A 44,857-nucleotide genomic window follows, 5' to 3' on the forward strand; every position below is an offset into this window, starting at 1 on the left:
AGCGCCTGGTTGCCCAGGATGCGGAAGGTGGCCTGGTCGCGCTCGCGCGCCACGCCCTCGCGCCACGCGTGAAGCTCGCGAAGGATGGCCAGGCCGCGCGGCGCCAGGTCGCGCGCGCCCTTGATGCGCATGAACGCTTCCTTGCCGTCTTCCGGCTCCGTCCAGCGCGTGCCCTCGCGGCGCAGGAACTCCTCTTGCGCCCAGTGCAGCCGGCCCATCTGCTCCAGCGCCGCCTTCAGGCGGTCGCGCAGGTCGGGAAGGTGCGCCGTGTCGGTGGCGGCGTACTGCTTCATCCCCTCCGACAGCGGGCGCTCGGCCCAGTCGGCGCGCTGGAACTCCTTGGGAAGCTTGATCCCCAGGTGCTTCTCGACGATGGTGCCCAGCCCCAGGGCGCGCTCGCCCAGAAAGGCGGCGGCGATCTGCGTGTCGAACAGCCCCGAGATGCCCATCCCGGCGTCGCGGTCCAGGATGCGCAGGTCGTAGTCGGCGTCGTGAAAGATCTTTTCGATCGAGGGATCTTCCAGCACGTCCTTCAGCGGCGACAGGTCCTCGACGGCGAGCGGATCCACCAGCCAGTTCTGCGTCCGCGACGAAACCTGCAGCAGGCTCAGCCGGTCGAAGTAGCGGTGGTAGCCGGCGGCTTCGGTGTCTACGCCCAGCAGCGGTTCCGCGCGTAGCGTCTGCGCCAGCTCGCGAAGTGCCTCGGGGGTATCGATGGTCGTGTAGTCCATTCTCTCCGTTTCCCTGGAACCCGCAAAATCGCCCGCCGCGCAGGGCATCGCAAGGTCCGGGCTCCGGCGGATGGAGCGTGACTGGACGGCCCTGCGCGGGACCGCCAGGTTTACGCCGCGTTCAGATCGTCGACCATCCCTCGTTTTGAGATCCACCCGCCCCGCCCATGACCATGCTTCTGTTGATCCAGGCGCAGCCCGCATCCGACAACGCTGCCGTGGGACTGTACGGGATGGCGGTGATTGCCGCGTTCTTCATTGCCCTCCTGGGGAGCTTTCGTCTGCAGGCGGCGCAGGGGTGCCTGATCTTCGCCCTGATCTGGATGTGGATGCTGACGGGCAGCAGCTTGGCGATGCGCGGGCATTTCGTGGCCGCTGCGGTCGTCGCTGGCGCCGGGTACTGGGTGGCGCTGAAGGCGCACAGGCTGAAGAGCGAGGCCGAAGCGGAGGCGTGGCGCGCGAAAGAACGCGCCGAGCAGGAAATCCAGCGGCAGAAGGAGGAGGCACTGCGAAGGCAGCGCGCCATCGTCCCCGCGTCGGCGAAGCTGGTTGGCCTGGTGACGTACCGGGGCGGCCTTCCGGAGGTGGAAGCCGGGCAGGTGGTGGAACTGCTGGCTGCGACGGAGAAGTTGTTCCTGGTGCCGATGGACGTCGCGAAGCAGGCGGCGATGGTGGACGTCAGTCGGTCCACGCACCTGTGGGTCGCGGAGGCTACGGGAACGGTGGTGCTGGCCACCGACTCGGCGACGGGCTGGCCGCAGCAGGTGGAGTTCGGGCCGGCGGAGGGAGGCATCGCGACCGCGCGCGACCTGTACGCGCGCCTGGCCCGCGTGCTGCCCGCCCGCGCCCTGTCGAAGCCAGCCGCCGTCCGCTCCACCGCAATCCCCTGCTCGGGCTGCGGCGCCGCCATCGCCGTGGACGCCCCTGCCTGCCGCTACTGCGGCCGCCCTGCGTGAGGGAAAGTCATGTCTGATTGCAGCGATCCCAAAGCCGACCGGCTCATACGGCAGCGGGAGCACGACATCGTTCTGGCGGACGTCTCCGACATCCAGGAATTCGTAGCCTCGCTGCCGGACCGTGATACGCGGCCTGTCGATGAGATCCTGGGATACGACGACTTCGGACTGCCGTCGAACTGAGGCATGCCCAGGTAGCGGTGCAGCCCTGCGTACGAATCCGCGTCAGAACACGCCGTCGTACCCGCGCTTCCGCGCATCGGCCTTGAGCCACTGCTGCGCTCCGCCATCATCCCGGAAGTACTTCGCGTCTGCGGGCTCTCTGCCGACCATCACCACGCCGTCATGGCTGATGTACACGTGTTCGGGGATGCCTGCGTCGCCGCCCGGGTTGTGGATCCGGAATCCCCGGAAGCCCAGAATCCCCAGCGGCAGTTCCGTCGTGGCGGCTGGTGAAAGCTCGCGTAGCTGTTCGGCCAGTTCCACCGCGTCGGCTTCGCTCAGGACCCACCGGGGATTGGGGATCCCGCTGAACGCATCCAGCTCCACGACGGCATCGGTGGCGCCCACCTTCGGCTCGGCGGGCGCGGCGCAGCCCAGCGTGGCCGCGATCAGCAGTGGAATGGCGAGTCGGAAGATTGTCATCGACACATAGGCCGTGGAACGTAAGGTGGATTGCACCCATAAACGGCTGGGCGGGGCCGGTCCGGACGGGATGGATCAGCCGGGTTCATCGACCGCCAGGATCGCTTCGATGATCTCTTCGCCGCGAACGCGGGCGCGGCCGCTGTTCATCGACCGGCGGTCCTCTAGGCGCCCATCCGGAAGGCGCACGCGGACCAGCACGTGCGAGGCAAAGGTCATCGCCGGGTTCCAGGTGGCGGTGCGGCCCTCGTCGGAAAGGCGCGCGGGAATGGGATCGGGCATGGGGATTGGACCGCGCCTTGCGCCACGGGTTACATTCGATGGAAGCTGATGCGCCCGGCGGGCGCCTGACCAACACGAACAACAGACCGACTCAGATGGCCGACGTCACCTGCGCGCGCTGCGGAGAAACCAGGGCGGGAATGCCGTTCGCGCCGTTCAACAACGACCTGGGCAAGCGCATCCACGCCTCCATCTGCCAGGAGTGCTGGGCCCTGTGGCTCAAGCAGCAGACGATGCTGATCAACCACAACGGCCTGAACGTGCGCGACCCCGAGGCCAAGACGTTCCTGTACGACCAGACGGAGAAGTTCCTCTTCCGGAGCGGCGACGCCGAAGAGGTAGACACCAGCAAGCAGGGCACCATCCAGTGGTGAGCCCGGCGCGCTTGTGCGCGGCGCGCCATGCGGTTACCGTTGTGGCTGCACCCACGTGAACCAGCGAGACGCCATGACCGATCCCAAGACCTGCTGCTGCGACAAGTGCTGCTGTGAGGGCGACTGCTGCGCGGACTGCTGCTGCGAGCAGACCTGCTGCTGCTGACCTGAACGGCCGCACCGAAAATCGAAGAAGCCCCGCCATCCAGCGGGGCTTTTCGTTTGTGCCTCCTATCCGTCGCCACGCCTCGCCACGAAATCGTCGAAGTCGCGGATACTCGTGCCGTGTCCCGACAGCGCAAAGTCGTACACGTCTCGGCTGGTGATCGTGTCTCGGTACTCGCGCCGCACGTGCACCGCGTCCTTGATGCGCAGCACCAGGTCGCGGTCCGCGCGGGCCAGGCTGCGCGCAAGCTGTTGGTGTTCGGCCATCTTCGCTTCGAAGGCCGCATCGTCCCAGGCCCACAGGTCGATCTTCCACACCCGTTCCCGGTCCGGCGACAGGAGCTTCCAACCGCAGTACAGTCCTTCGCCGTACGGGTTTCCCGGCCGCCGGTACTCGTCGTTGAAGCTGGCGCGTACCACCGGGTACCCCTGCCGCTCCATGCACCCGTGAAGCGCGGGAACCACCGACAGCAGGCGCTGCCCCTCGTGCGGGTGAAGCCGGGTGTACAGGTCGATGTCGGGCCACACCATCAGGTCCAGGTCCACGCTGCCGACGACCTCGACCGTCCCGACGAGGTCGTGGATCACCTCCAGGGCGCCCGTGCCGCGGAGAAGACGGTACGCTTCGGCCCGCAGCGCCGCCGCCCGTTCGCGAAGAACTCCGGCCTCGGCGTCCACGTCGTCAGCCCGGACGCGGTGCCGAGCGCTTCTGCGCGGCCGCGGCCAGGATGGCGTCCGCCAGCGGCTCCGAGCCGAAGCGCACCGGGTCGGTCACCGGGAGCCCTGTCTCCTCCGCCGTGCGCGCGATGGCGTCTCGTGCGGCGGCCTCGTCCATGTCGAAGGTGACGAGCGAGATTCCGATCACCTTCGCGGGCCGCAGCGGCGCGATGGCGCTCTCGCAGATGGTGATCATCTCCGGCACCGTGGGGAGCGGCATCCACGAGTACACGCCGCCGCCGCCGTACGGGCAGCTGCGCGTGGGCTGGTGGCACAGGATCATCCCGTCTGGCATGGACCCGTGCAGCAGCCCCAGGGTGACGCCCGAGTAGCCCGGGTGCACCAGCGAGCCCTGGCCCTCCACCAGCACCACGTCGTTGCCCTCCGCGGCCTGCAGCACCAGCCGCTCTGCCGCGCCGCTGATGAAGTCGGCCACCACGGCGTCGACGGCGATCCCCCATCCCTCGATCAGAATCCCCGTCTGCCCCGTGGCCGCGAAGCCCACCTTCGTGCCGCGCCGGGTGAGCGCGTCGCGGATGTGCAGCCCGGCGGTCATCTTGCCGATGTTGCAGTCGGTGCCCACGGTAAGCACGGTGTAGGCGTCCACGTTCCGCGCCCGCCCGTTGCTCACGGGCAGGTCCGTCGGCGGTTTGCGCAGATCGTGGATGGGCACGCCGCGCTCCGCCGCCAGGCTGGCGAGCTCGGGGTCGTCGGAGATGTGCGAGTGAAGCCCCGCGACGATGGGCAGCCCGGCGGCGATCGCCTGACGCAGCATCGGCCGCCACTCGAGTGGAAGCGCGCCCCCCTGCGGCGCGATGCCGATGAGCAGGGCGGTGGGCCCCAGCGCCAGCCCGTCGTCCAGCGTTCCGACGATGGGAATGCCGCCCCCGAATCCAAGGACGTCCTGCACGGTCTTGCCGGCCAGGCGCGAGTCCATCACGCCCAGCACGCGGTCGGGGAGGAAGCGGACGGCGCTGTTGGCCGTCTTGCTGGTCAGTGGCCCGAACTGCCCCTCGGCCACCACCAGGTAGCGGTACGTCGTCAGGTCGTGATTCATCGGACGGGGAAGTGCGTGAGTGCGTGAAGTGCGTTAGTGCGTTTTTGATCCGGGCGTGCGCGAGCGGTGGTGCGCGAGGCGATCACTTCCGCACTCACGCACTAACGCACTCACGTACTATCTCGGTGCCGAACCGGCCTCCTCGAGCATGGACGGAATGCTCACCGACGCCCCTTCCAGCCTCATGGACGATTCCGGGACGCGGACCTCGGCCGGGGCGTCGCGGACGAAGCGGCGGAAGCCCTTTCCTTCCAGCAGCCGGTGTACGTAGATCCGGCGGATGATCACCATGAGCGAGGCCAGCACCGGCACCGCCACCAGCAGGCCGATGGGGCCCAGCAGGTCGGCCATGATCAGCACGCTCAGTATGGTGAGCACCGGCGGCAGGTGCACGCGCCGCTCCATGATCAGCGGGTGCACGAAGTTGGCTTCGATCAGGTGCACCACCACCCCCAGCAGCACCACCAGCCATGCCTGCACCGCGCCCCCCGCACCCAGGACGAAGAGGGCGGGGAGCAGCGTCGACACCAGGCTTCCGAAGAACGGCACCATCACCACCACGCCCGTGAACACGCCGAACGCCAGCGCGAACGGCACGTTCAGCAGTTCCAGGCCGATCCAGGTGAGCACGCCCAGGAACACCATGGCCAGGAACTGCCCCCCGATCCACGCGCGGAGCGACTTGCCCAGGTCCGCCAAAATGTCGCGCACCAGCTCGCGGTGCACCGGCGGCGCGAGCAGCACCACGCCCTCGCGGTACAGCTCGGGGCGCAGCGCCATGTAAATCCCCATCACCATCACGCTGACCAGATTGATGAGGAAGTGCAGCGTGTCGAAGACGACGGGAAAGATGCCCGCGGCGAAGCGCCCCGCGTTGTCGGCCACGGTGGATAGCTGCTCGTTCAGCCGTTCGGGCGGCAGCACCGTCGCGAGCAGGGGATACCGCTCCACCAGGTCGCGAAGGCTGGCCGTCCACACCTGGATCTGCCCGGGGAGCGCCGTGATCAGCGCCTGCGTCTGCCGGGCCACCGGCGGCAGCACCAGCCAGCCGACGGCGAACGCCCACAACCCCGTCAGCGCCAGGGCGACGAGCAGCCCCGCCGCCCGGGGCAGCCGCGCGCGCTCTTCCAGAAAGCCGATGATGGAGCCCAGGTACAGCGCAAAGAGGGCCGCCACGAAGAACAGCAGCAGCACCTGCGCGACGCTGTAGACGAAGAGCAGCAGCAGCACCGCCGCCACCGCCGCCGTGAGCACGGCGAAGGGAGACGGTCGGGGCGGGTTCTGCTGTCGGTCGGCGGAGCTCATGGCTGTAGCGATCTCGGCGCACGTTGGGGCGAAGCGTAACCTACGCGCCCCCACCGTCGAGGAGAAGTGCGGCAGGCGTGAGAAGGGTGTGATCGGGTCGAGACACAACGCTTGACATCTAAGCGGCGGGAAACATACTTTGGTTCGGGGGCGTGCATTCTTCTTCCCGAGCAATCTTTCTGCACAATCACGATATTCACGAATAAGGAGATGAGGATGAATCGACATCGCTTCGGGTTAGCCCTTGCATCCGCCGCGTTTCTGGTTGTGACCGGATGCGGGGATGGAGCGGCAGAAGAGGAACGGGCTTCACCGCTAGCGGCGAGCAGGTCCGCCGTGCAGGACCGGCGGATCGCGTCGCAGAAGGTTCAGCAGCTCTCCGGTCTAAGCAGCCTTCCCCACCCGGACGACAACGTACTCGGGGCCGCGCTGCGGAGACATTACCCTGCCGAGCTGCGCGGCGGCGGAATCTCCGGTTCCGTGCTGATCGATGTGGCCGTGAACGACCGGGGGCACGTTGAATCTGCTCGCGCGGTGGCGCCCGCATCCCTTCCCAACCCCACAGATGAGCACCGAATCGTTGTCCGGGAGCGAGTGCCGGGCTCGCGCGACCTCGTGGAGCGGGAACTTGCCCTTAGGTACGACACGCGCTTTGCCCCCGCGGCTGAAGCGGCCCTGCGCGAGGTTCCGTTCCGCCCCGCTATGCGCGATGGTCGTGCGGCGCCCTTCACGATTCGGATGACTGTCACCTTCACGCCACCGGTCGACTGAAGCGTTGGCGCCCTCCTTCAATCCCCAAACCCTCACTCGAAAAGCAATGAATCGGCACTTGTTTAAAGCCGGCCGTAGCGCCCGCCGAAGCCTCGTCCGCGGTGCGGGACTCATGATCCTGGTCGCCATCGTCCCCCAAGACGCGTTTGCGTGCCTCGAACTCTGCAAGGAGAAGTTCGGGTATTTCCTTAAGACCCGCGACGGCAACACTTACGAGTTGGAGTCCTGCTCGGAGCGATGGAACAGCGCGGGTGGAATCACGACTACCTGCTACTATAGTTAGGCTTGATCTCTATTTACACGAGTGATCGCGGGGCCGGCATCGTTGCCGGCCCCGCCTTGTTATTGCTGGCCAACCCGCGCTCAGCCGCGGTTCAGGGCGTCGATGCGGGCGGCCAAGTCCGCGTCGGCCAGGTTGCCGCCGCCGTGCGCCTGGGTCGCGTCCGCCGGAGGGGGCGGCGCGAAAGCCGTGCGCTCGGCCGCCGTGTGCGCGCCCGCGTCGTCGTCCACCAGTTCGGCGTCGTGCACCGACAGGTCCTGCGGCTGCGCGGCCGGCTGGCCGGCGCCCAGGCGCGGTGCGCCCGACCCCTGCGGCAGGGCGGGCTGCGCGGCGCCGGGGGCAAGCCCCAGCCCGGCCTTGGCCTTCAGCTCCAGCAGCCGGTACTCCACGTCGGCGCTGCCGCCGCCGGCCTCCAGCGCGCGGAACTGCTTTTCCAGCGGGTCGCCCGAGAGCTCTTCCGACACCTCGGCGGCGGCCAGCGCCAGGCGCTCGTTGTGCTCGATCTTCTGCGCCATCCGCTCGAACGTCTCGAACGCCGACGTGTCGGACAGGCCGGCCATCGTTTCGTGGATGCGGCGCTGCGCCTGCGCGCGCTTCTGCTTGGCGATCAGCAGGTTCTTCTTGCGCTGCGCCTCCTCGATCTTCACCTGCAGCTGCCGCAGCGCGTCCTTCACCTTTTCGGTGTCGGCCACCTGCCGCTGCCAGGTCTCGTGCATGCTCTGGGCGCGCTGCGCGTACTCCTGCTGGCGCATCAGCGCCTGGCGGGCCAGGTCGTCGCCCCCCTGCTGAACGGCCAGCATGGCGCGGCGCTCCCACTCCTGCGCCTGGCGGGCCTCGGCGTCTACCTGCGACTTGAGCTTGCGCTCTTCGGCGATGGCGAGTGCCACCTCCTGCTTGGCCCGGGTCTGCTGCTCTCGCATGTCGATGATGACCTGCTCGAGCATCTTCTCCGGGTTCTCCGCCTGGGCGATCAGGTCGTTCAGGTTCGACCGGACCAGCATCTTGAGCTTCGTGAAGATCCCCATCGTCCTAGCCGTTCTGGGTCCTTTGGGTGCGCCGGGCCGTGCGGGGCCGGGCGTGCGCCGGACGTGTTGGTCAGCGAAAAGAAAGCCGTCAGCAGTCGCGGAACGTGGCCAGCGACTCCAGGTGTGTCGCGATCGCCATCTGGAACGAGTCGACGGTAGCCTGGAACTCATTGAAGTCCAGGTTTTCCAGCTCCATCGACTCGGTGAGGATCACGTCGTCCTGCTCCAGCCCGTAGGCCGCGTGCACCAGGTCGGTGGCGTTGGCCTCCAGCAGGCGGCGGTACAGCTCGGTGCACTTCTGCCCGTCCTTCGGCGCGTCGAGCACCTTCAGGCGGAACACCAGCAGCGGCGGTGCATGGCTGATCACCAGGGGCGCGCCTCCATCGGGCTCGCCGGGGTAGGCCAGCCACATGCCATCGTCTACTTCCTCGTACCCCATTTCCATGCGGTTCAGGAAGTTCACCACGTCCTCGCGGGTCACCATCAGGGGCTCTCCGATTGGGGTTCGTTCGCGGGCGGCGGAAGCTGGCCGGCGGATGGGCCGTCGCCCTTGGACAGCAGGCGCATCATGAACGACTGCTCCTCGCTCAGGCGCCGCACCTCGGACTGCAGGGTATCCATCTCCTCACGAAGCCGGCGGATCTGCGCGTCGCGCCCCGCCAGCTCGTGTCCGTCGCCGCCGGGCCAGGCCGACACCACCCAGCGGGCCACCAGGCCGGCGACCAGGATGGTCAGGAGTACGGAAAACGGGATCATCATCATTCGATTCACCTGACCGGATACGCGTCGCCCCAGGACAAAGTTTCACCTTGGAGCGGCCGTGTCCAGCGGGCGAAGGGGCCCCTCCCCCAGCCCCTCCCCCGGCAAACTGCGCCGGGAGAGGGGAGAACTTCGAACGGAATGAGATGGGGTGCGTCGCAGGCTGCGGCAGCCCCCTCTCCCGGCCTCTCCCCCGCAAACCGCGCGGGAGAGAGGAGAACTTCGCACCGGGTTCGACTGGGTGCGCCGCATCCCGCGACAGCCCCCTCCCCCCGGCCCCCGCCCCGCTGCGCAGGGGAGGGGGAGACCTTCGATGCGCTTCTGCTGGCCTGGCACACCGGGCTGGCTCCCTTCCCCCGCGCAGTTTGCGGGGGAAGGGCTGGGGATGGGGGGCGCCGGCCCGAGCACCGGACTGGCTCGGATGCACCAAACCCGAAGTGTCCTCTTTCTCCCACGCTGTTTGTGGGAGAGGGTGGACGCCGGTCACCGCGGCCGGGTGAGGCCCCCCGGTGTGAGCGCCCCTAGCTGCTGGCCCCGGACGGGCGCTTGGTGGGGCGGATCTGCACCAGTCGTTGCGCCGAGGGCGTGGCGGCCAGGCCGCCCATCGCCGTTTCGCGGTACGCCGAGGGCATCCGGCGGCCCACTTCGCCCATCACATCGATCACCTCGTCCGCCGAGACGGGGAAATCCAGGTTCGCGAGCGCCATCTCGGCTGCGGCGATGGCCTGCATGGCGGCGCTGGCGTTCCGGTAGATGCAGGGGATTTCCACTAGCCCGCCGATGGGGTCGCAGATCAGCCCCAGCATTCCCTGTAGGCAGAGCGCGATGGAGGTGGAGATCTGCTCGTGCGTTCCCCCGTGCAGCCAGGTGACGGCTGCGGCACCCATGGCTGCCGCCGTGCCGGTTTCGGCCTGGCACCCGCCCTCGGCGCCCGCCAGCGAGGCGCGCTGGGCGATCACCCCGCCCACGCCGCCCGCCACGAGCATGGCATCGATCAGCCGGTCCTCGCCCATGCCGCCGTCCGCGAACTCGTCTACCGAGATCAGGATGGCCGGCAGCACACCCGCGGCGCCCGCGGTGGGGGCGGCCACGATCAGCCCCATCGCGGCGTTCACCTCGAGCGTGGAGATGGCGCGGGCGAGGATGGTGGTGACGCGGGGGCCCAGGATGCGCGGACCGTCGTCCCACAACCGCTTGGAGCGCCCGCCCGTGAGCCCCGAGGCCGAGCGGACCTTGCCCTCCAGCCCCTCGGCGATGGCGCCGCGCATTACGCCCAGCGTCTGGCCGATGCGCGCCCGGATCTTCTCCGGCGCGATCCCCATCTCGGCGGACTCCCTATCCAGCACCACCTGGGGCAGCGGGCGGCCGCTCTGCTCGGCGTCGCGGATCAGCGATTCGATGGATTTGTGCATGAACAGCTACGCGGTACAGGGTTTCGTCTGCCTGCACGTCTGCAAAAACCGCGGCAGCCGTTCCCGGCGGGCGTCACCCGGTCCGCCTCCTGTTCTCACGCGATCTTCGGTACCACGCGCGCCCAGCGCAGCCAGGGGAAGGAGCGGATGGCGCCCACCGCGGGCTCGCTGATGGGCTCGTCGGCCTCGATGGTCATCAGCGCGTCCTGGTGCCGGCCGGTGCGGTCCACGCGCATGGTGGCCAGGTTCACGTGGTGCCCCGTCAGGACGGTGGCGACGGCGGCGATGGTCCCCGGCTCGTCGTGCGCCAGCAGAACCAGCGTGTGGTACGAGCCGCCCAGGGCCACGGGAAACCCGTCGATCTCCGAAACCTCCACGCGCCCCCCGCCCAGCGATGCGCCGCGGATCACCAGCTGCTCGCCGCCCAGGGTCACGTTGAAGATGGCCGTGTTGGGATGGGCCTCGTCGCCCAGGTCGATTTCCTCGAATTCCCACTGGAGCCCGGCCGCTTTGGCCTCGTCGTAGGCCTCGCGCAGCCGCAGGTCGTCGGGCGCCAGGCCGATCAGCCCGCCGACGATGGCGCGATGCGTTCCGTGCCCCTCGCCGGTGGCGGCGAACGAGCCGTGAAGCTGAATGCGGACGGACTCGGGCATGCCGCCCGCGACGGCGCGCGCGATCAGCCCCAGCCGGCAGGCGCCGGCCGTGTGCGACGAAGACGGCCCAACCATCGTCGGCCCCAGGATGTCGAAGAGAGATACCATGCCCGCCAAGATAAGGACACGGTGTCAGACGGGCCAGACAGTACGATTTGCGCCACCGTCCGGACTGATTTTTTCTGACCACTGGACCGGACGCTCAGGGCATGTTAGCGTAGGTGGCAACCGGACGACGCGAACGGAGCCGAGCCATGCCGATTACGATCAACGATCCCGAACTGGAGCAGTTCATCCGCGAACTGGCGGAGCAGAAGGAAGTCGACGACGTGGAGGCGATCCGCGCGCTCGTCCTGAAGCATCGCGAAGTCGAGCGCAAGACGGCGCTCGTCATGGACTGGCTTCAGAACGACGTCTGGCCGTACATCCCGCCAGAGCAGCTGGGCAAGCGCCTGACGCGCGAAGAGAAGGCGTGCATTCTTGGGTACGGTCCCGAATGATCGTGGACACGTCCGCGGCCGTCGCGATCATCCTGCGCGAGCCCAATTTCGAAGCATTGGTCCGCCGTCTCGTCATGGAGACGGAGGTCGGGATGGGCACGCCCAGCCTGGCGGAGTGCGGGATCGTGCTCGCGTCGCGCCCGCACCCGAATTGGCGGACGCTCATTGACGACTTCAAGGCTCGCTTCCAACTGGAGGACATCCCGTTCTCATCCGACCACTGGGTGATTGCCGTGGAGGCGTATGAGCAGTTCGGGAAGGGGCGGCACCCCGCGCGGCTGAACTTCGGTGACTGCCTGAGCTATGCGGTTGCGCGCGTGGAGAACCGGCCACTGCTGTTCGTGGGCAACGACTTTCCCCTGACGGACCTCTGGAAAGCCTGAAGGTCCGACCCGTGTGCGGACGGGACTTCGATCCCGTGAGAGATGGTCAAGAGAGATACCATGCCCGCTCATGGGCATGCTAGCGTAGGTAAGCAATCGGACGACCCGAACGGAGCCGAGCCATGCCGATCACCATCGATAACCCCGAGCTGGAACGCCTAATCCAGGAGATCGCGGCCGAACTGCAGCTGGATGAGGCCGATGCTCTCACCTCGATCATCCACGATCATGCTGACTACCTGAAGCGCAGAGGCGCGGTGATGAACTGGCTTCAGAACGACGTCTGGCCGAAGATCCCTTGCGAGGTCCGCGGTAAGCGGATCACGCGGGAGGAAAAAGCAGAGCTGCTGGGCTACGGTAGACAGTGATCGTAGACAGCTCCGCCGCAATCGCGGTCATCCTGACGAGGACGGTTCCGATCACCTTGTTAAGCTCCTGATGCTGGAGAAGCAGGTTGGGATAGGAACCCCCAGCCTCACCGAAACCGGAATGGTGCTCTCCCGTCGCCTGGGCCCAGATTGGGAAAGGCTGATCGCGGAATTCAGGGATACGTTTCGGGTTGCGGAGATCCCGTTCCTGGCCACGCACTGGATCGTCGCGGTGGAAGCGTTCGACCAGTTCGGCAAGGGTCGGCACCCCGCAAAGCTCAACTTTGGCGATTGCCTGAGCTACGCGGTCGCGCGGGTCGAGAATCGGCCTCTGCTCTTCGTGGGAAACGACTTTGGGCTAACGGATATCTGGATACCGTGAGGCCCGTCCGCACGGGTGCGGACGGGTCTTCGACCGTCAGACGTGAGGAGCGTCAGCGCGTCTGGGCCTCGACGAAGCGGACGCCGGTGAGCTTCCAGTTCAGCCCGTCGCGGCGCATGATCAGGGCGATGCGCTCGTCGCCCGACTCGCGGTCCACGTAGCGCACCTCGAAGCGGCCCATCCCCACGTAGCCCAGCTTCCTCTTCAACTCCTTCGGAACGCCGGGGCGCTTGGCGCCGTCGTCGTCGCGCCCGCCGGGCAGCCGGCCGCTGGTGAGGGCGGCGACGCCCGACGGGGTGACGGCCAGGTCCACCACCGGGTTCACCACCCGTCCCGCGAGGATCCCGCCGATGGCCCCCACCCCCGGCAGCCGGGTGCGGTTGGAAAGCTCGCGCGAAACCGCCGTCTTCGCGTTCTCCTTGACGCTGGTGCGCAGGGCGGGGAAGTCGACCAGCTCGTTCATCGCTTCGATGTCCCCGCTCTCCGCCGCAGCCTGCAGCTTCTTCAGCGCCAGGTGCGGGCCGAAATACACCCAGCCGAATGCGGCGACTAGCGCCAGGGCAAAGAGGGGAACGAAAACGCTTCTGCGACGGGCCATGAGGTTTCTCCAGGGGTGAGGTGATGGTGCCGGGCGGGACCCGGCGGGTTCGGATCAGTCCTGCTGTTCAGCGTTCGGATCCCAACTGGGGCCGGCGTGAAGGTCGCCGTCGGCCAGGGTGTCGCGGCTGACTTCCTTGAGGCGGCTGCCGCGCCTCTCGCAAACGGTGTAGACGTACACCTGAGCATCGTCCAGCCACGCCTGCTCTTCGGTGCGGAGGGGCACCAGCGCGCCGTCCATCAAGCCGAGACGAGCCGCCGTCCAGATGCGCCCGCCGTGGCCGCCGCGATTGAAGGTCGTCAGCGCCTCCCCGGCCGTGTCCACCTGCAGCGTCTCGTGGTTGCCCAGGAACTCGTAGCGCCCCGTCGCCGTGTCGAACCGCCAGTAGTCCGACCGCGAGGTGCCGGCAGCGAGTTCCGTGACCAGCGCCAGGTCGGCGTGGCCGTCGAAGTCCAGGTCCGGCGTGGAGACGCGTTCGGCCCCCAGGCCTGCCGTCGCCGCGTTCGGTGACGGTTTCAGCGTCTGCACGAGGCGCTTTCCGCGGCGCACGTGGATGCTGTCTACGATGCCGCCCTCGCGCTCGTGGAGCACCACCTGGTACGTCGCGTGGTTGGGGTGGATGTGGATCGTTCGCGGGGCAGGCGATCCCCTGCCGGATTCAGGGGTGAGCTTCGGCGCGTTCTGCGCTGGCGCGTTGCCTCCGCTGCCCAGCCGCGCCGCCGGATTGTCGTTTCCGCAGGCCGCGAGCGCGCACGCCATCGACAGGACGGTCATCGAGCGCCTCACTGCTTCTCCTCCGCGGGCAGGCTGGCGGCGAAGTCTGTGAGCACCCGCCAGTATTCATCTCCCGCCACCCACAGCAGGTCGTTGTGCCCCGCGCCCTGCACCCAGTAGTGCCGCTTGGGAGAGGGCGCGCGCTGGTACAGGCGCGGGCCGTGAGCGAACGCGATCACCTCGTCCTCCGTGCCGTGGATCACCAGCACGGGCGCGCGAACCTTGGGCAGCTTGCTCCAGGTGCGAAACCGGTCGAAGGGCACCAGCGGAACGTCGCTGACGGCGCCGTGGATGGTGGTGAACGTGCTTTCCAGCACCAGTCCCGCCACCGGTCGCCGGCTGGCGAGGTCCGCCGCCACGGCTCCGCCCAGCGACCGTCCGTGCGCGATGATCCGCCCAGGCGGCACGCCTTCGCTGCGCGTGAGATGGTCGTACGCGGCGTCGATGTCGCCGTACGCGGCGCGCTCCGACGGCCGCCCGGTGCTCAGGCCGTAGCCGCTGTAGTCGTACGCCAGGACGCTGAACCCCGCGGCTGCCATCTCGCGGAAGAAGTCCAGGTTGTGCCAGATGCTCTCCGCGTTTCCATGGCTGAACAGCACGGTGTACCGCGCCTGGGGGTTGCGGACGTGCACCGCCGAGATGCTTCCGCCGCCCGGACGCGGGATGGACACCGCGTCGGGCGATGACGGATACCGGCCGGCGGGCGGCTGAAAGATCAGCCTCTCGGCGTAGAACCAGACCAGCGCGGCGAAGATCGCGTAGGCCGCCAGGATCAGGAGGACGAAGCGGATCAGCACGCGGAGTCGCGGGGCGGGTGCGGCCGGGGCCATCCGGTCAGGCCGGGACGGCGCCCGCCGGGAGCGGCCTGGCAGGCGCCTCCGCCTCCGCGCCGAAGTGCGCGAGCTGGCGTTCCACGAACGCGGACGTGCGAGTGCGCAGCGGCTCGAACGCCAGGCCCAGCGCCACGCCGGTGACGATGCCGCCCGTCCGGGCGCTGAGCCCCAGGCGCGCACCCAGCCACTCCTGCATCACCTGCTCGGAAACGGCGAAGAGCACGACGGCCAGCAGCCCCAGCACACCTGAGACGGCGGTGCGGCGCAGGGCCAGCGACGGGTCCAGCGCGCCGGAGCCAAACAGCGCAATCGCCAGGCACGCCAGCAGCCCCAGGAAGCCGGCGAGCAGCGCGAAAGCGTACCAGTGCACCTGGGCGGCCTGGTACCCCGTGGCATTCTGCAGCAGCTTCAGCGCCGATGCGAGCACCGCGACCGCCGTGGCGAACAGAAACCCTTCCAGCACCCAGAAGATCTGCCGCCGGCCCGCGGCGTCGGCCCGGCGGTAGTTGGTCCGCAGGTTCGCGGCGCTCAGCGTCACCGCCGCCAGCAGCGCGGCCAGCGCCAGGTACTTGGAGTAGACCACGAGGTCGATCTCGTTACCACGCAGGCCGGTGCCGATGGAGATCGCCTGCGGGATCAGGATCGCCACGCCGCAGAACCAAGCCGCCGCGCGCCGCAGCTGGGCCGGGTCCATGGCCCACGCCTGGGCGCCCGCGACGATGTGGCTGAGGCGCGAGGCCCCGGGCCGGACGTCACCGAGCGAGAGGGGGTGTGGGAAGATGCTGGAGAAGCGGATCATCACCGCCATCCCGGCGACCGAGGCCAGCGGCATCCCGGTATCCAGCATCGACACGGCCCAGTCCGGAAGCCCCGACCTACTGAGCATCATCCAGGTCCCTTCCCCCCCCAACCCGTACGACAGCAGTCCCAGGAACACGGCGAGCACCCGGGCGTCGTCGCGCGCCCAGCTGCGCCACACGAGGACCAGGGCCAGGCCGGCGGCGGACAGCGGCGCCACGACGAGCAGGAGCACCAGGCCGATGACGCCGGGCGTCAGCAAAGCCTTGCCCGCCCGCACCGCCACGACGAACTCCATGGGCGGCAACATGTTGGCCACGATGGTCACGATCGCGAGACCGCAGACGAACGCGCGGAGTACGGGACGGGTGCTGGACATCGGGCGGGGAGGAACGGGGAAGGAACCGCGGGCGGGATGGACGGAAAACAAAAGTAGCGGCGAACCAGCTCGCGCGAAACTGGGAAGATCCGCGATGGAGCGCGCGTGCTACGCCGAGCGCTCCATCTCCGACGCGATCTCACCGCCCAGCAGGACGACGAGCGAGGTTACGTACATCCACAGCAGCAGGACGGTAACGGTACCCAGCAGCCCATAGGTGGCGCTGTACGAGCCGAAGTTGGTGACGTACAGGCGGAACGCCAGCGAGGCGATCACGAAGATCACCGCGACGACGGCGGACGCCTTGAGCAGCGTCTTCTTGCACCCGGACTGGTCCTTGAGCGGAAGCACGTAGTAGATCAGCCAGAAGGTGGCGGTGATCAGCGCAAAGCCCAGCGGCACCTGCGCCACCGCCCACGCCATGCGGCCCGCCTCGCCCAGTCCGAGCGACCTGGCGATCCCGCCGCCGCCCACCAGCACGGCGCTGCCGCCCAGGAACAGCAGGGCGCACGCGGCCAGCATCCCCACGGCGACGAGCTTCTTCCGGATCCACGATCGCTGGGCGACCACGCCGTAGCACTCGTTCAGCGTGTCTTCGAGCGCGGTGAAGACGTTGCTTCCCGCCCACAGCGCCAGCAGCAGGCCGATGGAAAGCGGGCCGGGCGCGTTGCGGTGGACGACGTCGTTCACGAACCCCGACACCAGGTCCGACGCCTCCGCCGGGAGGGACGTCGTCAGCCGCTGCGTCATCCAGTCGCCCGTCTCCTGCCCGCCGAAGAAGCCCGTCAGGCCGAACATGACCATGGCCGAGGGCGGCAGCGAAAGAAAGAAGTAGTAGGCGACCTTGGCGGCCTGGTTGCTGATGTCGTCGGCCATGAACTCGTGGATCACGCGCTTCCACAGCGACGCCGTAACGGGCAGCGGCTCCTGGAGCCTGCGCCCACGCTGCACGTCTTCGGCGGTGGCGCGGGGATTCGGCTTCTCGGGGGGCTCGGGGGCGGAGCGGTGGCGCGTGTCCATCGCGTATCTTAGGTGCTGGGGATGCAAGGGCGTCGGGCGGCGGCGCGGGCAACCATCATGCCGGTTGCCTGCGCGCTTTGTCCGTAGCAGATTGCACGCAAATACGTCCCTGCCTCTACGCGCCGGAGGGGAGGATGAGAAGAATTTCGCAGACGGCGGCGGGCGTCGTGCTCTTCCGGAACGGGGGAAGCGAGCGGCGCTACCTGCTGATGCGTTCGGCGCTCACCAGGCGTCCCATATGGGAGTTTCCCAAGGGCGGAGTGGAGTCCGGGGAAACGGAAGAACAGGCCGCGGTTCGCGAGCTGTGGGAAGAGGCGGGCATCGGGGAAACCCAGATCTCGCTGTTCCGCGGCTTTCGTGAGGAGGAGCGGTACGTCTTTACGCAGGGGAAGGGCGATGCGCGAACGCTGATCGTGAAGAAGGTGGTGTACTTTCTGGCGGAAACCCAGGAAGAGCGCGTGGTCATTTCACGCGAAGCCGAGGACTACCGCTGGGCCACGTACGACGAGGCCCTGCGGCTGATCCGCTTTCCCGGCAAGCGCTACGTGCTGGAACTGGCGGAAGCGCGGTTGAAGGAGGGGTAGGTTCCCCCTCCCCCGGCCCCTCCCCCGCAAACGGCGCGGGAGAGGGGGGAACTTCGGGTGGGCCCCTCCCCCGGCCCCTCCCCGCACGATCCTGCTGTGCGGAGAGGGGGGAAATTCGGGTGAGGTTCGATAGGCTGTCTCGCATGCCTTGGGAGCCCCCTCCCCCCGGCCCCCGTCCCCCGCTTCGCAGGGGAGGGGGAGACCTGAACCGCACTTAGGCCGGCTTCGCGCGCTCGGCTTCGCGTGCAGTCCGCGAAGGCGGACTTCGTGACTTTCCAGCTGCGGTTTCAACCGCCAGGACGAAGGCCGAGGTCCACGCATCGATGACCGCTGCCGCGCCCGAGCTTGTACCTGTCCCCGGCTAGATCCTTCCGCCCGCGTGGGGTGTGCCGCGGGCGAGGGTCGCTCGCTTGGGCCTCAGGATGACAGAGTGGCGTGCATGCTGCCGCACTTCCGCACTTCCGCACTTCCGCACTCCCGCACTCCCGCACTCCCCTCACGCACTCGCTGGCAGCCGCACCGTGAACACGCTCCCCTCTCCGGGGGCGCTGCGAACCGAGATCGTGCCGCCGTGGCGCTCGGCGACCATACGGGCGATGGCCAGGCCCAGGCCCGTGCCGCCGCTGCGGTTGCGGGCCGCGTCTTCTCGGTAGAAGCGGTCGAACACGCGCGGCAGCGCCTCGGCAGAGATGCCGCTGCCGGTGTCCGCCACCTGCACCTCCACCCATTCCCGGCCATCCGCCGGCTCTTCCGTCGACGCGATCGAGCGCGCGGTGATCGTCACGGCGCCTGCTTCGGTGAACTTCACCGCGTTCGACACCAGATTCAGGAAGAGGCGGCGGAGCGCCCCCCCGTCGCCGCGCAGGGGGAGCGCGTTGGGGACGTCCAGCCGCACATCCACCGGCTTGGCCGCCGCCAGCGCCTCGCCCACGTCCTGCACGTCGCGAAGCACCTCCGCCAGGTCGGCGATCTCGTCGGGGCCGGATTCCACCTGCTCGCCGCGCGCCAGCGTCAGCAGGTCTTCTACTAGGTGAAGCATCTCGCGCGTTTCGTCCACCACCTCTTCCAGCGTGTCGCGCAGTTCTTCGGCGGTGCGCGGGCGGGCGAGGGCGACCTCCGCCGTGCCGCGGATGGCGGTGAGGGGCGTGCGCAGTTCGTGGCTGGCGTCCGCGGTGAAGCTGCGCAGGGCCTCGACGGCGCGCTGAAGGCGCTCGAGCATGCCGTTGTAGGCCAGGGCCAGCTCGCGCAGTTCGGTGGGGCGCTCCGGCTCGTCCACGCGCCGCGCCAGCCCGCCGATGCCGATCTCCCGTGAGGCCGTCACCAGGCGGTTGAGGGGCTGCAGGATGCGGTCGCTCACCGTTCGCCCCGCCAGCGCCGCCAGCAGCGTCGTCACAGGGATCAGCACCAGGGCGATCAGGACGAACGAGCGCAGGGCGTGCTGCTCGACGGCGCCGGTGCGCGCGACGTAGATCTCCACCGTTTCGCCGGTGACCAGGCGCGAGCGGCGGCGCAGCGTCTCTACCGCGCCCTCCGTGGGCGGCAGCCGCTGCTCGTGCGTGGCCACGCGGGGAATGCCGGGTGCAATGAAGCGCTCGGCCGTGGCGGCGGTCTGGCGGAGTGACTCGGTGCCCGCGCTCCTCAGCGAGCGCCGCAGGATGCCGTAGGCGGCGCCCGCGAACAGGGTGAGCGCCACCAGCAGGATCAGCGAATACCCCGCGACGATCTCGCGCCGGAGCGAGCGGGGGCGGTTCACTCCGGCTCCCCAGCCGGGGGCTTGATGGCGTACCCCACCCCGCGGACCGTCTGGATCAGCCCCCGGTCGCGGTCTTCCAGCTTGGTTCTCAGCGAGTTGATGCACACGTCCACGATGTTGGTGCCGGGATCGAATCGGATTCCCCACACGTGCTCCATCATCGCCGCGCGGCTCAACGGGCGGCCCGCGTTGCGAAGCAGGTATTCCAGGACCGCGAACTCGCGCGGCGTGAGCTCCACCGGCTTTCCGCCGCGCCGCACCTCGCGCGTGGCGGGATCCATCTCCACGTCCCCCGCCTTGAGCACCGCCGACGCACCGGGGCTTCCCCCCCGCCGCAGCAGCGCGCGGAGGCGTGCCGTCAGTTCCGAGAACTCGAACGGCTTCGTCAGGTAGTCGTCGGCGCCGGCGTCCAGCCCCACGACCTTGTCCTCGGTGCGGTCGCGCGCCGTGAGCATCAGCACGGGAAGGCGCACCTCGCGCTCGCGCAGGTCGCGGACGAGCTGGATGCCGGAGCGCCCCGGGATCATCACGTCAACCACCGCGGCGTCGAAGCCCTGCGTGGTCGCCTTCTCCCACGCCGTGTCGCCATCCGCCGCCATCTCGACCACGTACCCCTCCTCGCGCAGGCCCTTCTGCAGGAACCCGGCGATCCGCGGATTGTCTTCTACGATCAGAATCCTCATCGGTGCCCTGGATTAAGAGGCGTTAAGGGCGGGCTAATCGTCCGCTAATCCCCTGCAGGAACGGGGGTTCGCACGATCGGGTATTCCTTGCCAGCAGGACGGCGGCCGCGTGGTCCCTGGCCGCCCCACGTTTTTGGATCAGGAGATAAGTGACGATGAACGCAACGCTTCGCAAGCTCGGGATGCCCGCGCTGCTGGTCGCGGGCACCGCAACGGCCATGACGGCGGCCGACATGGTGAAGGACCCGCTGCCGGACCTGGGTGCCCAGGCGGCCGGGCCGGCGGTGGCGCCCCCGGGTGCCATCGCCTCGGCCGAGGGGCTTTCGGGCGCCTTCCGCGCCGCCACCCGCGCCGCGCTTCCGGCGGTGGTGCACGTTCGCGTGGCCTCGGCCGCGCGCGCCGTGTCGCAGCAGCAGGTGCCGCCCGAGTTCCGGGGCACGCCGTTCGAGGACATGTTCCGCCGCCAGGGCGGGCAGGCGCCGAGGGCCGGCAGCGGCTCGGGCTTCATCATCTCGGCGGATGGCTACATCATCACCAACAACCACGTGGTCGAGGGGATGGACCGGGTGATGGTGGTGCTGGCCGACAAGCGCGAGTTCGAGGCGCGCGTGGTGGGCCGCGACCCCAACACCGACGTGGCGGTGCTGAAGGTGGATGCGCGCGGGCTGCCGGTGGCGCGGCTGGGTGACGCCGACGTGCTGGAGATCGGCGACTGGGTGCTCGCCCTGGGCTATCCGCTGGACCTGGGGCAGACCACCACGGCGGGGATCGTGAGCGCCAAGGGCCGCAGCCTGGGCATCATGGGCCGCAACGGCGCCGAGGCCCCGCTGGAGCACTTCCTCCAGACGGACGCGGCCATCAACCCGGGGAACAGCGGCGGGCCGCTGGTGGATTTGCAGGGGCGGGTGATCGGCGTCAACAGCGCCATCGCCTCGCCGACCGGCTTCTACTCGGGCTACGGGTTCGCGGTGCCCATCAACCTGGCGCGCCGCGTGGCCGAGGACCTGATGCGCGACGGCCGCGTGCACCGGCCCATGATCGGCGTGGAGATCCGCGACGTGTCGCCGGCCGACGCCGAGGTGTTCGGGCTGCCCTCGCCGGATGGTGCGGTGGTGTCGGCGGAGCCGCGCGGCCCCGCGGCGGCGGCCGGGCTGAAGATGGGCGACGTGATCGTGGCCGTGGAGGGCAAGGCCGTGAAGAACGCCGGCGACCTGATGGAGACGGTGATGGAGAAGCGCCCGGGCGACCGGGTGACGCTCGACGTGGTTCGCTACGGCGACCGCCGCCGGGTGGCGGTGCGGCTGGAGGAGTTCTCCAATCCGCGCGCCGCCCGCGGCCGGGCGGCGCCCGCGGAGGAGGACGTGGCCGCCCCGGCGGAAACCACGGGGCGGCTGGGCTTCCGCGCCGAGCCGGTGACGGCGGAGATTGCGCGCGAGCTGGGGATGGAGCGCGCGGCGGGCGTGGTGATCTCGGAGGTGGATCCCGCGAGCCCGGCGGCCGGGGTGCTGGGCCGCGGGATGGTGGTGCGGCGCTTCAACGGCCGCGAGGTGGGCACGGTGCAGGAGCTGCGCGCCGCGTCGGAGGCGGTGCGGGCGGGGCAGGTGGTGTCGCTGCAGGTGCGGCTGCCCGACGGCCGCGAGACCATCGTGAACTTCCGCGCGCGCAGCTGATCTGCGCTGAAGGTATGAGTTCCAAAACAGAAAGCCAGCCTGGGGTTCGCTCCCGGGCTGGCTTTCTATTTGGATCACACGGAGGGCACGGAGAACACGGAGGAGGGAAGGGAGGGCTCCCGCAGTTCCTCTGCGTCCTCCGTGCCCCCCGTGTGAGACCTTCTTTTTAGTTCGTCCGGGCGATCATCCAGCGGATGCCGGGGGTGTCGGACGTGGCGGATACGGTGCCTGCGCCGCTCACCAGGGCGAAGAAGCTTCCGCCGCTCACCTGCCCGAAGCTGGACGATCCCGCGCGCCCCGCCTGCACCTCGGCCGCGGGCTTCCACCCGTACGCGGCCCCGCGGTCGCCCACCTTGCGATAGACGGGGTTGTTCAGGGCGCGGTTACTGGTGCGGTCGTCCGCGGCCTGGGTGAGGGTCCAGGTGAGCACCGCCTCGGCGGGGTCCCACCCTGCGCCCAGGTGGCCGCGCACGCGCTCCACCAGCCCGTGGCAGGCGCCGCCCGCGCCGTCGTCGCCGTACCAGCCCTCCACCGCGCCCCGGGCCACCACTGCCATCGCCGCGTCCGCGGACAGGCCGGCGTTCATCAGCCGCACCTGCAGGTCGCGCAGCAGGCTGGCGGCGTCGTAGTAGCCCCAGGGCAGCCGCCCGCGGGCATCCGCCGGCTCCAGCGCGTAGATGGCGGCGGATTCGCGCGGGTTCAGGTGGTCCTGCCAGTCCCAGTTGGCGGTGAGGCCCACGCCCAGGTAGCGGCGCAGCAGGTCCATCGCCAGGAAGTCGGCGCCGCCCTCGATGCTCCACGCGGCCGATCCCGGCGCGGCGTGCGGGGCACCGTGGGCACCGCGCAGGTGCTGCACCTGCCACGCGTGCGTCATCTCGTGCGCCAGCACCTTCAGGCGATAGCTGGCGTGGTCGTACATCTCGAAGTTCTCGCCCTTGCCCGGCCGCACGTTCACGTTCAGCCACACGAAGCTGCGCGCGCCGCCGGCATCTTCTCGCGACCAGGTGGCACCGGCGCCGTGCTCCGGGTTCCAGGCCGCGGCCAGGATCAGCAGCTGGCCCGAGCCGGGGCTGGTGACCGGCACGGTTTCGCCCAGCGCGCCGCGGAGAACGGGAACGCCCTGCGCCGCCAGGAAATCCAACGCCGTCTCGGCCTGGTCCAGCACGCGCCCGGCGCCGCTCTCGTCGCCCTCCAGCACCGCCAGCACGAAGCGGCCGCCCACCACCTTCACCACCCGCGCCGGCACAGTGCCCGCGCCCACCATCGGCCGCACCTGGAACCGCTCGCCGTCACGCCACGGGGTCTCGCGTGCGTACGGATCGCCCGGGGCCGGCGCGGTGTTCAGGCGCAGGTCGCCGGTGAGACGATCGGCGCCGCCATCAGCCTCGACCAGGTTCTGCGACGCGGCGGCTCCCCCCGCCCCGTCGCCGAGGGTGTAGCGCGGCTCCGGCAGCTCGCCCGCGAACGGACCGCTCGCCGATGCGTCCAGCGCCCGCGCGTCGAAGCCGGCCAGCACGTACCCGGCATCGTTCACCCCGAGCGCGATGCAGCGCGCCTGGGCTTCGTTCAGCGCGCGCGTTTCGCCGGGCGCCAGGTCCAGGCGGACGGCGGCGTCGCACGATGCGGCGGGGGCGCTGGGGCCCGCGGCGTCCTGGCAGCCAGCCAGGGCGGCGGATGCAAGGATGAGAACGGCGAGGCGGTGTGAGATCATCGGTCCAGCTCCGTTGAACGATTCGGGGCGCGCGACCGGCCGCCCTCGGGGCTCTCCAAAGCGAACACCGTTCCCGGTTCCCGCAAACGGGTAAGATGACCCGGTGCATGTGTTTGCGACCTACGGGAAGGCAGCGGCGCCTCTCCGCCGAATGTCCGAAAACCGGTCGGTGGACGAGGGGTGGTGCACGAGAAGGCCAGTGCCTGCGCGGGAATTGGCGGGGTGTACGATTTTCGATCGATCCAGTGCAGGTCGTGATGCTTCCCCGGCCACGGCTCCGCGACTAAGTTGGGCCCGGTCAGGGAGGCCCCGCGTCCGCAGCCCCCGCCCACCACTCGGTCCAACGCCCATGATCCATCCATCCATCGCACGTGTGCCCCGCCTGCGCGCGCTGCTCGTCAACACGGCCATCCTCTTCGCCCTTCCCGCCGCCGCGCAGGGCGGGGAAGCGGAAGAGCGGACGGCCCGCTACTTCGACGGGATCCGCTCCGATCCGCGCGCCCTGTCGATCTTCATCCGCGAAATGCCCAAGGGGGCAGACCTGCACAGCCACCTGTCCGGCGCCGTCTACGCGGAAAGCTACCTGCGCTGGGCGGCGGAGGACGGGTTGTGCGTCAACACGCGGTCGGGCGCCATCACGCGCCGGCCGTGCACGCCCAACGATACGCTCCGCCTGGCCTCCACCCTTTCCGACACGAGCGCGTTGTATCGGATGTCGGTCGATTCGCTCTCCATGCAGGGGTGGACGCCGAACAGCGGCATCAGCGGCCACAACCAGTTCTTTTCCACCTTCGGCCGAATGGGCGTCATCGACCGCCGGACGGGCGACATGCTGGCCGAGGCGTCCAATCGCGCTGCCATCGGCCGGGTGCGCTACCTGGAGCTGATGCTGACGGTGGACGGCGGCGGCGCCCGCGCGCTGGGCGACTCGCTGCGCTGGACTGACGATTTCGGCGCGATGCGCGACACGCTGCTGGCTCGCGGCCTTCCGGAGATCATCACCGCCAGCCGCGCCCGGCTGACTTCGATCGCGGCGCGGCGCGACACGGTGCTGGGCTGCGGGACGGCGAATCCGCAGCCAGGGTGCGAGGTGGAGGCGCGGTGGCTGTACCAGGTGTCGCGCGCCGCGCCGCCCGGGCGCGTGTTCGCGCAGATCCTCACGGGCTTCATGCTGGCCACGGCGGACCGCCGCGTGGTGGGGCTGAACCTGGTGCAGCCGGAAGACGACACCACGGCCATGCGCGAGTATTCGCGGCAGATGCGGATGATCCAGTTCCTGCGGCCGCTGTACCCGGGGGTAAAGGTGACGCTGCACGCGGGCGAGCTGGCGCCGGGGCTGGTGCCCGCCGAGGGGCTGCGCTTCCACATCCGCGAGGCGGTGCGGGTGGCGGGCGCCAGCCGCATCGGGCACGGGGTGGACATCATGCACGAGGACAGCTCGGCCGAGCTGATGCGTGAGATGGCGCGCAACCGGGTAATGGTGGAGATCAACCTCACCAGCAACGACGTGATCCTGGGCATCCGAGGCGCCGAGCACCCGCTGCACGCGTACATGGCCGCGGGCGTGCCCGTGGCCCTGTCGACGGACGACGAGGGCGTGGCGCGCTCGGAGATGTCGATGGAGTACATGAAGGCGGTGCGCGACCAGAACCTGGGCTATCCCGCGCTCAAGATGATGGCCCGCACGTCGCTTCAGCACGCCTTCGTGGAGGGCGACCCGCTCTGGCGCGACCTGTCGTCGCTCACCCCCGCGGCCCCGTGCGCGCCGTCCGCCGGAGGGATGCAGGGTGCCCGCTGCCGCGCCTTCGTCCGGCGCAGCCCCAAGGCCATGCTGCAGTGGCGCCTGGAGCGCGACTTCGCCCGCTTCGAAACCCAGGCAGTGCAGTCGATGGCCGCGGCGCGGTAACCGCGGAATCCACGACCAGAAAACGAGCAGTCCGCGCCGAAGCACGGGCTGCTCGTTTCTCATGGTTGATCTGCTCACCCTCGAGAGCAGTTCCCGTGTTTCCCGCGGTAAACGGCGCCTTGATACGCCTGTCAGGAATGATGATGTAAGTCGCCGTTCCGGGCGAGCAAAGCACCAAGCGGGCTCCGCGATGATCGCGGAGCCCGCCCTTTGTCATGCCTTCCGGCCGCGTGCCTGCTACCCGCGCGACTTCGAATCCATGGCGTCCTCGTCGCGGTCGCACTCGCGGAGGTGCCCGGAATAGGCGCGGGAGTTGTCGAGCACCCACAGCCAGCAGCCCGGCACCTCCGCCTGCAGCGTGGCGTTGAACGACAGCGGGCCGTTGGCGCCGCCGCCGACGGTGCGCGCGGAGAGCACGATGTTGGCCCCCGTCTCCAGCGACACGCGGCAGACTTCCTGTCCGGGCATGATGTCGTAGCGCGCCAGCCCCACGCGCGCGATCACGTTTCCATAGCCGGCGGTGGCGTTCCGCACGCAGATGCGGGTGCGCTCCCGCTGGTTGGCGTCTTCGCCCTTCCGGAGCGAAGCGCACGCGGTGAGCGCGACGGCTGCAACGATGGCCAAGCGGTACATCCGGCCTCCCGGGTGGAAGTGCGTTCGCGTCGCCGATGTCCCTCGCGGCGAGGCCTTTTACGGAGTTTCGCCCTTCAGATACCGGCGAAGCACCAGGAAGCGGTACGCCCCTACCACGAATCCCACCGCGCCCAGGATCACCAGGGCCCAGCCGCCCGCCGTGGCCAGCGCCCCCGGAACGAACCGCGCGAGACTCGCCCCACCGATGATCAGCGCCATCGCCGTCCGCACGTAGGCCAGCAGGGTGCGTTCATTCGCGAGCAGCGTTCGCTCGAGCGCCATCCGGTCCGGGTCACGCATGGGGTTCATGCCGGTCCAGTTTGCGAGGCGTGTGCCACGTCCGCGGCCGGGCGCGAATGGATCACCCGCTTACCCCCCGTTCCGCGAACGCGAGCATCACGTGCGCCCGAAGCGTGTGCTGGCATGCATCTGGCCCCGCGCCCCGGCTGACTTTCCTGGATAGACTACGAAGGGGAACCGATGTACGGAATGCGACGCTGGGTGGTGGCTGGGCTGGTGGGCGTGCTGGCGGCGGGGGCGTGCGCCCCGGGCGCGCATGACGACGACGTGAACGAGCCGGACGAGGCGGGGGAGAGCACGCCCCCGCTGTCCGCGAACGCCCCCGCGCCCGCGCCGGCCCCGGCGATGGATGCGGCGGCGGTGCAAGCTCGCATCGACGCGCGGCGCGATTCCATCCGCGCCGCGTTCGGCAGGGTGAACAAGCTGAAGTGGCGCGAGGTGTGGGGCCTGCGTCGGGACAAGAACGCCGAGCAGATCGCCAGGGCGCAAAGCCTGGGCGTGCGCGTCTCCGGCGAAGCGCAGATCGCGCAGCTCGCAAAGCAGGGGCGGCTGGTGGCGCTGGAGGACAGCACCGAATACTGGGTGCTGCGCAAGATGACGCACTCGGTGCCCTACATGACGCCGGATGGGCACGCCATGCTCCGGGAGGTCGGCAGACGGTTCCATGCGCGCCTCGACAGCCTGGGGCTGCCGCGCTTCCGGATGAAGGTCACGTCCGCGCTCCGGACGGACGAGACGCAGGCGGAGCTGCGCAAGATCAATCCGAACGCGTCGCAGACCGTCAGCTCGCACGAGTACGGCACCACGCTCGACGTTTCGCACGAGCGGTTCGCCGCGCCCGCCGCGCCCCGTGAAGCGTCACCCGCGGAATGGGCGCTGGAGGTGGTGATGATGGACACGGTGGTGAAGTACTACGGAAAGGAGCTGCAGGCGGAGCTGGGCCGCGTGATCACGGAAATGCGGGAGGAGGGCGCGCTGATGGTGATGATGGAGGATGCCCAGCCCGTCTACCACATGACGGTCGCGCGCCGCTTCCGCGGCGCGCGATGAGGCGGATCAGGGCCGCGGTGCCTGGCCCGACCACGGGCACTCGCGGCGCCGGGTGTCGGTGATCTGGATGATCTGCCAGCCAGCTTCCATCCGCACGAACTGGAAGGCGTTCACGCCGCAGTGGCTGAACTGGTCGTCCAGGTAAAAGGCGTAGTTCATCCACGCGGTCGCCAGCGGGCCGTCCACGCGGATCTCCACGCCCGAGATCCGCTCGTCCCACACCTTTTCATGCGGCGTTCCCACCGCGCGGATGAACGGGTCGATGCTGTCGCCGCGCAGCACCGTCCGGCTCTCGCGGATCGACACCGACTGCAGGCGCGCCGTGGGATGGAAGAGCGGGCGCAAGGCCGTGCTGTCGCCCGCGCGCATGGCGTCGAACATCCGGTCGACGACGGCACGCACTTCCTGCTGCTCGGGAGTGTCCTGGGCCGCAAGCGAGTGGTCACCCGCCACCAGGGCGAGCGCGAGGGCGAGTAGACGAAGGATTCGCATCGGGAAGTGGATGGGGAAGGGGAGGTGTGCGGCGCGAGCGCCGGGGGCCATCCAAAGCTGAGGAAGAGTTCGCGGTTGCGCCAGCCCCGTGCACCGGAACGAAGAGGGGCGCCGCGGCTGCGGCGCCCCTCTTCGCCGAATCGCATCCCGTCTACTGCGCCAGGAACGAGCGCGCGGCGGCGGTCAGCAGCGGGTCGCGGCTGCCGATGGGGGCCGAGGGAAGGTGGCCCTCGCCGATGGTCCACACGATGGCGCCGCCCAGCCCGCGGGCCCGGGCGAAGTCGCCCTTGGCGGCGATGGACTGCTCGTCTTCGTAGCTGACGAAGTTGCAGCCGTTCGGCCCCTTGGGCGAGCTGAAGGTAAGGTACGGCACGCCGGCCGCCGCGTCCCACCGCTTGGCCGTGCCATCGTAGTACGACGACATGATGGTGGCGTAGCTCATGTTGTTGTCGCTGCCCACGCGCGCCGTCGTCGTCGTCTGCGCCACGCGCGGCTGGGTGGCGCCCTTCCAGCAGGTGCCGTAGAAGCCCAGCCCAATTCCCAGCTTGGCCGCGGGCACGCCGACGGCCAGGTAGCGGTCTACCGTGCTGGCGACCGAGGCCGGCCGCGCCGACGCGGCGTCGTGCAGCGGCGAGTGGTGCCACACCTCCCACCCCTGCCACGCGCCGCCCATCCCGTAGCTCATCAGGTTCATCTGGTCCACCACCCTCGCGGCCTGCGCGTACCAGCCGTCGTACGTGGCGGGAAAGTTGTTGTTCACCATGCCGACGGGAATGGTGATCAGCATTCCCGGCCGGCGGGCGCGCAACTGCTGCAGCAGCCAGAGCAGCGGGGCCTTGTCCGCCTCCTGGATGGGCTCCCAATCCACGTCGATGCCGTCGTAGCCCAGGGCGTCCATCGTCGCCAGCAGGTTGGTGACGAACACCTCGCGGTAGGTGGCCGACGCCGCGCCCACGAACTGGGCGTGGCTCCCGGCGCCGCCCAGCATCAGGATGGCCTTCCTGCCGGCCTGGTGGGCGCGGGTGGAAAGGGTGCGCGCCATCGCGGGGCCGTTGACGTCGTCGATGTCGAAGTGGGTCAGCACGCCCCCGGTGGAGGTAGGCAGGACGGGTCCGACGATGATGTGCGTCATCAGCGAGAAATCCACCTCCGACGCGGGGTAGAGGCTGCGCTGATAGCCGACGTAGTAGCCCGACACCCAGCGCCCCGGGGTGCCCGAGGGCGGCGGCAGCGTCGGTGCGGCCTGTGGCGTCACGGCTGCGGAGGCGGCGGAGGCCGGTCCCGCGCCCGCCGAGTTGATGGCGACGACGTTGAAGGTGTAGGCGGTGCCGTTCGCCAGCCCGGTCACGGTGGCGGTCGTCGTCGGCGCGGTCACCGAGACGGTGGCTCCGCTGGGGCTGGCGGTCACGCGGTAGCTTTGCAGGGTGCGCCCGCCGTCGCTGTAGGGAGCGGTCCAGCGCACCGTCGCCCGGGCGTCGCCCGCCACCGCATGGACGGACTGCGGCGCGCTCGGAAGCGCGGACTTCCGCGCCTCCTGCGCCTGGCCGTCTGGCTGAGTGCTTTCCGTGGGGCTGGCGGCGCTGCACGCGGCGGCGAGGAAGAGCGCGAGGGCTGTCACTGGGCGGAGAAGTGCGGACGGGATCGTGATTCGTGGATGTGCCATGAGGGTCCTGCCGGCGAGAAGATGGGCCGCCGCCTCTCGACGGAAGTGGCGGGTGCCATCCGGAGCGCGGCGTTCTGGGAGGGGAGGCGCGCGTGCCGATTCGCTCGCGCGCGGTTCCAGGAACGAAGGGCGGGGCGCGCCAGGAGGCGCGTGAGTCAGCAGCGGTGCTGCGTCTTCAGCCCAACGTCATCGGTGTGCGATGTAGCAGCTACTGCGCCATCCACCGCTTCCACATCGCTTTCCCTCCCAATTACTTCATATCCTGCGCCAAATCTCGTCTCCTGCAAGGCAGGGTGCCACCGCACGCCAGTGTGTAGCAGATGCGAAACTGCCGCGAATCGCCAAGATCTCAGTGTTTTGCAATCGCGCAGGACTACATCTACTCGACTGGAGTCCGCATCCACGGTGCGGGATGAGTGGACGTCATTATCTCAGATTCTTGATCACACAGATGAAGGGATTCGCGTTCCGTTGCTTGATGAATCCGTCTTTGGTTAGCCGCACGACGGTCCGGCGGATCGAGTCGCTCTCGTTCCCGCCGATCGTCAGCGCATACCGACCCAACGCATCACTTCCGGTCTCCACGACGATCGCTGAGTGCGACGTGTAGTTCGCGTGCTTCTTCGCGAAGGTGTAGTCGTGCGTTGCTCCCCCGCGATTGTTCTGGATGATGTCTCCCACCTGCGGCGGGTGCATCGTGATTTCAACACCATGGAACACACCCTTGTTAGCGAGTGCGTTCTGGATCGCTTGATGAACGAAGACGGAATGGGCAGACGCAAACTTGAATTCCGTCGCGGACGCTCCAGCCTGCTTCACGCACCAGGACACAAACACAGCCGACCACGGCACAGAGGAGCAGCTGGTGAAGCCCAGGTTGAGCTCTGTCCAGTATCTCCTGATCTGCTTGCACAACTGAGGGTCGGCCTCGTTCACCATGTGGAACTTGGAATGCTGATCTCCAGCGACAGCGGCGAGCTTGCGGGCGAACGGCGTCGGAAGGGCCATGGGAGACAATCTCCTGAAGCGAGTCCAGAGTGTGCGGATAAAGGTGTGGGCCGCATCAGGGATATTGGATGGACGCCCTCTATCATTTTCACGACTCGGATTTCAGGGCGAAGCGGGTTTCTAGCACGTACGGCACGGCAACGGGCGCCACGCATGGGCCCCCGTTGGAGGTGTCCTCCAGTCCGATGCGGATCGGGCGATCGGCGAAGCGTGGAAGCCGCCGTCGTCCGCGCCGTCGCGTCAGGCCTGCGCGGAATCGAAGACGAGGACCGTGACGCCGCCCGTGCCCAGGGCGGCCGCGTCCGTGGCGGCTGCGGAGCCCTCGGGAGTGTTCAGCCCCGCGTGAAGGTCTTCCATGCTGTCGAAGTTCAGGATCAGCACCAGGTGATACGGGCCCGGGCCTTCGGCCGTCATCACGGGCCCCCGGCTGATCTCCACCGACCGTAGCCCCGGGATTTTCCTGGTGACCTCGAGGTGCGTCTCCTGGAGGTACTTCTCGAACGCGGCTTCATCCGTCGGGTGATTGTACAGCGAAATCAGCTTGGCCATGACTTCTCCTGGGATGATGAAAGGTGATCCTGCGCGACCCGAACATCCGGCGCGCGACCGGCCGAAGGCAGGTCGCCGCGCAACTCCATCGGCACGAACGCGATGCCGTTCTGAACCTGCACGGCACCGGTCGCCGTGAAGCCGAACCGCTCGTAGACCCGCACCGCGTTCACGGACGAGTTCACCGTGAACCGGCCGGTGTTGCCGTCCGCCGCCGCCGCGTTCTTCGCCACGTCCCATAGCCGTGACGCGATGCCCCGCCGGTGGAACGGCTCGGCGACCATCAGGTGATACAGGTGCCCGGCGTCGCGCACCCCGACGATCCCCGCCAGCTCGCCCGCGCTTTCGGCCACGTGGTAGCGATAGCGGCCGCTGACGATGGAATCCGCGATGGTCGCCGGCGTGATCGTTTCGAAGAAGGCGGCCGCGTCCTGCGGGCGGTCCGGGTCGGCGAGGAAGTACCGTGCGAGCGACGCAATCAGCGCGCTGATGCGCCCGGCATCGTCCGCCGTCGCCTCGCGGAAAGTCAATTCTGGAGGGAGCATCGTTCCACTGCTGCTCTGGTGTGCCGCTATGTAGAGAGTCGAGGTCCGTTCGCGCAAGAGATTCGGGGCGCACGGGACGATTCCCGTGCGCCCCGATCGTCAATTCCGCGGCCCGGCTTACTGGGCGAGGAACGCCTGGTGCGCGGCCGCGAGGAGCGGGTCGCGGCTCCCCGCCGGCGCCGCGGGCAGGTGCCCCTGTCCGATCGTCCAGATGATGGTGCCGCCGAGACCCTGGCTCCGAGCGAACTCGCCCTTCGCCGCGATGGACTGCTCGTTCTCGTACGAGATGAAGTTGCAGCCCTGCGGGCCCTTCGGCGCGCTGAACGTCAGGTAGGGCGCGCCCGCCGCGGCATCCCACCGGTACGCCGCGGCGTTGTAGTAGTGCGCCATGATGTTGGCGTAGCTCATCACGTTGTCCTCGGCCACCATCGCGGTGCCGGCGTTCTGCTGCTCGCGCGGGCCGTAGTTGTTCTTCCAGCACGCCCCGTAGAACCCCATGCCGATGCCCAGCTTGGCGGCCGGCACGCCCACGCCCAGGTAGCGCTGCACCGTGCTGGAGATGGATACCGGCCGGTACGTCGCCGCATCGTTCAGCGGCGAGTGGTGCCACACCTCCCAGTACGGCCACGGGCCAGACATGCTGTAGCTCATCACGTTCATCTGGTCGACCACCGCCGCCGCCTGCGCGTACCAGGCGTCGTACGTGCCGGGGAAGTTGTTGTTCACCGTGCCGACGGGAATGGTGATGAGCATTCCCGGACGGCGGGCGCGCAGCGCCTGCAGCAGCGCCAGCAGGGGCGCCTTGTCGGCCTCCTCGATGGGCTCCCAGTCCATGTCGATGCCGTCGTAGCCCAGGTCGTCCATCGTCGCCAGCAGGTTGGTGACGAAGGTGGAGCGGTAGCTGGACGAGGCCGCGCCCACGAACTGCGCGTGGGTGCCCGCGCCGCCCAGCATCAGGATGGCCTTCTTGCCGGCCTGGTGCGCGCGCGTGCTCAGGGTGCGCGCCATGGCCGGGCCCTCGACGTCGTTGATGTCGAAGTGCGTCAGCACGCCGCCCGTGGACGTCGGCAGAACGCGGCCCACGATGATGTGGCTCATCAGCGAAAAGTCCACCTCCTCGGGCGGATACAGGCTGCGCTGGTAGCCCACGTAGTAGCCCGACACCCAGCGGCCGGTGCTGGACGGCGGCGGCGTGGTGCCGGCCTGCGGCGTCACGGCGTTCGACGGCGCCGAGGCCGATCCGGTGCCCACGCTGTTCGTCGCGGCGACGGTGAACGTGTACGTGGTGCCGTTCGCCAGCCCGGTGATGCTGGCCGTGGTCGCCGGGGCGGTGACGGTGAGCGTGGCGCCGCCGGGCTGCGTGGTGACGCGGTAGCTGCTGATGGGCTTGCCGCCGTTGCTGGCGGGCGCCGTCCAGGTGACGGTGGCGCGCGCGTCGCCGGCGCTGGCCTGCACGGATTGCGGCGCGCTGGGCACCGTCGCGCGGGCCTTGGCGGCGCTGGGCCCGGCCGGGGCGATGAGCTCGGAGCCGGCATCGGTGCATCCGGCGGCCAGGATCAAGGCGAGCGCGGCGGAGAAGCGCCGGGCGGAACTGTATCGTGAGTGAGTCATCGGTCGCGTTGGTTCGTAATTGCGAGTAGAACCTGCGCGATGATTTTCACGGGTTTTTCGGTCCCCGGCATGGTACGATTGACCCAGTACGGCGAAGGGGCGCCGCAACGCGCGGCGCCCCTCCGGTCCTGACCTCCAGAGCTGAAGTCGAGGGCACCACTCGGCGTTGCTCGCCGAGTGATCCGCGCGTCGCGTCAGTAGGCGCTTCCTCTACGACGGCGGATTGGAGAGTCGTTGCGGTGGTACCAGACAAGGAATGAGAACATTGCGAACGCGGGTGCGCCAAGGAGGGTGAGCCCGGCGGCGGCGACCGCCCACCCACGCTCCGCAGACATGCCGAACTGCCACGCCAGCCAGCAGCATCCCCCGCACGCCAGCCACACGGCCGCCAGCACCCACCCTCCGTAGGTGGATCGCAGTGCATTCGCCAGCGGGCGCAGGAGCCAATCGACGAGCGGGATCAGCAACTCGGCGATGAGCCACATGACAATCTCGGCCAGGATCTCCAAATCTCTTCGGATCAGACGGTGCACCCACCTTCGTCGATACATTCCCCCGTGGCGCCGGGTTTCGTCCGCCGGGAGAATGCGCGGTATCCGGTTGCACACCGAGTATCACGTCGCCACTCGCACATGCGACGAGGGGCACCGCATGCCGCGGCACCCCTTGCCCGTGTCTCCCCATCGCACCTGTGGTGTGCTTGAATTAACCGTGCAGGCGACCGCAATCCGTCCGGGCTACTGGAGGTATCGGGTGTTCACGAAGCCGTCGTGATCCAGGTCCCCGTCCAGGTCCACGGAAGCCCAGCCATTTTTCACCGCCGTCTTCGGCGTGATGTACGTGTACGCCTCCGACCGCAGGAAGAGCGACCGGCCGTGCGCCAAATCGCCGATCTTGGGGGCTTCGGCGAGGGGCGCCGCGCGTAGGCCGAGTGTGTCGCCGGGCGTATTCACGCTCATTCGAGGCCCCACGTCCTTGGTGCGCCCAGGTACCAGGGCGTGGAACTTCTCCATCGGAAACGCCGGGCCGGGATCGACCTTGCGCCCCACGGCGATGTCGTCGTGCCCGATGATGTCGACGATGCCGGGATATTCGGCGATCAGCGCGCGACAGATGTCCAGCATCGTGTCGATTTGAGCGTTGGGGTACTTCTCCCACCCGAACTTCCCGCCGCCATTCCTGTGGCGCGCAACCACGACCTGCTCGGCGGTGAATATGCCCGTGACGATCTTCCCGTTCTTGCCCCGGTTGTAGAACTTCCCGTCGGCCTGGGGGCTCAACTGGCCGTAATTGGCGGCCGAGATGCCGAACGCGAAGCCGTTCAGGCTGTCCCGCCCCCGCCAGTTGCTCTTGCCCGCGTGCGAAGCGGCGCGGTCGAACCTAACGCACTGGAGCGGCTTGCCGTTTCGCGCCACCAGGACGTGGTAGCTGTACCCGACGGACTTGAGATAGTCGTACGAGCCCTGGACGCTCCCCCCGGCCGTGTTGTGCAGAACGATGTAGCGCGGCGCGGCTGCGAACGGGGAATCCACCAGCGGCTTGAATTCCGCCCCGGCGAGCCGATGATCGATGATCTTCATGCAGGTCTCCCGTGTTAAAAAGGGATGTGGTGAGCCGTGCTGGAGGTGCTGGGCCACCGAGCCACCCCGGAGGGCGGCTGGCCGTCAGGAACACCCGCCTCGATCATGTTGGTTGGACCGGGCGACGCGAATTCTCGGCAGCGCCGCGTCCACAGACGGTCGGGCTCACGGCGTGAGGCTCACGTCCGGAATCACCAGGTGGGTCTGCGATGTCGCCGAAAGCGCATCCCATCGGCTCAACCACGTCCGTGTAGCCGGTTCGCGAGCAAACCCGGCGTTGAGATCCATCACGTGGTGATGCATCTCGGGCGACAGCATATGCCCGACCAGGGAGATGGCGGTTTCGTTGGCAACCACCTCCTCGGCGTTCTTTCCGTTGGTGAAGCGTGCGCCGTAGATGGAGTTCGCGATACGGCTGGTACCCCTGAGATGGTCGACGTACCGGTGTGACGACTCGTGCACGACCGAATAGATGAGGCCGTCAGCCATGTAGGCCCGATAGTTTTCCGCTGCCTGCGGCAAGCCGTAGATCAGCCGGCTCCCCTGTTGTGGCGTTTCGCCGCGAACCGTCACCTCGTCTATCGAGATCAGGGCGTAGTCGTCATAGAACCTGGTGCTCCCGCTCAGATCGTATCGCCCTTCGACCGTGACGGCCGCCGCGATATCATCTGGTGTCTTGTCGAACGAGATGATGATCCTCGCGAACCGGCGCTTCCATAGAGTATCGGCCATGGAGGGGGCGGTCGGATACATCATCATGGACGTGATGTACGGGTACGCCCTCGATTCAGACAGCTTGATCCGGTCGAGGGCAACGGCAGTGCGGAGCACCATGTCCAAATGCTGCCCACTGTCGCTCCGTACCGTCACCACGAATCGGTCGTACTCGAAGAAGTGCCGCGCATCCACGAGTTCGCTCCGCCCCTCAGTGCCCTCAGCGATCGCCGGCAGGATCGTCCAGCCGGCGGGGAACAGGCCCAGGTCCGCGAATGTGCCCTTGCCCAAGTACCGGACCCTTCCGCATACCGCGATGAGTGGCGCTTCGTCGAGTTGTGCGGCGAGGGCGCAGAGATCCGGTGAGTGAGGAACGGCACGAGCCGGGGCGCGAGCGAACGCGCCAACGATTATTACGAGTCCGGCCACCGCCGCAAGACCGCAGGTTCGTTTTTTCACTTTCGCACACGTCGTTTTGGAGGATGGAGTTCGGTCGCGGTCGCCCGCTGCCGCCGGCACCCCGGTGCTGAGCAAGCGTCCCACTTGGTGGAGGGACGGGCCCGATACACTCCGCGGAGAACTTCGTGAGCCTGTTGCAGGTCCATGATCGCTGCTTCCGTCAGAGGTGATGGGGCGCTTGAGCGGACGTCTGGTAGCGACGGCACTTCGATGGGCTGTTAAGGCTTGGATGGACAGCGGCCCCGGTTTCCCCTGATGGTTCAGACGGTGATCCTGATCCTGATCGTTCCCTTTCCCAAATGGGCCGCTTTCTGCAGGTTGCAAGATCCTCGATCTGCTACGCAGGAGCAACGACGAAGGGGCGCCGCAACTCGCGGCGCCCCTCCGGTCCTGACTTCCAGTGCTGAAGTCGACGGCACCAATCGGCGTCACTTGCCGGAGTGACCCGCGCGCTTCGTCAGTAGGCGCTTCCTCGACGGCGGCGGATGGGAGAGTCGTTGCGGTGGTACCAGACAAGGAACGAGAACATTGCGAACGCGGGCGCGCCCAGGAGGGTAAGCCCGGCGGCGCCGACCGCCCACCCACGCTCCGCAGACACGCCGAACTGCCACGCCAGCCAGCAGCATCCCCCGCATCCCAGCCACACGGCCGCCAGCACCCACCCTCCGTAGGCGGATCGCAGTGCATTCGCCAGCGGGCGCAGGAGCCAATCGACGAGCGGGATCAGCAATTCGACGATGAACCATATGACGATCTCCACCAGAATCTCCACGTCTCCTCCGCATCAGAAGGTGCCCACACCTTCGTCCGTACGTTCCCCCGGGCGCCCGGTTTCGCGTCAGCGGAAAGACGGCGGAAGTGCGGTGCCGAAGAAGCAAGTCGTGTTGGGGTGGATGGAAACCGACCGTGATCAGAGGTGCGGAACGCGAATGGCAATCAGGCGCCGCGCGCCATGGACTGCCGCTGGCGATCCGCCATGCTGCGGAGTTCGCGATTGTCGATGATCCGCGCCCGTCGCTTCTCCACCGTAGCCTGGATCATCGCGAAGCCGATGTCTTCGCCCGCCACGTACAGCCCGCGGAAGGGCCGCAGGAGGCGGAAAACGGGCCGCATCACCTGCAGAAACCGTGGAGCGTTCGCCGAATCCGCCCCATCGATGAAGGCGGGGCGCCAGCACACCGCGCCGAAGCCGCTGATCAGGTCCTGCTCCGTCTGCGCCTTTACCCGCGCCCACATCATGCGGCTGTCCAGCGCCGCGCCCTGCCCGCTTACGAAGTGGAACGCCGCGCGGGGGCTGTGGCGCGCCAGCATCCGCGCCGCGGCCATCGCAAAGCCATGCGTGATCACGCGATACGCCGCCTCGTCCGGCACCTGCGTGGCGGAGATGCCGAGGCACCAGAAGCACGCATCCACGTCCCTGAACGCCTCCGCCACCCGGGAGTAATCCAGGAAGTCGTCGTGGATGAACACGCGCACCCGGCCGCTCGCGGACGCCGGCGCACGCCGCGCGATCGCGCGTACCTCGTCCACCGCGGGCGAGGACGCGCACGCGCGCAGCACGCTTCCGCCCGCCGCCCCCGTCGCACCGAAAACAAGAACCTTCATGTTTGCTGATTCCGGAGAATAGGCGTGGCATCGGGAACTCCCCGCGGTAGTTTCCGCATGGAACGACCGCGTTCATGCAAGAAGCTTCCGCCGGAGGGTGGACGCAAGCGTCACGTGGCGAATCGCAGATCCGGCGAGCAGCGCCGCCAACCCGCGCCATCCCTCATCGTTTACGAAACCGCGCGAAACCCGATCCCAGCCGCCACGCCAGGCCGCCACGTCAGGCCCCGGGGCGGGTGAGACGGATCAGTCCTGCCGCCGAAGGACGAAATCCGCAGCCTTCGTAGAAATCATCCAGGCGAGGCTCGTAGTCGACGTGAATCCACTCTGCACCGGCCTCACGGGCCGCCGCGACCGCCTGCCGCACCAGTGCGGTCCCAATTCCGCGCCGTTGATGATCCGGGTGCACCGTCGTGTCCAGCAGGAACGCATGCGCTCCGCCGTCCCACGCCACGTTCACGAAGCCGATCAACCGCTCGCCAACGTATGCGCCAACCCACCCCAGGCTCCGGCTGAGCACGGTGGCAAAGCCGCGCGCCACGTGGTCTGGCCAGGCGGCGGCGAAAAGATCGTTCAGAACCGCGTCGCCGAGAGCGGGGCGTACGCGTAAGTCGAACCCGAGCGTCGGGAGCCGGGCGGCCGCGTGCAGCGGGGAGGGGCGATGCGGAAAAGGTCGTGGTTCAACAACCCCGGCCAACTCCGCGAGCACCCACGTGGCATCCTTGTACCCGAGCATGGCGTGGGGATTGTCAGCCAGCTTCACCTCGAGCCTATCCAGATCGATGCCCTCGAACGACCGATACCGCTCAGCCTCGAACCAGATCTGCGTAGCCAGATCGTTCATCGATCCGAGCACCCGCCGATTGTTCGTCCGCGCCACGATGGTTTCGCTGAGATCACTTAATTGCGCGTCGATCCACTCGCCCGGGAGGTCCAGCCGCCGGAGCAGAGCCGGAACACGACGGCGGAACGTCGGCAGGGTGGTGTGCAGCGCGCGGCCCGGAGCGACTACGCAGACCAGGGTGGTGGGGTTCGTGTAGAGTACGAGCGAGCGCCCCGCGAACGGCACCGGCACGAGGTTCACGTACCACTCGCCCAACGGGGCGGCGGGCTCCGGCGGCTCGGTGGTGACGGGCAGCTTGGTGGCTTTCAGCAGGCGCTGCGTGCAGCGGAAGATCATTCGTGTATCGGGCGATTGGCACCTTCCGACTCAGCTGCCATGAGTAGTTCGGAGGCAGTTGTGTCGAGCGCCTCCGCGATAAGCCGAAGCACTCTGATCGTGGGCGACTTCAGCCCGCGCTCCAGTTGGCTGATGTAGGTCGGGTGAAGCTTGCAGCGGAACGCTACCGCCTCCTGAGACATCCGGACACTCTTCCGCCGGTGGGCGATCACTCGCCCCAGTACCTTCTCGAACGCGTCCATTGGCTCCAGTCGTAAGAGACCGGACCAGAGTCGCGGGACTGGTACTTTTGTACTAGAGACTATAGTATTGATGAACAGATGCGCTGAACCGTCTCACTCCCGCGGAGGTCGTATGCTCATGATTCGTGAACAGGCACAACTCGCCTCCCCGATGCGCCTGCTGGAGATGCTGGCGGACCGCTTCGGCGCGTTCGAGGCCGTCGCGAACTCGACCATCAAGCTGGCTCGCTACGCACCCGCCGATGAGCTCTCAATGGATGTCCAGTTGGCCGAAGCGGTCCTGGAGTTCGGGAGTGATCTGCGGGAGGCGTTAAAAGCCGCATCGTATGGGCTGAAGCGAGCAGTCCTGCGCACCCATACGAATAGTCAGCTATGGCTGGCCCGTAGAACCGCGTCCGCAGTTATCTCGAAACCAGCTTCGCGTAAGCGCTTACCAAGTTGCGGAACCGTCTCGCGAACGTGTGATTGGAAGGGAGCGTAGAGAACCCCATGAATATCCGACGGCAACTCGAGGTCACCCGTCAGAAGGATCGCAATCTTTGACCGGCCAAGTGCTCCGATCAGCATCCCTAGTTCCAAGATCACGTTCTGCCTGGCACGTTTTCGTGTCCCTGTACCGCCAGCGGTGCGTGCGTGACCGACATCGTCGGGCGTAAGCAGTACGATTCCGAAATCCGCACCGGCGGAGCCACGTCTGATGTTCGCTTCTAGCGCTTCGATAATCGTTAGCCCGCCACCCGATTCCCGAGCGAGAACAACCGGCTCTAATTCCAGTTCCCGCAGGACGAGTACTAATTGATCTAGAGAGTGCTTATCGTGGCCATGGACCACGAAGATCTTCTTACCTTTAGGCTTCCGCTTTGTAGGCTGGATCTGAGCCTCTGTTGGACGTAGTGCCCTTTTTGCTCTTCGGTTCACGAACTTGCGGATTACTTCTTCGAGCCGCTGCTTGGGCCCTTCTTTTCCTTGAACGACCAGCCTGCCAGTCGAAATTGTCCAGTTGCAGCTGGCTCCCGTCTCAGTACGAAAGATTACCAGATTCGCTTTCTCCTCGATCACCACTGGCGTCCCAGAACCCGCAATCGCTTGTCTGAGGTCCTCAATGCTGCCGGAATAATTCAAGTTCTCACCCATCAACAGTTCCTTTCACCTCAAAGCTGCAGTCGTCCTGTCACCCCACTTCCTCTAGGTCCCATCATCCCTGCAAGAAACGGAACGAGGGGCGCCGCAACTCGCGGCGCCCCTCCGGACTTGTGGCGATCAGTCGACCACGTAGTACTCGTAGTCCTCTTCGCCCTTCCAGTAACGCACCATCAGGTACGCGCAGACGGTCCCGTCCGGCGTCAGCCAGCGCTCCACCTCTCCGATCCCGCCTCGGTTGTTGAGGGTCAAGTCCCTCACCGCCCTGCGCCGGGAGATCGCGACCGCATAGTCGGTTTCGGAAACTTGGCGGCCCTCGCGATCCGGTAGCTCCACCATAGGCGATTCACAGGCGTGTAAGGCGCCGCAAACCGTGTCCCGATCAGACCAGGTTCATCGCCTTCGGCTGCTCGCCGGAGTAGTCGTAGAAGCCCTTGCCCGACTTGCGGCCGAAGTAGCCCATGGAAACCATGCGCTTCAGCAGCGGCGGGCTGGCGTAGCGCTTCTCCTTGTACTCCTCGAACATGATGCCGCCGATCTTGTCGAGCGTGTCCAACCCCACGAAGTCGCTGAGCACGAACGGCCCCATCGGGTAGCCGGTGCCCAACTGCATCCCCTTGTCGATGTCGGTGATGCTCGCCACGCCCTGCTCCAGCGCGCGGATGGCGTCCATCATGTACGGCACCAGCAGCAGGTTCACCACGAAGCCCGAGTTGTCCTTGCAGACGATGGGCTCCTTGCCCAGCGAGCGGGCGAACGCGAACGCCGTGTCGAACACGGCGGGGTCGGTGGCGATGGTCTTCACCACCTCCACCAGCTTCATCACCGGCACGGGGTTGAAGAAGTGAAGCCCCACCATCCGCTCCGGCCGCTTGGTCGCTGCCGCCATGTCGGCGATGGTGAGCGACGAGGTGTTGCTGGCGAAGATGGTGTCGGGCCCGCAAACCGCGTCCAGCGTGCGCCACATCTCGTTCTTCACCGCCAGGTCCTCGACCACGGCCTCGATGATGATGTCGCAGTCCTTCAGGTCTTCCAGGCTCGTCGTCCCGCGCAGCCGGCCGACGATGGCGTCGCGGTCCTCGGCGGAAAGCTTGCCCTTGTCCACCGACTTGCCCAACTGCTTGCCGATGCCGCCGATCCCGCGCTGGCATACATCATCAGACACCTCGCGCACGATCGTCTCGTACCCCGCCGCGGCCGCCACCTGCGCGATGCCGCTGCCCATCAGCCCGCACCCCAGCACGCCGACCCGCTTGATCTCCGCCATTCGGATCTCTCCCTCAGGATGAACTCGAAAGTGTTTCGTTGGATGCAAGGGCGCCGGAGCACCCGTGTTCACTCTACCTGCGCCCGCCCGGACCGCTTGGGCCAATGCGGATGCCGAACCCCGGCGGGCCGATGGTGATCCCGCCCCCGCCGTCACCACCGCCGCCGCGTCCGGGCACCTTCAGCTCGCCGTGCTCCAGCCGGTCCAGGAACGACTCCAGCTTTTCCTGCGTAGACCGGCGCACCACGCCGAAAATGCCCCGCATGCCGGCGATGATCCCCGCCGCGATCGGCAGGCCCACGAGCGCGAGCGGATCGGGGATGGTAGTGGCGACGGCGAACACGGCGGCGCTAATGCCCGCGCCGCCGCCGACGCTCGCCCCGATGATCGCCGTAACACCCCGCTCCGAGGTCACGTCCACCGACAGCTCCACCAACGCCGTGTCGGCATCGATCGCCGAAACGGCCACGTCCAGCTGCTGAAGCTCCAGCATCTTGTGCTTGGAGCCGAACTTCTGCGCCGCGCGTCCGAAGGTGGCGCCCACGCCGGTGGCGCGCACGTAGCGCGTGCGGTCGGGAAAGCGCCGCTGCACCACCATGTACTCGCAGGCCAGCAGGTACTCCTCCAGCAGCAGCCCCACCTGCGCGGGGGGACGGCGGACGGTCCGCGCCGCACGCACCACGCCGGGGCCCATCACCCGCGCCAGCGCACCCTTCTCCTCCGGCGCCCGCCCGCGCACGTCGACGATGGCGCGCCGCACCGTCACCGCGTCCAGCCCCAGCTCCTGCCCAATGCGCAGCACCTCGCCCTCGGAAATCCCCTCGTCGGGCGCGCCGGTCGCGGACTGGATCTCCACGGCGCGGCGGATCACCGCCTCCAGCTCGCTGCTGGAAAGGCGGCGCGCGGGAAGGTTGCTCCCGCCCGGAGGCCCGCTGGTGGAAGTCATAACAGAAGTGCCAAGTACTCAGTACCAAGTGCCAGGAGACTGACACGGAAACGTGGGGCGCGCACCACTTGGCACTTGGTACTAATCACTTGGTATCTTGGTTTCAATCCGCCGCGATGGCCTGCTCGCCCGCGGCGGGAAAGGCCTCCACCACCAGGGCGATCCCCTGGCCGCCGCCGATGCAGGCCGTGCCCAGCCCGAAGCGCTTGCCCTGCCGCCGCAGCTCGTGAAGCAGGTGCACGGTGATGCGCGCGCCGCTCATGCCCAGCGGGTGGCTCATGGCGATGGCGCCGCCGGACACGTTCGTCCGCTCGCGGTCCAGCCCCAGCTCCTTTTCCACCGCGCAGTACTGCGACGCGAAGGCCTCGTTCACTTCCACAAGGTCCATCTGGCCGACGTCCATCTCCGCCCGCTTCAGCGCCACCCGCGACGCAGGCGCCGGCCCAATGCCCATGTGCTTGGGCTCCACCCCCGCGATGCCCCACGACACCAGCCGGCCGATGGGGCTCAACCCGTTGCGCCGCGCGTACGCCTCGCTGGCGATCATCACCGCCGCGCCGCCGTCGCCGATGCCCGACGCGTTGCCGGCCGTCACCGTGCCGCCCTCCTTGAAGTACGGCTTCAGCTTGCCCAGCGACTCCATCGTGGTGTCGGGCCGCATGTGCTCGTCGCACTGGAACAGCGTCTCACCCTTGCGGCTCTTCAGGGTGATGGGGGTGATCTCGGCGTCGAAGCGCTTCTGCTCGCACGCCAGCCCGGCCAGCGTCTGCGAGCGGTGGGCGTACTCGTCTACCTGCTGGCGGGTGATGCCGTACTTGTCTGCCAGATTCTCGGCGGTCACGGCCATGGAGCAGCCGGCGAAGGTGTCGGTGAGCGCCTCCCACAGCAGGTCTTCGTAGTACTGGCCGGCGGGGCCCAGGCGCTGGCTCCCCCAGCGGGCGCCGCGGAGCACGTGGGGAGCCTGGCTCATGCTTTCGGTGCCGCCGCACAGCGCCACCTCGGCCTCGCCCAGCATGATCTCCATGGCGCCGCTGATGATGGCCTGGAAGCCGCTGCCGCACAGGCGGTTCAGCGTCAGCGCCGGCGTGTCGAGCGGTAGCCCGGCCTTGAGCCCGATGTGGCGGGCCAGGTAGATGGCATCGGACGAGGTCTGCAGCGCGTTGCCGAAGACCACGTGTCCCACTTCCTCGGCCGGCACGCCCGACTCCTGCAGCGCGGCCTTGGCGGCGAACACGCCCAGGTCGGTGGCGCTGAAGTCCTTCAGCGAGCCGCCGAAGGTCCCCATGCCGGTGCGCTTGGCGGAAAGGAATACGACGTCGGTGTCCTTGCCCTGCGTAGCCATATGAAAACCCGATCCTCAGGTAGCGTGAGCGCGCCCGGTTGCGTCGCCAGGCGAAAGGGGGAAAACAGCGCAGAATACCCGGGGAAACGCCTCGCGTCAAGCCGATTCCGGACACTCGGACCATGAGCGCCACTCAGCTTCGGGCCTCGGAATGGATGTCATCCCGATGGAGCGGCCCCGGCAACCTTTCCCCACGCACCGAGAACGGCAGCGACTGAGGGATCCGCCACACACTCTCCTGATCGCGCCAAACCATCCGGTTCGCCAAAGCAGTCCCCCGCCGGAGCAGATGAATCTGCCGCAACAAAAGCGGAAAGCCTCCAAACTCTCGGAGGCTTCACCCGCACGCGGACCAATTTCCGGGCGCGCCACATCGTCCTCCCGTGCACCTCATCAAGCCAGTCCGCGAAGGCGGACTTCGTGTGGTCGTTGCAGCGAATTAAATTCATTCGCCCGTCCACACTTGCGGCCCCTCAGGTTCCTGGCGCCTCCCCAGTCTCAGCCGCTCCAGCCGGACTCCACCCCACCTGCCGCAGCGCCTCGAACAGCGAGATGCCCACGGCCGTGGACAGGTTCAGCGAGCGGGCGACCGGGAGCATGGGAATGCGGATGCACCGCTCCGGGTCAGCCGCCAGCAGGTGCTCGGGAAGCCCGCGCGACTCGGGACCGAACAGCAGCACGTCACCCGGCTCGAACGACACGTCCCAGAGGGTTCGCGTGGCCTTGGTGGTCAGCATCCACACGCGCCGCCCCGCCGTCGCAGCCGTGAAATCCTCCCACTCCTGGTGATGGTGCCACTGCGTGTGCTGCCAATAGTCCATCATGGCCCGCTTGGCCTTGGGGTGCGTGAACGAGAACCCCAGCCGCCCGATCAGGTGCAGCGGCGAACCCGTGGCCCCGCACAGCCGCGCCACGGCACCCGCGTTCCCCGGGATCTCCGGTTCCAGCAAGGCGACGTGGATAGGAGGGGAAAGCGGAAGCTGCGTGCTCATTCAGGCGTAAACCAGGTGAGAAGAGGAAGAAACGAAGTGGCGGCGGACCCGGATGGGTCCGCCGC

At 68.1% G+C, this 44,857-nt stretch carries 51 protein-coding genes and 2 pseudogenes (1 of these 53 running past the window's edge); 12 read left to right on the forward strand and 41 right to left on the reverse strand.

All coding sequences use genetic code 11. The features are described 5' to 3' along the window. Window positions 1–731 carry the 5' portion of a ribonuclease D gene (locus VF632_RS14840; protein ID WP_331023694.1) on the reverse strand. Its footprint begins 400 nt before the window's first position, so only the first 731 of its 1,131 coding nucleotides appear in the window; it begins with the start codon at window positions 729–731; its stop codon lies off the left edge, out of view. A gap of 167 nt (window positions 732–898) precedes the next feature. On the opposite strand from VF632_RS14840, the gene VF632_RS14845 reads away from it, so the two are divergent. Then, window positions 899–1,687, forward strand: coding sequence for a hypothetical protein (locus VF632_RS14845; RefSeq protein WP_331023695.1), 789 nt, complete (start codon window positions 899–901; stop codon window positions 1,685–1,687). A gap of 9 nt (window positions 1,688–1,696) precedes the next feature. Beyond that, complete coding sequence (locus tag VF632_RS14850; protein ID WP_331023696.1) at window positions 1,697–1,870, forward strand: hypothetical protein; 174 nt, start codon at window positions 1,697–1,699, stop codon at window positions 1,868–1,870. 42 nt (window positions 1,871–1,912) lie between these two features. Here VF632_RS14850 and VF632_RS14855 read toward each other — a convergent pair whose 3' ends face one another. Then, window positions 1,913–2,332 carry a hypothetical protein gene (locus VF632_RS14855; RefSeq protein WP_331023697.1) on the reverse strand — a complete coding sequence of 140 codons (420 nt, stop codon included), beginning with the start codon at window positions 2,330–2,332 and terminating at the stop codon, window positions 1,913–1,915. Between the two features lie 75 nt (window positions 2,333–2,407). Then, on the reverse strand, window positions 2,408–2,614 hold the full coding sequence (locus VF632_RS14860) for a hypothetical protein (protein WP_331023698.1): 207 nt from the start codon (window positions 2,612–2,614) through the stop codon (window positions 2,408–2,410). Between the two features lie 38 nt (window positions 2,615–2,652). Between VF632_RS14860 and VF632_RS14865 the strand changes: the two genes are divergently transcribed. Beyond that, window positions 2,653–2,988, forward strand: coding sequence for an oxidative damage protection protein (locus tag VF632_RS14865; protein WP_331023699.1), 336 nt, complete (start codon window positions 2,653–2,655; stop codon window positions 2,986–2,988). 231 nt (window positions 2,989–3,219) lie between these two features. Here VF632_RS14865 and VF632_RS14870 read toward each other — a convergent pair whose 3' ends face one another. From VF632_RS14870 to VF632_RS14880, 3 genes are all read right to left on the reverse strand, one after another. Further along, window positions 3,220–3,831, reverse strand: a complete 612-nt coding sequence (locus VF632_RS14870; protein ID WP_331023700.1) for a hypothetical protein — start codon at window positions 3,829–3,831, stop codon at window positions 3,220–3,222. Between the two features lie 4 nt (window positions 3,832–3,835). Beyond that, a complete protein-coding gene (locus VF632_RS14875; RefSeq protein ID WP_331023701.1) occupies window positions 3,836–4,927 on the reverse strand; it encodes a DUF1611 domain-containing protein in 1,092 nt (363 codons plus the stop codon). A gap of 117 nt (window positions 4,928–5,044) precedes the next feature. Then, on the reverse strand, window positions 5,045–6,232 hold the full coding sequence (locus tag VF632_RS14880) for an AI-2E family transporter (protein WP_331023702.1): 1,188 nt from the start codon (window positions 6,230–6,232) through the stop codon (window positions 5,045–5,047). Between the two features lie 216 nt (window positions 6,233–6,448). Here VF632_RS14880 and VF632_RS14885 point away from each other — a divergent pair, with 216 nt between their 5' ends. After that, complete coding sequence (locus tag VF632_RS14885; RefSeq protein WP_331023703.1) at window positions 6,449–7,003, forward strand: hypothetical protein; 555 nt, start codon at window positions 6,449–6,451, stop codon at window positions 7,001–7,003. A gap of 363 nt (window positions 7,004–7,366) precedes the next feature. Here the strand turns inward: VF632_RS14885 and VF632_RS14890 are convergent, their stop codons facing one another. The 5 genes from VF632_RS14890 to sdaAB form a co-directional block, all read right to left on the reverse strand. After that, window positions 7,367–8,308, reverse strand: coding sequence for a PspA/IM30 family protein (locus VF632_RS14890; protein ID WP_331023704.1), 942 nt, complete (start codon window positions 8,306–8,308; stop codon window positions 7,367–7,369). A gap of 88 nt (window positions 8,309–8,396) precedes the next feature. Continuing rightward, on the reverse strand, window positions 8,397–8,792 hold the full coding sequence (locus tag VF632_RS14895) for a hypothetical protein (protein ID WP_331023705.1): 396 nt from the start codon (window positions 8,790–8,792) through the stop codon (window positions 8,397–8,399). Then, window positions 8,792–9,070, reverse strand: a complete 279-nt coding sequence (locus VF632_RS14900; protein ID WP_331023706.1) for a hypothetical protein — start codon at window positions 9,068–9,070, stop codon at window positions 8,792–8,794. The genes VF632_RS14895 and VF632_RS14900 overlap by 1 nt, the downstream gene beginning before the upstream one ends. Before the next feature lie 518 nt (window positions 9,071–9,588). Further along, on the reverse strand, window positions 9,589–10,479 hold the full coding sequence (gene sdaAA / locus VF632_RS14905; RefSeq protein ID WP_331023707.1) for an L-serine ammonia-lyase, iron-sulfur-dependent, subunit alpha: 891 nt from the start codon (window positions 10,477–10,479) through the stop codon (window positions 9,589–9,591). Between the two features lie 95 nt (window positions 10,480–10,574). After that, window positions 10,575–11,240 carry an L-serine ammonia-lyase, iron-sulfur-dependent subunit beta gene (gene sdaAB, locus VF632_RS14910; protein ID WP_331023708.1) on the reverse strand — a complete coding sequence of 222 codons (666 nt, stop codon included), beginning with the start codon at window positions 11,238–11,240 and terminating at the stop codon, window positions 10,575–10,577. Window positions 11,241–11,386: 146 nt separating this feature from the next. On the opposite strand from sdaAB, the gene VF632_RS14915 reads away from it, so the two are divergent. The 4 genes and pseudogenes from VF632_RS14915 to VF632_RS14930 all read left to right on the forward strand — a co-directional run. Beyond that, window positions 11,387–11,632 (forward strand): hypothetical protein, encoded by a 246-nt coding sequence (locus VF632_RS14915; RefSeq protein WP_331023709.1) that lies wholly within the window; start codon window positions 11,387–11,389, stop codon window positions 11,630–11,632. Beyond that, on the forward strand, window positions 11,629–12,015 hold the full coding sequence (locus VF632_RS14920; RefSeq protein WP_331023710.1) for a type II toxin-antitoxin system VapC family toxin: 387 nt from the start codon (window positions 11,629–11,631) through the stop codon (window positions 12,013–12,015). Before VF632_RS14915 ends, VF632_RS14920 begins: the two co-directional genes overlap by 4 nt. A gap of 122 nt (window positions 12,016–12,137) precedes the next feature. Further along, window positions 12,138–12,383, forward strand: a complete 246-nt coding sequence (locus VF632_RS14925) for a hypothetical protein (protein WP_331023711.1) — start codon at window positions 12,138–12,140, stop codon at window positions 12,381–12,383. Between the two features lie 46 nt (window positions 12,384–12,429). Next, window positions 12,430–12,765 (forward strand): annotated as a pseudogene (locus tag VF632_RS14930) (type II toxin-antitoxin system VapC family toxin); the annotation flags it as partial. A 52-nt stretch (window positions 12,766–12,817) separates the two neighbouring features. On the opposite strand, the gene VF632_RS14935 reads toward VF632_RS14930, so the two are convergent. From VF632_RS14935 to VF632_RS14955, 5 genes are all read right to left on the reverse strand, one after another. Beyond that, a complete protein-coding gene (locus tag VF632_RS14935) occupies window positions 12,818–13,363 on the reverse strand; it encodes a DUF2939 domain-containing protein (RefSeq protein ID WP_331023712.1) in 546 nt (181 codons plus the stop codon). A 54-nt stretch (window positions 13,364–13,417) separates the two neighbouring features. Further along, a complete protein-coding gene (locus VF632_RS14940) occupies window positions 13,418–14,137 on the reverse strand; it encodes a hypothetical protein (protein WP_331023713.1) in 720 nt (239 codons plus the stop codon). 8 nt (window positions 14,138–14,145) lie between these two features. Continuing rightward, window positions 14,146–14,967 carry an alpha/beta hydrolase gene (locus VF632_RS14945; protein WP_331023714.1) on the reverse strand — a complete coding sequence of 274 codons (822 nt, stop codon included), beginning with the start codon at window positions 14,965–14,967 and terminating at the stop codon, window positions 14,146–14,148. Window positions 14,968–14,971: 4 nt separating this feature from the next. After that, window positions 14,972–16,147 (reverse strand): hypothetical protein, encoded by a 1,176-nt coding sequence (locus VF632_RS14950; protein ID WP_331023715.1) that lies wholly within the window; start codon window positions 16,145–16,147, stop codon window positions 14,972–14,974. A gap of 108 nt (window positions 16,148–16,255) precedes the next feature. Then, entirely contained in the window at window positions 16,256–17,167 is a 912-nt protein-coding gene (locus tag VF632_RS14955) for a YihY/virulence factor BrkB family protein (protein WP_331023716.1), read from the reverse strand. Between the two features lie 134 nt (window positions 17,168–17,301). Here VF632_RS14955 and VF632_RS14960 point away from each other — a divergent pair, with 134 nt between their 5' ends. Beyond that, window positions 17,302–17,751 carry a bis(5'-nucleosyl)-tetraphosphatase gene (locus VF632_RS14960; protein WP_331023717.1) on the forward strand — a complete coding sequence of 150 codons (450 nt, stop codon included), beginning with the start codon at window positions 17,302–17,304 and terminating at the stop codon, window positions 17,749–17,751. A gap of 496 nt (window positions 17,752–18,247) precedes the next feature. On the opposite strand, the gene VF632_RS14965 is transcribed toward VF632_RS14960, so the two are convergent. Both VF632_RS14965 and VF632_RS14970 read right to left on the reverse strand, forming a co-directional pair. Beyond that, complete coding sequence (locus tag VF632_RS14965) at window positions 18,248–19,504, reverse strand: sensor histidine kinase (protein ID WP_331023718.1); 1,257 nt, start codon at window positions 19,502–19,504, stop codon at window positions 18,248–18,250. Next, window positions 19,501–20,187, reverse strand: a complete 687-nt coding sequence (locus VF632_RS14970) for a response regulator transcription factor (RefSeq protein WP_331023719.1) — start codon at window positions 20,185–20,187, stop codon at window positions 19,501–19,503. Before VF632_RS14970 ends, VF632_RS14965 begins: the two co-directional genes overlap by 4 nt. Before the next feature lie 155 nt (window positions 20,188–20,342). Between VF632_RS14970 and VF632_RS14975 the strand changes: the two genes are divergently transcribed. Further along, entirely contained in the window at window positions 20,343–21,857 is a 1,515-nt protein-coding gene (locus tag VF632_RS14975) for a trypsin-like peptidase domain-containing protein (protein ID WP_331023720.1), read from the forward strand. 166 nt (window positions 21,858–22,023) lie between these two features. Here the strand turns inward: VF632_RS14975 and VF632_RS14980 are convergent, their stop codons facing one another. Then, a complete protein-coding gene (locus VF632_RS14980; RefSeq protein WP_331023721.1) occupies window positions 22,024–23,568 on the reverse strand; it encodes a hypothetical protein in 1,545 nt (514 codons plus the stop codon). Between the two features lie 349 nt (window positions 23,569–23,917). On the opposite strand from VF632_RS14980, the gene VF632_RS14985 reads away from it, so the two are divergent. Next, window positions 23,918–25,474 carry a hypothetical protein gene (locus tag VF632_RS14985; RefSeq protein WP_331023722.1) on the forward strand — a complete coding sequence of 519 codons (1,557 nt, stop codon included), beginning with the start codon at window positions 23,918–23,920 and terminating at the stop codon, window positions 25,472–25,474. Between the two features lie 237 nt (window positions 25,475–25,711). Here VF632_RS14985 and VF632_RS14990 read toward each other — a convergent pair whose 3' ends face one another. Next, a complete protein-coding gene (locus tag VF632_RS14990) occupies window positions 25,712–26,107 on the reverse strand; it encodes a hypothetical protein (RefSeq protein WP_331023723.1) in 396 nt (131 codons plus the stop codon). Window positions 26,108–26,164: 57 nt separating this feature from the next. Further along, window positions 26,165–26,416, reverse strand: a complete 252-nt coding sequence (locus tag VF632_RS14995) for a DUF202 domain-containing protein (RefSeq protein ID WP_331023724.1) — start codon at window positions 26,414–26,416, stop codon at window positions 26,165–26,167. Between the two features lie 171 nt (window positions 26,417–26,587). Between VF632_RS14995 and VF632_RS15000 the strand changes: the two genes are divergently transcribed. After that, complete coding sequence (locus VF632_RS15000; RefSeq protein WP_331023725.1) at window positions 26,588–27,457, forward strand: DUF5715 family protein; 870 nt, start codon at window positions 26,588–26,590, stop codon at window positions 27,455–27,457. A gap of 6 nt (window positions 27,458–27,463) precedes the next feature. Here the strand turns inward: VF632_RS15000 and VF632_RS15005 are convergent, their stop codons facing one another. The 20 genes and pseudogenes from VF632_RS15005 to VF632_RS15090 form a co-directional block, all read right to left on the reverse strand. Further along, the gene (locus tag VF632_RS15005; protein ID WP_331023726.1) at window positions 27,464–27,949 is read right to left on the reverse strand and encodes a nuclear transport factor 2 family protein; all 486 of its coding nucleotides are present in this window, start codon (window positions 27,947–27,949) and stop codon (window positions 27,464–27,466) included. 151 nt (window positions 27,950–28,100) lie between these two features. Further along, window positions 28,101–29,567: a glycosyl hydrolase family 18 protein gene (locus VF632_RS15010; RefSeq protein WP_331023727.1), complete on the reverse strand. Its 1,467-nt coding sequence runs from the start codon at window positions 29,565–29,567 to the stop codon at window positions 28,101–28,103. 471 nt (window positions 29,568–30,038) lie between these two features. Further along, entirely contained in the window at window positions 30,039–30,620 is a 582-nt protein-coding gene (locus tag VF632_RS15015) for a DUF2272 domain-containing protein (protein ID WP_331023728.1), read from the reverse strand. Window positions 30,621–30,860: 240 nt separating this feature from the next. Beyond that, a complete protein-coding gene (locus VF632_RS15020; protein ID WP_331023729.1) occupies window positions 30,861–31,169 on the reverse strand; it encodes an EthD family reductase in 309 nt (102 codons plus the stop codon). Then, window positions 31,157–31,771, reverse strand: coding sequence for a GNAT family N-acetyltransferase (locus VF632_RS15025; protein ID WP_331023730.1), 615 nt, complete (start codon window positions 31,769–31,771; stop codon window positions 31,157–31,159). Before VF632_RS15025 ends, VF632_RS15020 begins: the two co-directional genes overlap by 13 nt. Window positions 31,772–31,831: 60 nt before the next feature. Then, window positions 31,832–33,325: a glycosyl hydrolase family 18 protein gene (locus VF632_RS15030; RefSeq protein WP_331023731.1), complete on the reverse strand. Its 1,494-nt coding sequence runs from the start codon at window positions 33,323–33,325 to the stop codon at window positions 31,832–31,834. A gap of 194 nt (window positions 33,326–33,519) precedes the next feature. Next, window positions 33,520–33,810, reverse strand: a complete 291-nt coding sequence (locus tag VF632_RS15035; RefSeq protein WP_331023732.1) for a hypothetical protein — start codon at window positions 33,808–33,810, stop codon at window positions 33,520–33,522. Between the two features lie 252 nt (window positions 33,811–34,062). After that, on the reverse strand, window positions 34,063–34,905 hold the full coding sequence (locus tag VF632_RS15040) for an N-acetylmuramoyl-L-alanine amidase (protein ID WP_331023733.1): 843 nt from the start codon (window positions 34,903–34,905) through the stop codon (window positions 34,063–34,065). 165 nt (window positions 34,906–35,070) lie between these two features. Next, a complete protein-coding gene (locus VF632_RS15045; protein WP_331023734.1) occupies window positions 35,071–35,910 on the reverse strand; it encodes a hypothetical protein in 840 nt (279 codons plus the stop codon). Between the two features lie 625 nt (window positions 35,911–36,535). Next, on the reverse strand, window positions 36,536–36,850 hold the full coding sequence (locus tag VF632_RS15050; protein ID WP_331023735.1) for a hypothetical protein: 315 nt from the start codon (window positions 36,848–36,850) through the stop codon (window positions 36,536–36,538). A 164-nt stretch (window positions 36,851–37,014) separates the two neighbouring features. Continuing rightward, on the reverse strand, window positions 37,015–37,683 hold the full coding sequence (locus VF632_RS15055) for an NAD-dependent epimerase/dehydratase family protein (RefSeq protein ID WP_331023736.1): 669 nt from the start codon (window positions 37,681–37,683) through the stop codon (window positions 37,015–37,017). A gap of 220 nt (window positions 37,684–37,903) precedes the next feature. Next, window positions 37,904–38,260, reverse strand: a complete 357-nt coding sequence (locus tag VF632_RS28075; RefSeq protein WP_349264003.1) for a GNAT family N-acetyltransferase — start codon at window positions 38,258–38,260, stop codon at window positions 37,904–37,906. Window positions 38,261–38,416: 156 nt separating this feature from the next. Next, window positions 38,417–38,863: pseudogene (locus VF632_RS28260) on the reverse strand (DUF6933 domain-containing protein); the annotation flags it as partial. Beyond that, on the reverse strand, window positions 38,860–39,105 hold the full coding sequence (locus tag VF632_RS28080) for a helix-turn-helix transcriptional regulator (RefSeq protein ID WP_349264002.1): 246 nt from the start codon (window positions 39,103–39,105) through the stop codon (window positions 38,860–38,862). The gene VF632_RS28080 and the pseudogene VF632_RS28260, both read right to left, overlap by 4 nt. Before the next feature lie 366 nt (window positions 39,106–39,471). Then, complete coding sequence (locus VF632_RS15065; RefSeq protein WP_331023738.1) at window positions 39,472–40,239, reverse strand: nucleotide-binding protein; 768 nt, start codon at window positions 40,237–40,239, stop codon at window positions 39,472–39,474. A gap of 126 nt (window positions 40,240–40,365) precedes the next feature. Further along, window positions 40,366–40,497 (reverse strand): hypothetical protein, encoded by a 132-nt coding sequence (locus VF632_RS15070; RefSeq protein ID WP_331023739.1) that lies wholly within the window; start codon window positions 40,495–40,497, stop codon window positions 40,366–40,368. A 130-nt stretch (window positions 40,498–40,627) separates the two neighbouring features. After that, entirely contained in the window at window positions 40,628–41,512 is an 885-nt protein-coding gene (locus VF632_RS15075; RefSeq protein ID WP_331023740.1) for a 3-hydroxybutyryl-CoA dehydrogenase, read from the reverse strand. 73 nt (window positions 41,513–41,585) lie between these two features. Continuing rightward, window positions 41,586–42,458 carry a hypothetical protein gene (locus VF632_RS15080; RefSeq protein WP_331023741.1) on the reverse strand — a complete coding sequence of 291 codons (873 nt, stop codon included), beginning with the start codon at window positions 42,456–42,458 and terminating at the stop codon, window positions 41,586–41,588. Window positions 42,459–42,561: 103 nt separating this feature from the next. Next, a complete protein-coding gene (locus tag VF632_RS15085) occupies window positions 42,562–43,800 on the reverse strand; it encodes an acetyl-CoA C-acetyltransferase (RefSeq protein WP_331023742.1) in 1,239 nt (412 codons plus the stop codon). Window positions 43,801–44,273: 473 nt separating this feature from the next. Next, window positions 44,274–44,792 carry a tRNA (cytidine(34)-2'-O)-methyltransferase gene (locus VF632_RS15090; protein ID WP_331023743.1) on the reverse strand — a complete coding sequence of 173 codons (519 nt, stop codon included), beginning with the start codon at window positions 44,790–44,792 and terminating at the stop codon, window positions 44,274–44,276. Window positions 44,793–44,857: the final 65 nt, after the last annotated feature.

Origin of the sequence: Longimicrobium sp. (assembly GCF_036388275.1) — a bacterium.
GTDB lineage: Bacteria > Gemmatimonadota > Gemmatimonadetes > Longimicrobiales > Longimicrobiaceae > Longimicrobium.

Bases quoted from the DNA above. Each gene is read 5' to 3' on its own strand.
- VF632_RS14845 (WP_331023695.1), top strand. From the start codon at position 899: ATGACCATGCTTCTGTTGATCCAGGCGCAGCCCGCATCCGACAACGCT.
- VF632_RS14850 (WP_331023696.1), top strand. From the start codon at position 1,697: ATGTCTGATTGCAGCGATCCCAAAGCCGACCGGCTCATACGGCAGCGG.
- VF632_RS14855 (WP_331023697.1), bottom strand. From the start codon at position 2,332: ATGACAATCTTCCGACTCGCCATTCCACTGCTGATCGCGGCCACGCTG.
- VF632_RS14860 (WP_331023698.1), bottom strand. From the start codon at position 2,614: ATGCCCGATCCCATTCCCGCGCGCCTTTCCGACGAGGGCCGCACCGCC.
- VF632_RS14865 (WP_331023699.1), top strand. From the start codon at position 2,653: ATGGAAGCTGATGCGCCCGGCGGGCGCCTGACCAACACGAACAACAGA.
- VF632_RS14875 (WP_331023701.1), bottom strand. From the start codon at position 4,927: ATGAATCACGACCTGACGACGTACCGCTACCTGGTGGTGGCCGAGGGG.
- VF632_RS14880 (WP_331023702.1), bottom strand. From the start codon at position 6,232: ATGAGCTCCGCCGACCGACAGCAGAACCCGCCCCGACCGTCTCCCTTC.
- VF632_RS14885 (WP_331023703.1), top strand. From the start codon at position 6,449: ATGAATCGACATCGCTTCGGGTTAGCCCTTGCATCCGCCGCGTTTCTG.
- VF632_RS14890 (WP_331023704.1), bottom strand. From the start codon at position 8,308: ATGGGGATCTTCACGAAGCTCAAGATGCTGGTCCGGTCGAACCTGAAC.
- VF632_RS14895 (WP_331023705.1), bottom strand. From the start codon at position 8,792: ATGGTGACCCGCGAGGACGTGGTGAACTTCCTGAACCGCATGGAAATG.
- VF632_RS14900 (WP_331023706.1), bottom strand. From the start codon at position 9,070: ATGATGATGATCCCGTTTTCCGTACTCCTGACCATCCTGGTCGCCGGC.
- sdaAA (WP_331023707.1), bottom strand. From the start codon at position 10,479: ATGCACAAATCCATCGAATCGCTGATCCGCGACGCCGAGCAGAGCGGC.
- sdaAB (WP_331023708.1), bottom strand. From the start codon at position 11,240: ATGGTATCTCTCTTCGACATCCTGGGGCCGACGATGGTTGGGCCGTCT.
- VF632_RS14915 (WP_331023709.1), top strand. From the start codon at position 11,387: ATGCCGATTACGATCAACGATCCCGAACTGGAGCAGTTCATCCGCGAA.
- VF632_RS14920 (WP_331023710.1), top strand. From the start codon at position 11,629: ATGATCGTGGACACGTCCGCGGCCGTCGCGATCATCCTGCGCGAGCCC.
- VF632_RS14925 (WP_331023711.1), top strand. From the start codon at position 12,138: ATGCCGATCACCATCGATAACCCCGAGCTGGAACGCCTAATCCAGGAG.
- VF632_RS14935 (WP_331023712.1), bottom strand. From the start codon at position 13,363: ATGGCCCGTCGCAGAAGCGTTTTCGTTCCCCTCTTTGCCCTGGCGCTA.
- VF632_RS14940 (WP_331023713.1), bottom strand. From the start codon at position 14,137: ATGACCGTCCTGTCGATGGCGTGCGCGCTCGCGGCCTGCGGAAACGAC.
- VF632_RS14945 (WP_331023714.1), bottom strand. From the start codon at position 14,967: ATGGCCCCGGCCGCACCCGCCCCGCGACTCCGCGTGCTGATCCGCTTC.
- VF632_RS14950 (WP_331023715.1), bottom strand. From the start codon at position 16,147: ATGTCCAGCACCCGTCCCGTACTCCGCGCGTTCGTCTGCGGTCTCGCG.
- VF632_RS14955 (WP_331023716.1), bottom strand. From the start codon at position 17,167: ATGGACACGCGCCACCGCTCCGCCCCCGAGCCCCCCGAGAAGCCGAAT.
- VF632_RS14960 (WP_331023717.1), top strand. From the start codon at position 17,302: ATGAGAAGAATTTCGCAGACGGCGGCGGGCGTCGTGCTCTTCCGGAAC.
- VF632_RS14970 (WP_331023719.1), bottom strand. From the start codon at position 20,187: ATGAGGATTCTGATCGTAGAAGACAATCCGCGGATCGCCGGGTTCCTG.
- VF632_RS14975 (WP_331023720.1), top strand. From the start codon at position 20,343: ATGAACGCAACGCTTCGCAAGCTCGGGATGCCCGCGCTGCTGGTCGCG.
- VF632_RS14980 (WP_331023721.1), bottom strand. From the start codon at position 23,568: ATGATCTCACACCGCCTCGCCGTTCTCATCCTTGCATCCGCCGCCCTG.
- VF632_RS14985 (WP_331023722.1), top strand. From the start codon at position 23,918: ATGATCCATCCATCCATCGCACGTGTGCCCCGCCTGCGCGCGCTGCTC.
- VF632_RS14990 (WP_331023723.1), bottom strand. From the start codon at position 26,107: ATGTACCGCTTGGCCATCGTTGCAGCCGTCGCGCTCACCGCGTGCGCT.
- VF632_RS14995 (WP_331023724.1), bottom strand. From the start codon at position 26,416: ATGAACCCCATGCGTGACCCGGACCGGATGGCGCTCGAGCGAACGCTG.
- VF632_RS15000 (WP_331023725.1), top strand. From the start codon at position 26,588: ATGTACGGAATGCGACGCTGGGTGGTGGCTGGGCTGGTGGGCGTGCTG.
- VF632_RS15005 (WP_331023726.1), bottom strand. From the start codon at position 27,949: ATGCGAATCCTTCGTCTACTCGCCCTCGCGCTCGCCCTGGTGGCGGGT.
- VF632_RS15015 (WP_331023728.1), bottom strand. From the start codon at position 30,620: ATGGCCCTTCCGACGCCGTTCGCCCGCAAGCTCGCCGCTGTCGCTGGA.
- VF632_RS15020 (WP_331023729.1), bottom strand. From the start codon at position 31,169: ATGGCCAAGCTGATTTCGCTGTACAATCACCCGACGGATGAAGCCGCG.
- VF632_RS15030 (WP_331023731.1), bottom strand. From the start codon at position 33,325: ATGACTCACTCACGATACAGTTCCGCCCGGCGCTTCTCCGCCGCGCTC.
- VF632_RS15035 (WP_331023732.1), bottom strand. From the start codon at position 33,810: ATGTGGCTCATCGCCGAGTTGCTGATCCCGCTCGTCGATTGGCTCCTG.
- VF632_RS15040 (WP_331023733.1), bottom strand. From the start codon at position 34,905: ATGAAGATCATCGATCATCGGCTCGCCGGGGCGGAATTCAAGCCGCTG.
- VF632_RS15055 (WP_331023736.1), bottom strand. From the start codon at position 37,683: ATGAAGGTTCTTGTTTTCGGTGCGACGGGGGCGGCGGGCGGAAGCGTG.
- VF632_RS28080 (WP_349264002.1), bottom strand. From the start codon at position 39,105: ATGGACGCGTTCGAGAAGGTACTGGGGCGAGTGATCGCCCACCGGCGG.
- VF632_RS15065 (WP_331023738.1), bottom strand. From the start codon at position 40,239: ATGGGTGAGAACTTGAATTATTCCGGCAGCATTGAGGACCTCAGACAA.
- VF632_RS15075 (WP_331023740.1), bottom strand. From the start codon at position 41,512: ATGGCGGAGATCAAGCGGGTCGGCGTGCTGGGGTGCGGGCTGATGGGC.
- VF632_RS15080 (WP_331023741.1), bottom strand. From the start codon at position 42,458: ATGACTTCCACCAGCGGGCCTCCGGGCGGGAGCAACCTTCCCGCGCGC.
- VF632_RS15085 (WP_331023742.1), bottom strand. From the start codon at position 43,800: ATGGCTACGCAGGGCAAGGACACCGACGTCGTATTCCTTTCCGCCAAG.
- VF632_RS15090 (WP_331023743.1), bottom strand. From the start codon at position 44,792: ATGAGCACGCAGCTTCCGCTTTCCCCTCCTATCCACGTCGCCTTGCTG.